This is a genomic window from Kitasatospora sp. NPDC058444 (assembly GCF_042721415.1).
In the GTDB taxonomy this organism is placed as follows: domain Bacteria; phylum Actinomycetota; class Actinomycetes; order Streptomycetales; family Streptomycetaceae; genus Kitasatospora.
The window spans coordinates 171,010-228,680 of record NZ_JBHXLL010000004.1 but is presented as its reverse complement, the minus strand read 5'-3'; the positions used below and the strand labels follow the sequence as shown (position 1 = coordinate 228,680).

The window sequence follows — 57,671 nt, the reverse complement described above, 5'->3', positions numbered from 1 at the left end:
GTCCCGAACATCGACAGGTCGACCTCGCCGATGACGCTGTCCACCACCGCGTCCAGCAGCTCGTCCTTGGTCGCGAAGTGGTTGTAGAGCGAGGGCCCGCTGACCGAGAGCTCGGTGGCGAGTCGGCGGGTGGAGAGGGCGTCCAGTCCCTCGTCGTCGATCAGCCGCAGCGCGGCGGCGACGATGCGCTCGCGGCTGAGCAGCGGGGTGCGTGGACGGGCCATCGCGGCGGGGCCTCCGGTTCCTCCGGTCGGGTGCGTGGGGGACCGATTCTGGCAGGTGCCCCTTCCCAGCGCGGGCCGGGCGGGGCTACAGTCGCCCCCATAAAACTTGCAGCGCTAGTTTAACGGGCCCGGCCCCGCACCGGACCCTGGACACCGGATTCGGGAGCCGTCGTGAACCTGGAGTTGTCCGAGGAGCAGAGCGCCGTCCGTGACCTCGCCGCCTCCTTCACCGACCGCGAGATCGTCCCGTACGCCGCCGAGTGGGACCGCGCCGAGTCCGTCGACCGCGCGATCATCGGCAAACTGGCGAAGGTCGGCTTCCTCGGGCTGACCATCCCGGAGGAGTACGGCGGCAGCGGCGGCGACCACCTCGCGTACTGCCTCGTCCTGGAGGAACTCGGGCGCGGCGACTCGGCCGTGCGCGGGATCGTCTCGGTCTCGCTCGGTCTGGTCGGCAAGTCGGTCAACGCCTTCGGCACCGAGGAGCAGAAGCGCCACTGGCTGCCCCGGCTCACCTCCGGCGAGGCCCTCGGCTGCTTCGCGCTCACCGAGCCGGGCACCGGATCGGACGCCGCCAACCTCACCACCCGGGCCGTCCGGGACGGCGGCGACTGGCTGATCAGCGGCGCCAAGACCTTCATCACCAACGGCACCTGGGCCGACGTCGCCCTGGTCTTCGCCCGCACCGGCGGCGACGCCCCCGAACAGCGGGGCCACCGGGGCATCACCGCCTTCCTGGTCCCCACCGACCTGCCCGGCTTCACCCGCACCGAGATCCACGGCAAGCTCGGCCTGCGCGGCCAGGCCACCGCCGGACTCGCCTTCGAGGACGTCCGGGTGCCGGACAGCGCCCGGCTCGGCGAGGTCGGCAAGGGGTTCACGGTGGCGATGGCCGCCCTGGCCAAGGGCCGGATGTCGGTGGCGGCCGGCTGCGTCGGCATCGCCCGGGCCTGCCTGGAGGCCGCCGTCCGCTACGCGGGCGAGCGCGAGCAGTTCGGCAAGCCGATCGCCTCGCACCAGCTCGTCCAGGAGCTGCTGGCCGGCATCGCCGTGGACGTCGAGGCGGCCCGGCTGCTCACCTGGAAGGTCGCCGACCACATCGAGCGCGGCCTGCCGTTCGCCACCGAGTCCTCCGTCGCCAAGCTGTACGCCAGTGAGGCCGCCGTACGGGCCGCCAACAACGCGCTCCAGGTCTTCGGCGGCTACGGGTTCATCGACGAGTACCCGGTCGGCAAGTACCTGCGCGACGCGCGGGTGATGACCCTCTACGAGGGCACCAGCCAGATCCACCAGCTGCTCATCGGACGCGCCCTCACCGGCGTCAACGCCTTCTGAGCCCGCCCACCGGCACCCCGCCCACCGGCACCCCGCCCCGGGCACCCCGCCCCACCATCGGCACCCCCTCCTCCGCCACCGACAAGGAGCCCGACGACGTGCGTCCCGTCTACTTCGCCGCCGCCCGCCGCACACCCATCGGCCGGCTGCGCGGCGCACTCGCCACGGTCCGCCCGGACGACCTCTCGGCCACCGTGCTGCGCGCCCTGCTCGCCGACGTTCCCGCGCTCGACCCCGCCCGGATCGACGACGTCTACTGGGGCGCCGCCAACCAAGCCGGCGAGGACAACCGCAACGCCGCCCGGATGGCCGTCCTGCTGGCCGGCCTGCCGGAGACCGTCCCCGGCGCCACCGTCAACCGGCTCTGCGCCTCCGGCCTGGAGGCCGTCACCCTCGCCGCCCGGGCCATCGGCTCCGGCGAGGCGGACGTGGTGCTGGCCGGCGGCTGCGAGTCGATGACCCGCGCCCCCTTCGTCCTCCCCCGCCCGGACGAGGCGCTGCCGCACCGGATGGAGACCTTCGACACCCGGCTCGGCTGGCGGCTCACCAACCCGCGGATGGCCGAACTGCACGGCGTGCTCAGCATGGGCGAGACCGCCGAGGAGGTGGCCGGCCGGTACGGCATCGGCCGGGAGCGCCAGGACGCCTTCGCGCTGCGCAGCCACCGACGGGCCGGCGCCGCCCGCAAGGACGGGCACTTCGACGCCGAACTCGTCCCGGTCGAGCGGCCGGACGGGGTGACGGTGAGCCGCGACGAGGGCATCCGCGAGGACACCAGCCTGGCGAAGCTCGCCGGCCTCAAGCCGGTGTTCCGCGCCGGCGGCACGGTCACGGCGGGGAACGCCTCGCCGATGAACGACGGCGCGGCCGGGCTCGTCCTGGTCGGCGAGGAGGCGCTGCGGGACCTCGGGCTCCAGCCGCTCGGCCGGTACGTGGCCGGCGCCTCGGCCGGGGTGCACCCGGACGTCATGGGCATCGGTCCGGTGCCGGCCACGGCGAAGGTGCTCGCGCGGGCCGGCTGGTCGCTCGCCGACCTGGACACCGCCGAGCTGAACGAGGCCTTCGCCGCCCAGGCGCTCGCCTCCGCCGACGGCATCGGGTTCAGCCCGGAGCAGGCCGAGGAGGTGGTCAACCCGAGCGGCGGCGCGATCGCGCTCGGCCACCCCCTGGGCGGCTCCGGCGCCCGCATCCTCACCACCCTGCTGCACCGGATGCGCCGTACCGGTGCCCGGCGCGGCCTGGCCACCATGTGCGTGGGAGTGGGGCAGGGTACGGCCGTGCTGGTCGAGAGCGTCTGACCGGCTGCCGTCCTTCGCTCGTCGACCGTCGCTTGCCGACCGTCGACCCGTCGGCTGTTGATCGTCGGCTGTCGTCGACTGGCGTCGACTGGCGTCGACTGCCGATCCAGATGTCGACCCAGATGTTGCAGATGTTGATCCAGATCTCCGAGGAGTTCACATGACGCGGTTCGCGGGGAAGGTCGCCGTGGTGACCGGCGCGGCACAGGGCATCGGGGCGGCCACCGCCCGCCGGCTGGCGGAGGAGGGGGCGGCGGTCGCCGTCGTCGACCTCACCGCCGAGCGGGCGGCCGGGACGGTCGCCGAGATCACCGCCAAGGGCGGCACCGCCCGGGCGTACGGCTGCGACGTGGCCGACTACGACGCCGTGGAGGCGGTGTTCGCCCAGGTCGCGGCAGACCTCGGCGGGGTGCACATCCTGGTCAACAACGCCGGGATCACCCGGGACAACCTGTTCTTCAAGATGCCCAAGTCCGACTGGGACGCGGTGCTGACGGTCAACCTGACCAGCGCGTACAACTGCAGCCACGTCGCTCAGAAGTACATGGTGGCGCAGAAGTACGGGAAGATCGTCTCGCTCAGCTCGCGCTCCGCCCTCGGCAACCGGGGCCAGGCCAACTACGCGGCCGCCAAGGCCGGCATCCAGGGTCTCACCGCGACCCTGGCGATCGAGCTCGGCCCGTTCAACATCAACGTCAACGCCGTCGCGCCCGGGTACATCGCCACCGCGATGACCGCGGCCACCGCCGAACGGGTCGGCAGCAGCGCCGAGGAGCACCAGACCGAGGTCGCCGCCCGGACGCCGCTGCGCCGGGTCGGGCAGCCGGAGGAGATCGCCTCGGTCGTCGCCTTCCTCGCCAGCGAGGAGGCCTCCTACGTCAGCGGGCAGACGCTGTACGTCAACGGCGGGGCGCGCTAGGCACTCCCCTGACGCATCGTCACCACGTCGCCCCAGGTGGGAGGTTACTTTCCCCTGGGGCGACCTTTACCTTTTCGCGTGGCCGAGCATGACCATCTCCTTGATCAGATGACCCCACCAAATGACTATGGCATGATCATGCAGCTATCGATGGGATGGCCGGACCGACCCGACCGAACCAGGTCGGGCCCTGCGTCCCAAGGAGTCCCATGGGCAGCCCCGCCACCCTCCGCCGCGCCCTGGCCCTTCTCGCCGTGGGGGCCACCGCCCTCACGGCCGGCACCGTCGCCGTACCGGCCGCCGGCACCGCGATCGCCGCCCCCACGCACGACCTCACGGGCGTCCACGTCCGCCCCGCCTCCTTCGGGCAGCACAGCGCCCAGGGCCGCCCCGCCCCGCTGAGCACCACCCAGTGCGTCAGCCAGGTCGGCATCCACTGCTACTCGCCGCTCCAGTACCGGGCCGCCTACAACCTGAACCCGCTGTACCAGGAGGGCATCACCGGCAAGGGCCGCACGATCGTCATCGTCGACTCCTTCGGCTCGCCGACCATCCAGCACGACCTGGAGGTCTTCGACAAGCAGTGGGGCATCCCGGACACCAACGTCGAGGTGGTCAAGTGGGGCAACGTCCCCACCTGGGACCCGAAGAACCCCGACCACACCGGCTGGGCCGGCGAGACCACCCTGGACGTCGAGTACGCCCACGCGATCGCCCCCGACGCGCACATCATCCTGGTCGAGACCGGCGTCGCCGAGACCGAGGGCACCACCGGTCTGCCCGAGATGATGGACGCCGAGAAGGCCCTCATCAAGGCCGGCCAGGCCGACGTCATCTCGCAGAGCTTCGGCGCCACCGAGAACACCTTCCCGGGCTACGACAAGGGCGACTTCAAGTCGCTCACCGACCTGCGGTACGCCTTCCAGGCCGCCGCCGACCACAACGTGACCGTGCTCGCCGCCTCCGGCGACAACGGCGCCACCGACGCCCAGGAGAACGGCAGCGACCTGTACCCGTACAAGGTCAACTCCTGGCCGTCCTCGGACCCGCTGGTCACCTCCATCGGCGGCACCCAGCTCACCCTGGACGACTCCGGCAAGCGCACCGCGCCCGACAAGGTGTGGCACGACAAGTCCGGCGCCGGCGGCGGTGGCGTCTCGGGCATCTTCGAGCGCCCGTGGTACCAGGCCGGCGTGGCCAACGTGACCGGCAACCACCGCGGCACCCCGGACATCAGCATGAGCGCGGCCGTGGACGGCGCCGCCTGGACCTACGAGTCCTACGACCCGACCTCGGTCGGCTGGCACCTCACCGGCGGCACCAGCGAGGCCACCCCGCTCTTCTCCGGCGTCGTCGCGCTCGCCGACCAGCTCGCCGGCCACCGCCTCGGCCAGCTCAACTGGCGCCTGTACGGCATGAACCTGATGCCGAGCAAGTGGAGCGGCATCGTGGACGTCAAGGAGGGCGACAACGGCTGGAACGGCGTCACCGGCTACAACGCCACCGAAGGCTACGACCTCGCCAGCGGCCTGGGCACCATCGACGGCGCGAAGTTCGTGCACGCGATCGCCGGTCGCTGAACCGCCTGGTCACCGGGGAGCGAGTCGCCGGTGACGGGCGACAGGTGACAAGTAACAGATAACAGATGACAGCGAACAGCTGACAGATTTCGAAATCTGTCAGCTGTTCGCTGTTTTCCGTCAGCTGTTACCCGTCTTCTGTTATCCGTCAGCTGTCACTCGTCGACCCATCAGCCCATCGGCCCGTCAGCCGGCGGCGGCAGCGGCCAGCTGGGCGAGGTAGCGCTCGGCGGCCCGGAGCTTGCGGCCGTCGGGGCCGGGGAGGTAGGCGCGCAGTTCGATGATCTCCGGGGCGATCCGGATGGCCTCGGAGCGGTCGCCGATCGCGCGCCAGCAGGCCTCGGCGTTGGTGGCCGCCCGCTGGGTCTCCGGGTGGTCCGGGCCCTGGGAACGGAGCAGCGTCAGCGCCACCTCGCGGTAGATGTCCGCGGCCTCCGCCGAACGGCCCGCGAGCCGGCAGACGTGCGCCCGGACCTGCCGGACCTGCAGCACCGGCTCGGAGACGGCCCCGTGCTCGGCGATCGCCTCCAGTTCGAGGGCGAAGGCCAGGTCGGTGGCGGCGGCGTGGTCCCCGGCGTCGGCGCTACGGACGATCCGTCCGATGACCTCGCGGTAGTCCGGCCGGGGTGCAGCCGCCGGAGCGGCCTCGTCGACCGGTGCTTCGGCAGCGCTGTCGGCCGGGGCCGGCGACGAGCCGGCCGACCCTTCGTCCTGCGGCACGGCGTCGGCGGGCTCCCCGTCGGCCGGCGTCTCCTCGGTCGGCGTCGCCTCGGCGGGCAGCTCCTCCGTTTCCGCCGTCTCCGGCGGGACGGCGTCCCTGGGCTCCTCCACGGCCGGGGAGGTTTCCTCGCCCTCGGGCTCTGCCGCGACGAACTCCCCGGTAGCGTCCGCGCCCGGCTCCTCCGTCGACGACTCCAGCAGCGCCTCGACCGTCTCGGCCTCCGCCGTGGCCAGATCCTCGACCGTCTCCGCCTCCGACGAAGCCAGATCCTCGAGTGTCTCCGCCTCCGCCGTGGCAAGAACCTCGACCGTCTCCGCCTCCGCCGTGGCCTCAGCGGCCACCACGGCTTCCTCCTGCGGGAGTTCGGGCTCGGCGACGACCGCGTCCGAGGGCTCCGGCCGGGACTTGAGGAGCGTGACGCCTGCCGGGGGCGTGCCGTCGTCGGGCACGGCGTCGGGCACGGCGTCGGCCGGGGCGGCCTTGCGCAGGGTCACGCCCGGGGTCTCGGCGCCCGCGACCGCCTTCAGCAGGCTCACCGGGCGGGCGGGCCGCGGCGGAGTGGGCGGTACGCCCGGCTTGACCAGGCTGACCGGGCCGCCGCCGGTCGCCGGAGAACCGACGGCCGTGGTCGACGGCTCGGGCACCGCGGCCGGTATCGGCGACGGCCGCCCCGGGACGGCGTCCCGCGGCTCCGTCGGACGCGGCTCCGTCGGGCGCGACAGCGGTGGCGCCACCGGCGGTGGCATGTCGGAGTGGGCCGTACCGGCGGCCGGCACCGGCGGCACGTCGGTCGGCAGGCCGTCGCCGCGACGGGCGGTGTTGCGGAAGAACGGCCGGTCCGGGGCGTGGGTGGCGAGGATGACCACGTCCGGCCGCAGCACCGAGTACACCTGCTGCCGCAGCTGTTCGGGCGCGAGCACCTCGCCCGCGCCGGGCCGTCCGCCGTGCAGCGCCTCGATCAGCGCGCGGGTGAAGGTGCCGATCTGCTCCGGGTCCGGGCTGACCACCGCCCACAGCGGGATGCCCTCGCTGAGCGGCGAGACGGTGCCCTGGAGGTACGGCCAGGCGTTCTGGTCGGCGCTCAGGTCGGCGATGACGAGGGTCTGCCACTCGGCCGGACGGTGGCTCAGTTCGGCGGCGACGGCCTGCCAGGGGAGGCCGTCCTGCTTGGCGTCGCGCAGGGTCAGCTGGAGCTGCCCGCCGCGCTTGTCGGCGACGATGTGGCCGCCGAGGTGGATCAGCAGCGGTCCCGGGTGGCGGGAGGCGGCGCGCAGGTGGGCGAGGACGGTGTGCGGGTCGCCGGCGCCGGGGAGGTGGACGGCGTCCACCGCGTCCGCGGCGAGCAGCACCTGCGGTGAGACGGCGGCGAGCATCGCCGAGAGCACCGGCGCCTGGGCCGGTCCGCCGCGGCCCCAGGTGCGGCGGCCGGAGTTGCCATACCCGCCCTCGATCACCAGGATCCGCCCGCGCGGGGCGGCGCCGAGTCCACCCGCTCCGAGCCCGCCCGCACCGACGGCAGCGGCGGGCGCCGTGCTCTGGACCGGGAACGGCGGCGGGGTCGCCGAGGAGGCGGCCCCGGCGGCGGGGATCCCGGTGAGGGTCCACCCGGTGGGCGCGACGGGCGGTGCGGCCGGGGGCGCGGGCGGTGGCACGGGCGCCTGCCCGACCGGCTGAGCGCCCCCCTGCGCACCCACCCCGGAAGCCGGCACGGCGCTCGGAACGGCGCCGGGTACGGAAACCGAGCCCGGGACGGGGGCCGGGGCGGTCGGGGGCGCGGGCGGCGGCTCGTACAACGCGGCGGGGCCGGGCGGGTGCTCCTCGGCCGGGAGGCGCGGGGGCGGCGGTACGGCGTCCCAGGGCCCCGAGCCGCCTGCCGGGTCGGGACCTCCGGAAACCGCTGTCGTCTCCGCCATCTCCTGGTCACCGCCCCGCCCCGCCGCTCCCGCGGCGTCTGATGCCCTCGCCTGCGTGGTGCCTGCCACCACACTCCGTGCGCGCCACCCTACGAGATCCCGGCTCACCCGTTCCAGGCCGGGTGGCCGATCGGCGCGCCACACCACCCGCACCGCCCCGCTAAGGTGCCGTCATGATCGATGCCGATCGCCCCTTGCTGTTCCTCGACGTGGACGGCCCGCTGATCCCCTTCGGCGACCCGCCCCCTGGCGGCTACCCCACCTACCGCAGCCCGTACCTCCCACCCGACTCGGCGGCGGGCAGGAATCCGCTGATCGCCCGCGTGGACCCGGAGTTGGGGCCGCGGCTGCTGAGCCTGCCGTGCCGGCCGGTGTGGGCCACCACCTGGCTGGAGGACGCCAACGAGTGCCTCGCGCCCTGGCTCGGCCTGCCCCGACTCCCCGTCGTGGACTGGCCGGTGGACGACACCGACGACATCGACGACACGGACGCCATGGAAGCCGTGAACGCCGGGGAAGCCACGGACGCGACGGACACGAAGGACGCGAAGGACCGGCCGGACATCACGAACTGGCCGGACGGCCCGGACGGCGTGCACTGGAAGACCCGCACGCTGGTCGCATGGGCGAACGGGCGGCCGTTCGCCTGGGTCGACGACGAGATCACCGAGCCCGACCGCCGCTGGGTCGCCGCCCACTCCCCCGCCCGCACCCTGCTCCACCGGGTGGACCCCCGACGCGGACTCACCGAGGCGGACTTCATCGCCCTCGACGCCTGGCTACGGGCGGTCTGAACCGGCCACCGGCCCACCGATCCGCCGATCCGCCGATCGACCGACCACATCCGCACGGAACGTCCACACCGCCGTCGTATCCGCCGTCGGCCCGTCAACACGACTGCCCGGCCACCCCCGTGGGAGTGACCGGGCAGTCGGCGATCCGCCTCAGGAACCCGCGAGCAGGTCCCGCAGCAGGGCCACGGTGTCGGCGTCCAGGTCCCGGCCGGTACGGCGGCTGAGCGCGTCCAACCGGTTGACGGCGCGCAGGAGTTGGTCCCGGGCGCCGGCCGAGGCGTAGGCGTAGAAGAGGTCCCGGTGCAGCAGTTCGACGTCCGGGGCGACGGCGAGGCCGCGGAAGACGGCGGCCTCGGCGCTGCGGTGGTCGCCGTACTGCAGGCGGCGGGCGGCCAGTTCGTGGGCCGTGTCGACGATCGCCGCGATCATGTCCTGCCGTTCGGCCTCGGCCCAGCCGTACGAGGCCGGCGGGGCCTCGGCGAACGGCGCGCCGCGGACCAGCGCCAGGGCGTGGGCGAGCGCCGCGTCGGCGGTGGCACTGGTGCTGCGCATGCCGCGCCGGTAGAGGCTGCGGAACTCGTCCCAGTCGCAGGTGACCGCCGGGGCGAAGGCGTACCCCTCGGTGCCCTCGGTCGGCAGGAAGGCGCGGCCTTCCGGCGAGGTGCCGAACCAGGCGGCCAGATCGGCGAGTTTGGTCGGTAGCGGGCTCCTGGCGTCGCCCGCGGTGGGGTGCGGGTCGAGGTGCGCCGCGCCGGGGTGCAGATCGTGGTCGAGCGCGTGGTGGTCGGAGCCCGGACGCAGCGCCAGGTAGACGGCCAGTTCGGTGAGCCGGGTCAGCGCGCCGGGCGCGGCGGTGCCGAGGACTCCCGCGACGTCCACCGGGCCGAGCAGCCGGATCCGGGGGGCGTTGCGGGGCGCGTGCGCCTCCGGGGAGCGGAGGATGGCGAGCAGGTCGTCGCTGTCGCTGCGCCCGGGCGTGGTCCGGGCGACCGGGGCGACGGCGGCGGGGCCCGGCTCGACGGCGGACCCGGGCTCCTCCGTACCGACGGGGTCCGCGGTCCCGGCCGCCTCCGCGACACCGGCCGGCCCGGTCCCGGCGGCGACGGCAGGCTCCGGAGCGGACTCGGCCGAGGGCGCCGGCTCCTCGACCGTCTCCGGCGCGATCGGCTCCACCACGTGCGACTCCGCCACGTCTGGCTTCACCACGTCCGGCTTCACCACGGCCGGATCAGCCACGGCGGGCTTCGGCACGACGGGCTGCGGCACCACCGGCTGGACGGCGAGCACGACCGTGGCCGTGGACTCCGAGGAGGTGTCCCCCGACTCGTCCGCCCCCTCGCCCTCCGGCAGTCCGGGCCGCCGCAGGTCCCGGGTGGCCTCGTCGCTGCCCGCCTGCCTCCCCTGCCCGTTGACGCTGAACCGCGCCGGACCGGCCGGAACCGAAGCCGGCACGGGAGCCGGGGCGGGAGCCGGCGCGGGAGCCGGCGCGGGAGCCGGGGCCGCAGCCGAAGCCGCGGGCGGCAGAGCGGCCGGAGCCGGAGCCGGCGTCACCGGATCGGTGCCCGCGAACGGGCTGGCCCCGGTGCCGATGACCCGGGCGAGCAGCCGGGGGCCGGCAGCCGCGTCCGCACCCTCCTCCGCACCTCCGCCCGAGGCCCCGACGGCGGCCAGCACCGGTACGGCTGCGGGCAGTTCGGTGGTGTCGGTGTCGTCCTCCGGCCCGTCCAGGGTCCAGGCCGGGGCCGGGTGCTGGGTGGTGTCGTCGGCGGCCCGGAGCAGCTCGGCGACCTGGTGGTACTGGTGATCGCTGAGCCGCTGGAGCTCGACGGTGAGGTGCAGGCCCGGGATCGCGGCCTGACCGGAGGTCGGCAGGGTCCACCGGGCGACCGGGCCGGTGCCGCGCTCCGGGGCCCGGGTGATGACGGCGACGCAGGTGCGCGGGCGGGCGTCGAGCAGGCGCCCGAGCTCGGCCGGGATGTCCCCGCCGGGCTGGTGGGCGCAGAGCACGATCTCGGGCGTCCAGGACTCGTCGGCCTGGCCCCGGCTGCGGGCCTCGCGCGGACTGGTGGCCTCGGCGGCGACCAGGGTGGCGCGGGCCTTGGCGGTGCGCGGGCCGAGGGCGGCGAGCGCGGCCTCCAGGGTCGGGTGGCGGTGCACCCGTTCGGCGGCCGGGCCGCTGATCGGCACTTCCTCGGCGAGGTCCACCAGGTGCAGGTGGAGCCGGTCGGCCAGCGGGCTGTGGGCCAGTTCGACGGCGAGGGTGCGCAGCACGTCCCGGGCGTCGTCCGGGTGGCCGGACAGGTGGAGCAGCCGGACGGCCTCCAGGTCGGCGAGGACCACCGAGCCGTCGGGCGAGGTGCCGAGGGTGACCAGCGCGGGGTACGGCGCGGCGGTCTTCCGGGCCTGGGCGGGGCTGAGCAGGTCGCCCGAGTCGGCGCTGCACCACCACACGTTGGCGGCGTGCGCGGCGCGGAACGGCGCGATCGGGGTGGCCGGGCCGGACAGGTGCAGCTCGACGGTCTGGCCCTGGGTGATCCGGGCGGCGACGATGGCGGGCAGCCGCTTTCCGCCGCGCACGGTGTTGCGGGCCAGGGTCCGCAGGGCTCGGTCCAGCAGTTCCAGTCCGGCCTGGTCCTGCCGGGCCAGCAGCTCGTTCTCGAAGGCGGCGGCCTCGGCGCCGGGCATCGCGATGCGGTGCCGGGGGCGGCGGGCGCGCTGCTGGCCGCCGCGCTTGTGGGCGACGGCGCCGACCATGATGGCGGCGAGCAGGACGCCGACCGTGGAGGCCGAGAGTGCGACGGTGTAGTCGTCGTCGGTGTCCTGGTCGGCGTGCGCGGCGGGGGCGTGGGCCGGTGCCTGGGTGGGCGCGGGCACCGGGGCCGACTGCGGCGCGCCCTGCGCGGGGGCACCCGGTGCCGGGGCCTGGTCGGCGGGGGCCGGGGCGGGTGCCGGGGTCTGCGCCGGGGCCTGGTCGGCAGGAGCCGGTGCGGGCGCCGGCACCGGGCTCTGGTCGGCCGGCGCGGGGGTGTTGGCGCCCCCCGCCCCCGGTACCGTGAGCACCATCCCCGGCACCACCACGTCCGGGTCCGTCAGCCGCTCCCCGTCCGGGGCCTGCGCACCCTTGTTCGCCTCGAACAGCGTCGGCCACTGTTCGTCGTCCCCCAACTCGCGCTGGGCGATGGCCGACAGGCTGTCCCCGGCCTGGACGGTGACCGTCCGCTGCCCGCCGGATCCGCCCGTACCGCCGGCACCACCGGGGCCCCCGGCCTCCGTCCCGGACTGCGGAGCGCTCTGCGGCGCCCCCGGCTGATTGCCCTGCGGCGCACCCTGCGCCGCGTCCCCGGACGGAGCCGGCGCGGGAGCCGGAGCGGGAGCGGGCGCCGGCGTCCTCGCCTCGTCCGGCTTGGCGTCGGCCGGCATCAGCAGTTCCCAGCCGGGCTGGATCGGGCGTTCGGCGTCGAAGCGGATGCCGGAATCGCCCATCACCCGGCCCTCGTTGAGCTTGGCGATCTCCACCCACCGTTCCCCCGAGCCCAGTTGGCGCTCGGCGATGGACCAGAGGCTGTCGGCCGGCCGGGCGTCGCGCACGGTGTAGGTGCTCTGCTGCTCGGCGGCCGGGGTCAGGGCCGGTGCGGCCTGCGCGGCGGGCAGTGCGGCGCGCTGCACACCCGGCGTCAACTGCGCCTGGACGACCGGCCCCTGTGTCAGCTCGGGGACGGCCGCGAAGGCCGAGCCGGCCACCGGCAGCAGGGCGAGCACCGAGCCGACCAGTCCGGCCGCGAGCCGCTGGCTCCAGCCGAAGGCCGGGATGCGTCGGGCGATCCGCCCGCGCAGCTGGGCGGGGATCTCCAACAGGACGGAGAGCGCGAAGCAGGCCCAGGCGATCCAGCCGACCACCACCAGCGCCCACAGGAACAGGCTTCCGTCGTCCGGGCTGGTGAGCGCCTCGCCCACCCCGCCCGAGGCGACCTCGCCCATCCCGGCGACCGCTTGGGTGCCGTACAGCAGCAGGGCGGGGACGCCGATCAGCAGGGCGAGCAGGGTGACCAGCGCGCCGAGCGCGGTGATCACGGCACGGCCGCGCCCGCGGGGTGGTCGGGGCGCCGGGGCGGCGGGCCTTCGGGCGCCGCCGGCGCGATGGGACGTCCCGGCCCGGCCGTTGCGGGCCTGGGCGGTACGGGCCTGGTCCTTGGCACGTGGCGCGGCCATCAGTCGGTCTCCGCTTTCTCGACTCCGTGGACGAGGGTCGCACTGCCCTTGCCCGTTACCTTCCGTTCCCCGAGGGCGCCCAGCAGGACCGGACGGTAGTCGGCCTGCACGGTGACGGTGACGACCTTGCCGTCACCGGAGAACTCGACGTCGCCCGCCCGCAGGCCGTACAGGCGCAGGTAGGCGTCGGCGGCGTCCCGGACGTACTCCTCCTGGACCTTGAAGCCCTTGCCCTGCAGGACGGCCGCCCGGTCGAGCTGCTGGCCGCCGACCCGCGCGGCCTCCAGGGCGTAGGCGTCGGTCCGTTCGGCGACCCGCAGTCGGCCGCCGGCGTCGATCACCAGGGCGATGACGAGCACGACGTAGGCCGCGCAGATCGCCACGAAGAGGGCCACCGCGCCCCGGTCGGACCGGCGCGCCGACAGCCGTCGCCGCAGACGGCTCACCACTCCCGTCCCCTCCCCCCACTTCGCACGCTGCTCTCCCCACCGGCCCCCACCGGGCGCCACTCGGTACCGCTGTGTCATCCCCCGGGCGCTCTCCGCTTGCGTCTCCCCCGCACGGGCCGTCTCCAATCCCCCGTCTTCCCGGCGACGGCGCCGCGCGCTGTCATGTGCCCCGGTAACGGTCCACCACCGAGGTGAACTCGCCGACGAGGTGCTTCGTCACGGGTACCCCGGACGGTCCGCCGATCAGGTCGGCCAGTTCCACGTCGCAGATCACCGTGACGGTGACGGTCGTGGCCGGTCCGCCGGGCAGGTTCAGCTCCCCCTTGTCGACCCGCACGTCCCCGTTGCGGCAGGACACGCCCTGCTGGCGCAGTGTCGCGAGGGCGGAGTCCCTGGCCGGCTGGTCCATCCCGTCCACGCTGCGTTGCAGGGAGGCGGTCCGGGCCCCGGCCCGGGCGGCGGCCTCCACGGTGCCGGCCGTGGTCTGCACCCGTCCGGCGGCGATGGCCACCATGACCAGTCCGACCACCCCCGGCACGACGATCGCCGCCTCGATCGCGATCCCGCCCCGGTCACGCCTGCGCAGCCGCGACCAGGACCGCGGCCGCGGTGGCCGCGCCGGTCGCCGCCGCCACCGGCCCGGTGCCCGCGACACGCTCCTCACGGCTTCACCCCCGGCACCCATCACGGCTTCACCGCCGGCACCCCTCACGGCTTCACCGCCGGCGCCACGAAGCGCTCCCGCGGCGCCTCGGCGAACTGGGTGACGGTGGGCGCCCTGAGCCCGGGTATCAGCAGCGGCGGGGTCAGCTCGACGGTGACCCGGACGGTCTCCGCCGTGCTGCCGTCGGTCCGCACCGCGTACCCGTGCACGCCCTGCCGATCGAGGAAGTCGCGGGCCTGCCGCTCGGCGGCCGCGTTCTTCTCGCCGTCCGTCGCGCTGCTCTGCACCCGTCCGGCGTCCACGCCCTCGCGGGCCGCGGTGAGCGCGACCTGCCGGTCGTACCAGAGCAGCGCGGCCTGGACGACGAGCAGCAGGAGCAGCAGGACGACCGGAAAGACGATGGCGAGGCTCAAGCTCATCGACCCCCGGTCGCCCCTGCGGCGGAAAGCAGGACGCATCACGGGGTGGCGCCGCCCGCGCCCGCGCCGCCCGGCATGTTCGGGTCCTGCTCGACCCTCTTGACGACCCTGTCCTTCAGCAGGTAGAGCGCGGTCGCCACGGCGCCCGCGACGAAGACCAACGCGATGATGGCGAGGGCGAGTTCGATGGAGATCGCACCGCGGTCGCCGCGCGCGCGGGCGGCCCGCAGCCGGCCGAGCCGCAGGGTGAAGAGCATCAGTGCGAACTGGACCGGTAGTAGGGCGGGTCGCAGCGCCCGGACTGCCAGTCGGGCGAGTCGTACGGTCATCGGGTTCTCCCGGGGGATGTGGCGGTGTGGTGTGGTGGTGCCTGCTGCTCCGGAGCGGACCGGCGGGTGGGGCTCGCGAGGACCGGTCGGGTACGGCGCGTGGTCGTGGAGCTCGTTCAGTTGAGCATCTGGTGCAGGGCGGGGAAGACGATCAGGACGGTCATCAGCAGGGTCAGTGCGGCCCCGGGCGCGACCATCCGCTCGCTGTCGGCGTTCGCACGGGCGAGGTCCTCGGCGAGCAGTTCCCCGCGCAGGCCCTTGGCGCGGGCCCGCAGGGTGTCGTACACGGCGGCGCCGTCGGTGCCGGACAGCCGCATGATGTCGGCCACGTCCTGGAGCGGGCTGAGCCCCAACTCCTCGGCCAGCGCGTCGAGTCCGGCCCACGGGGGGAGCCGGTCGGTGGCCGCGCGCTCCAGGGCGTCGCGGATCCGCCGGAACACCGCGCCCTGCCCGACCGAGGCGGCCCGGCGCAGCGCCTCGGCGGGGCCGCAGTCGGCGGCCCGCTCCATCGCGACGAGTTCCAGGTAGGCGGCGATGCCGTGCAGGTACTCGGTGCGCGCCTCCTTGGCCTCGCCGCGCACGATGGCGTCCGGGACGAACCAGAGCAGTCCGGCCAGCAGCGGCCCGGCGACCAGCGGCAGCGCGAACGGCAGGCCGGTGTCCATCAGCACGGCCATCGCCCCCAGGTAGGCGGGCAGCAGCAGGCCGAGCGCGGCGAACAGCAGCTTGTGCACCATGAACCGGGCCGGGGTGCGGCCGATCAGGGCGAGTTCACGGCGCGGCACGGAGACCCCGCGGAGGTGGACGGACCGCTCACCGATCCGGTCGTACCAGCGGGGCCGCTCGTCCGGGTCCTGCTCGCGGTCGGCGGGGGTGGCGTGCAGCCGGTCCAGCGCCTGGCGCAGGTCCGGCGGCGCGGGCCGCAGTTCGGCGACCAGGAGGGCGAGGCCGCCGGTCGCGACGGCGCCGGCCAGCACGGACCAGGGCGAGATCACCGGACCTCCCCGAGCCGCTCGGCCGGCTCCGGCGAGGCCGCCGGCGCGGTGGACCGCCGCCCGCTCCTGCTGCGCCGGTCCGGCGCCAGCAGCCTGGGCACCGGCGGATGGGAGGCCAGCGCCCGCATCCAGGCGATGATCGCCACGAACAGGGCGGCGACCACGGCGAGCACCACCTGGCCGAGGAAGGTCCCGTACGGCCGGGTGTACTCGGTGTTGAAGGACCCGATGGTGACGACCAGCACGATGATGCCGACCAGCCAGCGGATGGTGGTCCGGTGCTTGGCCCGGTCGGCCTCGATGGCGCGGCGCTGGCGGACCTCCTCGCGCACCGAGTCGGCCATGTCGGAGAGCGTGCGGGCCAGGCCGGGGCCGCTGTCCCCGGCCCGCAGCACGAGCGCGGCGAGCACCTTGTCGGCGGTGGCGTCGGCGAGGCTGTCGGCGAAGGCGCGCAGCGCCTCCTCGGGCCGCCAGCGGGCCTGCAGCCGGGCGGCCAGTTCGCCGATCTCGTCCTCCAGGGCGGCCGGGGCGGTGCGGCGGCTGGTGACGATGGCCTGGTTGAGGCCGACGCCGAGCAGCAGCACGTCGGCGATCCGCTGGGTCCACTCGGAGAGCGCCTCCAGCCGCTCGATCCGGTGGGTGTCCGGGCGGGTGGTGTCGAACAGCCAGGGCAGGCCGAAGACGGCCAGCGGCACCAGCAGCGCGGTCAGCGGGATGCCGGTGAAGAGCCAGGCCAGCGGCGCGCCGGCGAGCGCGAGCGGCAGCTGGACCCGGCGCAGCCGCACCATCCGGTGCGCGGCCGTCCCGGGGGCGCCGTACCAGAACACGTGGAGCCGGCCGGCCAGCGGGTTGGGCTCCCGCTCGGCCCCGTCCTCGGCCCCGTCCTCGTCGCCGGGCTCGCTGCCGCGGGCCCAGACCACCAGGACGACCAGGCCGCCCGCGACCGCCAGCCCGCAGAGGGCGAAGAGCAGCATCACCGCTCGCCACCGCCGATCCGCAGCTGGAGCGGGGTGGCCCAACTCCCGTACCGGGAGCCGAGCAGCGAGGCGTCGAAGCCGGCCCGGCGCAGGTCGTCCAGGCACTGCGGCGGGGTGTGCGGGACGGCCCGCGGCTCGCCGAGGTCCGGCCGGGGGCCGAAGACGGTGTTCAGCGCGGGCCGGCCGCTCTCCCCGAGGCCGGTGACCTCCAGGACGTGGGACACGAAGCGGTGCCGGCGGCCGCCGACGGCGGTCTCGTCGACCATGGTGACGTGCACGATGAGGTCCAGGGCGTTGGCGGTGAGCCGGTAGGCGAGTGAGTCGGTCATGTGCGAGCCGTACTCCAGGCAGAGTTCGGCGATGCGGTCGACGACCATGTGCGGGCCGCGGGCGTGCAGGGTGCACATCGAGCCGCCCTCGCCGTTGGTCATCACCCGCAGCATCGGGACGACCTCGCCGGAGCGGACCTCCCCGACGATGATCCGGGAGAGCGTCATGCGCAGCGCGGCCGGGATGAGGTCGCCGATGGTCAACTCCCCGGCCAGGCGCCCCTCGACGCGCTCGCCGTTGCCCTCGCGGGCCTCCATCGGGACGACCTGGCGCAGGTGGCCGAGGGTGTGCAGCCAGAGTTCGAACTCCGACTCCAGGGTGCCGATCCGCTCGTCCGGCGGGATCTCGGCGGCCATCGCGCGCAGCAGGCTGGTCTTGCCGACACCCTGGGTCCCGGTGATCATCACGTTCTTCCGGGCCCGGATCGCGGAGGCCAGGAAGGCCGCCAAGGTGGCGTCCAGGGTGCCGAGTTCGACCATCTCGGGCAGCGTCGCCGAGGCCACCCGGTGGCGCCGGATCGCCACGTACGGGCGGGGCGTCACCTCGGTGAGCGCCTGGAGGCGCATGCCGCCCTCCAGCCGCAGCGCGAGGGTCGGGCTGGCGGTGGACAGGCTGCGCTCGCCGCCGCCGTGCTGGCGGGCCAGGTCCTGGAGCAGTTCGATGAGTTCGGCGTCGCTCTCGGCCACCGGCGGTACCTGGCGCAGGGGTTGGTGCACTTTGGAGACCCAGACGTCGTCGCAGCCGTTGATCAGGATGTTCTCGATCTCCGGGTCGTCCAGGTAGGGCTGGAGCCGCCCGGCCCGGAACAGCAGGTCGAAGACGGCCTCGGCGAGGGCGCGGTCCTGCTCCCGGGTGGGCGGGATGCCGTGGGTCTGCGCGTACGCGTCGGACCAGCGGGCGACGGCCTCCTCGATCAGCGCCCGGCCGCGCTGGCGGCGGGTGGCGCGGTCCGGATCGGAGCCGGAGGTGGAGGTCAACCGGGTGATCTGCTGGTGCAGTTCGGCGGCGACCTGGCGCTTCAGCTCGCGGGCGACCTGGGGGTCGACGGCGGGCCGGGTGGCGGAGCCGCGCAGGTCCAGCGAGGGCAGCTGGGAGGGCACGGCGGTCGGCCCGGCGGCGGGACCGGCCGCGCCGGGCGGAACGGGCTGGGGCGCGACGGGCTGCGCCGGCACGGGCTGGGGCGCGACCGGTCCGGGCTGGTACCCGTGCGGCGGGACGACCTGACCGGGCGGCGGCGCGCTCCAGGGCAGCGCGGCCGGATCGGAGGAGGGACGCTGGTGCAGGGGGCTACCGCGCACGGAGCACCTCCCCGGGGTTGTGCGGGTACGGTCCGTTCACATCGTCCTGACGGTCGGTCACGACCGGTTGCTGGAGCCGGTACTGGTCGTCCGGCTCGCCGTACGGCGCGGACTGGACGTGCGCCGGGAACGGCGCCGGCGCGGCCGGCTGCGGCGCCAGCCCGGCCAGCGGCGCCACCGGGCCGGTGGTGATCACCGGCGGCACGGGCTGCGGCGGGGTGTACGAGGGCTGCTCGCCGTCCACCGGCCCGTGGCCGGAGCCGCCGGGCACGGACTGGCCCTGCACGAAGCTGCCCTGCACGGACTGGCCCTGCATGGAGTGGCTCTGCACGGACTGGCCGGGGCCCGCCGCGCCGTACCCTCCGGGCTGGTACGGCACCTGGCCGTGGCCGCCCTGCCCGTACCCCGGCTGGGCGAACCCGGGCTGCCCGTACGCCGGTTGGGCATACCCCGACTGGACGTAGCCCGGCTGGACATGGCCCGGCTGCCCGTACGGGCCCGGCGCGGGCGAAGGCTGGGGCCCGGCTCCGGGCGCGGGCATCGACGGCTGCGGCGCCATCGGCACGGGCGGGGCCGGTATCGGCGGGGCCGGCACCGGAGCCGTCGGGACCGGCGGCGTCGGCACCGCCGCCGCGACCGGGGCCGCCGCCGGGCCGCCCGCCGTCAGCTGCGCGGGCGCCGCGTCCTGCGCCGCGCCCGGCGCGAGCCGCTGGCGCCGGCGGCGGATCAGCAGCTGCACCTCGTCCGCCGCCGACCGCGCCGTCCGCATCAGCTCCGAGCGGACGAACCGCCGGTCGGTGGTGTCCCCGCCGTCGGAGAGCACCTTCGCCGTCCGGGTGGCGTGCGGCAGCACCCCGAGTACCGGCAGCCCGAGCTCGCGGCTCACCTCGGCCCGGGTGTACGGCCCCTCGGCGACCAGCAGCAGCCCGAGCGCGTCCGCCCCGGTGCCGGCGGTGGCCAGGTCCTCGGCCAGGGCGGCGAGCCGGGGCCGGACCGAGCTCAGCCCACGCAGCGTGGTGCGCACCGTCGCCACCACCGCGTCGGCGCGGCGGGCCAGCACCGCGCTGTGGCCGGTGGCGCCGGAGCGGCCGAGGTCCACGATGACGTCGTAGCCCTGCTGTTCCACGCCGTGCAGCAGTTCGGCGAGCGGCTCCCAGGTGTAGGCGAGGCCGGGGGCCTGGACGGGGTCGGTCAGCCCGGGCAGCAGCAGCCGTTCGGCGTTGCCCTCGGGCGAGAGGTCGATCAGCTGCTCCCAGATGGTCTGGGTGAGCAGTCCGCGCCGGTCGGCGACGGCCAGGTTGCGCAGCCCGTACACCGCCTCGACCCGGCCCTCCAGGGCGCCGGCCAGCACGGCGCCGCCGTCCGGGTCGGCCTCGACCAGCAGGATCCGGCGGCCGGGCGGCAGCGGCCAGGACAGCAGCAGTGCCAGGGCGGTGGTGGTCGCTCCCGGTGCGCCCGGGCCGCCGACCACCGCGATCACGGCCATCAGGCGCCGCCCGTCGCGGCCGGGGCCCCGGATGCGGCGGCGCCACCGGGCGTGGCGGCCCCCGACGCGGTGGCCCCGGGTGCCGCACCGCCGGACGCGCCGGCTCCGGCCGAGGGCGCGCCGCTCGGCGCCGGGGCGGGCGCGGCGGCGCCACCGGCGCCACCGGCCGCCGCACCGCGCGGCGCGAGCAGCACCTGGATCCGCCCGCTCGCCACCCACTGCGCCAGCCGGGGCCCGTCCGAGGCACCGACCGCCACGTCGATCACCTGACTGCCGTCGGTGTCCACCCGACCGACGGTGATCACCGTGGCCGGCAGCGAGTCGGCCCGGCCGTTGTCGGGGGTGTAGACGACGACCAGCTGCACGCCGGGCTGGAGCCGGCTGGCGGGCAGCTGGGTGCGCTTGGCCGACACCCCGACCACGATCTGCCCGGGCTGCACCGACAGGCCCTGCGCGAGGTCGGAACCGGTGAGCATCGCACCGCGCTTGAGGTCGGTGGCGGCCCGCATGCCGACCGCCTTGGCCCGGTCCTGGGCCGACACCGGGCGCAGCGCCGGGTCCCCCGCGATCCGGGCGACCACCAGGTCGTCCTCGGTGATCACCTGCCCCCAGGGCACGTCCCGGGCCAGCGCCAGCACCGCGACCCGCTGGCCGGTGCTGTTGTAGAGGACGGCCCCGCCCAGCCCGCCGGCGGCGATCAGCGCGACCGCCATCGCCAGCACCGCCGGACGCCGCCGGCGCGCCCCCATGGTCCGCCCGGGCGCGTGCGGGACCGCCCGGCCCCGGCCCTTGCCCGCGCCTGCCTGCTCCGGCTGCTCCGGGAGCGCCACGGACGCCGCCGCGCCCGCGGAGGTGCCGGATCCCGGCGTCGCGAACGTACGGTTCTCCACCGGGTTCCGCCCTTCCCTCGTTCGTCTCTGGCTCGTCTGGCTGGTCAGTGTGCGAATCGCCGTGCCGGCGCGCTCAGTTGAGCACCTGCATCTCGGCGACCTTGAGCTCGAAGGGCTTGCTGCTCTGGTTGATCCCCGGGATCGTGAACTTCCGCGGGTTCGGCCCGCCGGTGACCACGACGGCGGCCTCCCAGTGCATCGTCACCGTGGCGTTGAAGACGCCGTTCTTCTCGCCGGCCGAGCTGGTCCTGAACTCGTAGCCGCAGTCCGGGGACTTGGCGTCGCCGTACTTGGGGTCGTACGGCGTGCCGGTGGTAGTGCAGGAGGTCTGGAGGTGCTGGCCGAAGCTCCAGTCCGCCCGCACCAGCCGGGGGGTGACGGTGACCGAGATGCCGCCGACCGCCGCGTTGCCCGGGGCGGGCAGCGCGGCGTCGTCCGCCCAGAGCCAGACCGGGGCGTTGACCACCGCCGTGGCCTGGGGCGCGGCCCGGCCCACCGGCGGCCGGAAGCGGACCTGGTCGTAGGCCCTCTGGATGGCCATGGCCTCGGCGTTGACGTTCTGCCCGCCGGGAGCGGTGGCCTCGAAGACGATCTCGGCGCCGCCCTGGCCGCCGTCGGTCTGCGGACAGACCTTCGTGTAGAGCATGCCGTCCTTCGGGTCGTGGCCGTCCCACGCCGGGTCGCCCGCGGGCGGTGGGTTGTCCAGCGCGCGGAAGTAGCAGCCCTTGTCGCTGTTGAACCAGCCCAGCTGGGGGTCATGGCAGGCCCACGAGACCTCGTGGTAGCTGCACAGCTGCGGGCCGGTGTCCGAACCGCCTCCGCCTCCGGGCTTCGATCCGCCGGGCGTCGTGGTCGATCCGCCGGAATTGACGTCTATGCAGATCACGTTCGGGTAGCACTGCTCGGCGCCGCCGGCCGGCGGTTCGTCCGCGGTCGCGTTGACGGCCGAGGACAGCAGCAGCCCGGCCGACATCGACGCGGCGATCGCGATTCGCCGGGCCGGTTTCCGCGCGTTCAGCATGTCCGGTCCACCTCCCGTTTGAAGTCGTAGATCAACCAATGCGCCTGGAACCAGCGCAGGGAAGCGGTCCCGACGTACCGGTTCAGACGCGCTCCCGGATCCTTGGCGGCCCCGGTGACGGCGTCGACGCGGTGCCAGCCCGACAGGTCGACGCAGTCCTCGATCACGGCGGTTTGCGGATCGGCTTTGAGATCAATGGCCTTGACCACCGCGGAATTGCGCGGAGTACCGGTCATCACCACTTTGGCGTCGCGCAGTTGCCGGAGGCTGACCAGGCTGTCGGACAGCGCACGCCCGGAGGCGTACTGCTCCAGTGCGTAACCGTCCGAATCCGAGCGCCCGAAGACCTGGGCCTGGGCCTGCCACCAGTCCTGATACGTCTTCAGGGCCAGCCGCCCCATGGCCCCTTCCGGACCGCTGGTCGGCGCGATCGAGCCGTTTACCGGACCACTCGAAGGAGTTAGCGGGTTCACTCCCGCGACCGTGGGCGCCCCCGACCCGATGCGATCGACGGAACCGTCCGCACCACCGCTCGCACAAGCGCCGAGCAGCAACACCAGAACCGCCCCACCGACCCCAACCGCCCCAGGGCGCAACACATTTCCGCGCTGCCGCATGGCCCCACCTCGTTGCGACCGACCCGATCCGTGATCCACGGCCGCCAGGAGAATTCCGCCGTCCCGCCGGTGTTTCCGCTGAGGATCGATTCTTCGCCAACCCACCCCATCACGGCAACACCTCAGGCCCCCTGACCTTACGCGGAAGGAGGTTCCGTCGGTGCACTTTCCCGCCACAGAACGGCCAACAGTTCTTCGGAAAGCGACAATCCGGCCAATGCGCCCCGAACCGCGGCCCGATTGCGCATCAGGAGCCGCCCGGCGTGCGGCGGAACGAGCAGGCGCGCGCCGGGCGCACCCGAACTACCGGCCGCTTCTCCACCGTCCGTCAGCGCGGCCACGGCCGGCTGGAGATCGAGCGGGGCGACGGCCGCGGGGGCCCCCGGGACGCCCTGGCGCAGGACCGTGGTCAGGGCCCGGCTGAACGAGCCCTCCCCGCCCGGCAGGACGGCGTCCCGGCCGCGTCTGCCCGGCGCGTAGCGGCTGCCCGGGGCGTGGCGGCCGATCCGGCCCCACAGCGGAACCCTCGAGTAGCTCAGCAGTTCGCCCGCGCCGTCCTCGCCGCGCTCCAGCGCCGCCCAGGCGTCGCGGTCGACCACCGCGTCGACCAGCAGCAGCGCCTCCTCCTGGTCCCCGTGCACCATCGCGCTGACCACCCAGTCCCAGGCCAGGCCCCGGCGGTAGGCGTTGTCGGCGGTGCTGCCCGCGGTGACCAGGGCCAGCCGGCGCCCGCGCGGATCGACCACCAACTGGCCGACCAGACAGACCAGCAGCCAGCGGCCGGGGTGCTGGGCGGCGTCCCGGACGGCGGTGAGCATCGCGTTGGCGTCCGCGTCCGGCGCCACCGTGGTGACCCGGCAGCCGGCCGCACCGGTGTCGAAGCACATCCCGGGCAGCACCTCGGCGAGCAGCCGCGCGCCGTCCGGCGCGAGCGCCGCACCCCCGAAGGCCCGGTCGGGCCCGCCGTCCGCCCCGATCACCACCAGATCGACCCCGCCCGCCATCCGGCCGTCCCCCTCCTGCACCATTTCTCCACCCGCCGGGCAGGCTACCGCCCCGAGCGGCCTCCGACGGGGCTCCCGGCCCGCCCGCTCAGGGACCATGGGCCCTATCGGTGCGCGCACCGACCGAGGACGATCGGACGCATGGAGCGTGAGGACCGTGTGGAGACCCTGAGCGAGGCCGAGTGCCTGCGGCTGCTCAGCACCGTGCCCGTCGGGCGCGTGGTGTACACCGAGCACGCACTGCCGGCCGTCCTGCCGGTCTCCTTCGAGGTCCTGGACGGGCGGCTGGTGCTCGCCGTACGCCGGGGAAGTGCCACCGCGCGCGGGCTCGACGGCACGGTGGTGGCCTTCCAGGCGGATCTGCTGGACCCGGTCACCCGCACCGGGTGGAGCGTACTGGTGCACGGGCGGGCCGACGTGGTGAGCGATCCCGAGCAGGTCCGACGGGTGCTGCGCTCCGGCCTGCGGCCCTGGGTGGGCGATCCCGAGCCGCTGTTCATCGCACTGGTGCCGGAGCTGGTCAGCGGCCGCCGGCTGTTCCCGACCGGGCCGGGCGCCCCGGGCCGCCGGACCCGGCGGCAGCCGAGCACCGGGCAGGTGAGCACCCCGCCCGTGAACGCTCCGCCCGTGAGTACCGGGCCCATGACCCCGGGCCCGTGAACACCGGTTTTCCGTTCGACTCCTGACAGATACCGGTGGGTAGGCATACGCTTCCGGCGTCCTGATCCCTGCCCGGGCCCGTCCCCACCAGGAGCGCACCGTGACGACCTTCGCCTCCCTCGCCGAGCTGACCGCCGCCGTCGGCACCGAGCTGGGCACCAGCCAGTGGCACACCATCGAGCAGCGGCGGATCGACCTGTTCGCCGAGGCGACGGGTGACCACCAGTGGATCCACGTGGACCCGGAGCGGGCCAAGGAGAGCCAGTTCGGCTCCACCATCGCGCACGGCTACCTGACCCAGTCGATGATCCCGGTGCTGGCGAAGGAGTGCTACACCGTCGAGGGCGTGCGGATGGCGCTGAACTACGGCTCCGACAAGGTGCGTTTCCCGGCTCCGGTGCCGGTGGGCACGGCGATCCGGGCCACCGCCGAGCTGGTCTCGGCCACCGAGGTGCCGGGCGGTGTCCAGGCGGTGGTGCGGTTCACCGTGACCAGCGAGCGGAGCGCCAAGCCGCACTGCGTCGCGGAGACGATCACCCGCTTCTACGTCTGACGCTCCGGAGCCGGGCCGGAGCGGGCCGGTTCCGGAGCGGGCCGGAGCCGGGCACCGGCCCGCGCCTGAACCGTGCCGAGGTACGCCGATTGGACCGCGCCGGGCCCTCCACCAGGTCCGGACGGCCCATGGCGAGTAATCTCCGACGAGATGGTTGTCGCATCGCAGCAGCCCCATGCGCCACTGCGCTGCGCGCCCCGGCACGCCCGGTAGCCGTGACCGTCCCTGGAGGAGCCGTGCCCCGCCCCGCCCCGTGGTTCTCCCGCCTCGCCGGTCTGTCCGCGCTGTTCGCCCCGCCGTCCACCGACCCCGCCGCCGAGCGCGCCGTCCCCGGCCCGGCCGGACTGCCCCGGGCCGCCTGGCACCGGATCCGGACCGAAGCCTTCGGCGCCGAGCCCAGGGGCGAGCGGCTGGCCCGTATCCGCCGCTCCCCGCAGTTCGCCGACGGCGCCTTCCGCAACCCGGTGCCCACCCGCCGCCTGGTGTACGAGCGCAGCCCGCTGGAGATCACCCGCGCCCAGCTGACCGGGGACAAGACCCGCCGCACGCCGACCGCCGCCGTGCCGGTGCACCGGCTGCTCCCCGGCGACCTGGCCGCGCCGCCGGAATCCGGGCTGCGGCTGACCTGGCTGGGGCACGCCACGGTCCTGGCGGAGATCGGCGGACGGCGGGTCCTGCTCGACCCGGTCTGGGGCGAGCGCTGCTCCCCGTTCTCCTGGACCGGGCCCAAGCGGCTGCACCCGGTGCCGCTGCCGCTGTCCGAACTCGGGCCGGTGGACGTGGTGGTGGTCTCCCACGACCACTACGACCACCTCGACATGGGCACCGTCCGGGCGCTGATCGGGACGGGCGCGGTGTTCGCCGTCCCGCTCGGGGTCGGGGCGCACCTGGAGCACTGGGGCGTGCCGACCGGGCGGATCGTCGAACTGGACTGGTGGGAGTCGGCCGAGGTCGCCGGGCTGACGCTGACCGCCACGCCGGCCCGCCACTACTGCAGCCGCGGGCCGCGCACCAGCGCGCTGTTCCTGTGGGCGTCCTGGGTGGTCGCCGGTGGCGGGCAGCGGATCTTCCACAGCGGGGACACCGGCTACTTCCCCGGCTTCGCCGAGATCGGCCGGCGGCTCGGCCCGTTCGACGCGACGATGATGCAGGTCGGCGCGTACAGCGACTTCTGGCCCGAGGTGCACATGACCCCCGAGGAGGGTGTGCGGGCGCACTTGGACCTGGGCGGCGAGCTTCTGCTGCCGATCCACTGGTGCACCTTCAACCTCGCGCTGCACCCCTGGGAGGAGCCCGCCGAGCGGGTGGTCACCGCCGCCCAGGCGCTCGGCGCCCGGCTCGCGGTGCCCCGCCCCGGCAAGCCCTTCGAGCCCGCCGACCCTCCCGCCCTGCGCCTGTGGTGGCGGGCCGTCGCCGCCACCCCGCGGGGCATCTCCCCGCTGGTCGGCGAGCGGTCGGAGGCGGAGGCTGCGGGGACTGCGGGGGCTGCCGCGGGGGCTGCGGAGGAGCGCGAACAGACGACGACTTTCAGCGAACAGATTTCAAAATCTGTTCGCTGAAAGTTGTCAGCTGACAGCCGTCGCCACGGCCCCCCATCCACCCCCCTCAGCCCGCGAGAACGTCCCGCAGTGCCCGGGCCTCCTTGACCACCCGGCCCGAACCCGCGCGCTCGGCCACCGCCGTCACCTCGGCGACCGGCCCACGGGCGCCCGTTCGCCGGGCGCAGTCGGCGGCCAGCGCGATCAGGTCACCCAGCCCGCGCGTCGACGGGTCGGCCGCCCCCAGCAGGCCCGGCAGGGCCGGCCCGAGCACCGACCAGACCGTCGCCCGGGCCCCGGTCTCCGCCGCCAGGGTGAGCGCCGCCCCCAGCCGGCCGGCCATCACCGTGCCGCAGGCCACCAGAGCGCCCAGTTCGCGCCCGAGCAGCCCACCGTCCAGGTCGCCGCGCGCGGCGAGCACCAGCAGGGCGTCCACCGCCGCCGTCCGGTCCTCGGTGTGCCGGGCGCCCAGGCCGTACGCCAGCGCCAGATGCAGCGCGAGCCCGGCCGGACCGCCCGCCTCGGCGAGCAGCGGAAGGTGGCGCGCGGCGCCGCGCTCATCCCGGTCGGCGCCCTCGGCGAAGGGGTCGAGCCAGCGCGCGGCCAGCTCCTCCCGGTGCCAGGGGAGCATCGCGAACCAGTGCTCGACGGGCCGCCAGCTCCAGTCGTACACCGTGCGGGCCCGGGCGACGCTGGGCTCGGTGCCGTCCAGCAGCGCCCGCAGCTCGGCCGTCAGCCGCTCGCCGCCCGGCCCCTTCGGCCCGGCGCCGATGCCCGGCTGGGCCACGGCGATCCGCTCGATGTCCTCCCACCAGCGGTCCCCGTACACGTTGGCGCGCCGCAGCCCCTTGCCGGGAGCGAACAGCACCCGCTCGGACGGCTGCCCGGGCAGACCGCCGGTGCGCAGCCAGTGCGCCACCCGGCGCCCGGCCGGGGAGCCGAGCGCCTCGGCCGCCGCCAGCACCGCCTCGTCCGCGGCGCCGACCCGCAGCAGGGCCTGGGAGAGGTCGGCCTTCCCCGGCGTGACGTCCGCCGCCTCGTACCCGGCGATCCGCTCGACCAGCACGGCCGCGTCCAGGGCGCCGGTGGCGTCGGTCGGGGTCGCGAGCAGGTACGGCAGCGAGCCCTGGACGATCTGCCGGGCCGCCTCCTCCAGCCGGGCGGCGAGGACGGCCCCGTGCACGGTGGTGCGCGCTCCGCGCAGCGCGGAGCGGCCCTTGCCGCCCAGGTAGTCCCAGAGCTTCCACGGCGGGGTCTCTCCGGCCACCGCGGCCACCACGTAGAGGATCTCCCGGGGCGTGCAGTCCCCCCAGCCGCCGGTGCCGCTCCACGGGTGCGCCCGGCGGACCGGCTCCACCGCCTCGGCCAGCGCCCTGCGGTCCAGGCGGGTCAGCCGGACCAGCCCGTCCAGCACCCGTTCGAAGGCCGCCACGCCGGGCTCGCGCGCGGCGAGCAGGGCCGACAGCTCCTCCGCGAGTTCGGCCGCCGAGGCGATCGGCGCGTCGAGCGGGCGCGGTTCGGGGGCCGGCGGGAGGAGTTCGTTCCACCCGGTGTCCGGATCGTCCTCGTCACCGCCGACCGGCGCGCCGAACAGCTCGCCCGCCCGCTGGTGGTGGACCGGGTTCAGCGCCTCGGCGGCGCTTCGCAGCTCCGCCACCACCGCCGGCCCCGCCGCCTTCAGGTGACGGGCCACCACGTTCAGCGCCCGTTCCTGGAGGGCCGCGTCCGGGTGCCCGAAGGCCTCGGCCGCGGCCAGCACGACCGGGCCGGAGCGCTCGGGCGAGCGCCGGGCGGCCTTCTCCAGCCAGGCCAGCTGGGCGCGGACCAGCTTCTTCTCACTGCGGAACAGCACCACCGCCGAGGCCTCGGCGAGCACCTCGGGCTCGACCAGCCCGGCCTCGTCCAGCCCGGCGAGCACCTCCTGGGCGTGCCCGGCGAGCACCGACAGGCCGTCCAGCAGCGCCACCACGTCGCGCACCCGGGCCGCGTACTCCCCGGGCGTCGGGTCGAGCGCCCGCAGCACCTCCAGGAAGGCCCGCTGGTCGGCCGGTTTGCCGCCGCGCAGCAGCCGGGCCAGGCAGCGGTCGAGCAGGTCGGCCCGGTCCACCACGCCGGCCGCGGCCAGGGCGCCGATCGCCTCCGTCCAGACGTCGCCGGGGCGCGGGCTGTACCGGCAGGTCAGCTGCCAGCCGACGTCCGCGAGTTCGAACACCTCGGGCAGCAGGACCGGGGCGAAGCCGTCCTCGCGCAGCTTCTCGGCCAGCGGCGGACGCGCGCCGCCCAGGTCGTCGGCGCGGTCCATCCAGCCCCGGACGAAGGCCTCCGAGCGCGGCACCTCACAGCCGGTGCGCCGGACGACGGCCTCGATCACCGGGTACATCGACGAGCCCCAGGAGCGGGTCGGCCGGGCGGCCAGCCGGGTGACCACCTCGATCTGCCACTCCACCGGCTGCGCCTCGATGACCTGGTGCAGCACGGAGTTCCGGGCCCACTGACGGCCGCTGAAGTCACCGCCCGCCAGCCAGGTGGCGGCGCCGGCCGGCCCGGCGTGGCAGCCGGCCCCGGCCACCAGCAGCCTGGCCCTGGCCTCGACGGCCTCCCGCGACCAGTCCTGGCGCAGTTCCCTGCGCAGTTCCTTGAAGGCGGGTAGGCAGTCCCGCCGCTGGGCCGCGTCCAAGGCGGCCAGCAGCTCCGGTATTCGCGCGAGCCGTCCGGACCGGACGGCCGTCAGCAGTTCGTCGACCGGACCGCGCCGGTCGGCACCCGCCGTCGTGTCCTCGGCCCGGTCCACGCCCGTGATCTCGCTCCGGCCCACGATCCTGTTCCCGCTCCTGTTCCCGCTCCTGTTCCCGCTCCTGTTCTCGCTGCGGTTCACGCTGCGGTTCACGCTCCGGCCCCCTTCGCCTCCGCGGCCCCGGCGGCCGACTCCCGCACCATCCCGACCGCCAGCGCGTGCTTGCACGGCCCGCGTCCGCCCCGGTACTTGCCCCACCACAGGCAGGTGCAGCTCAGCCGCCCCGACTCGTCCGTCCGCACCCGCTGGATGTGGTCGTCCACCGTGACCACCGCGGTCGCCCCGCCCTCCTCCAGCCGTACCGCGCCCGCCTCGACCAGCGCCCGGGCGGCCCGCAGCCGGGGGTTGGCCGCCTCGGCCCGCCCGGCGTCGTAGGGGAGCTGCCGGTGGAAGTACGCGGCCTCGGCGGTGTCGTACCCGATCTGCCCGGCGGTGCCCAGCCGGGTGAGCGCGGCGCGGACCCGCTCGGGGCTCAGCCCTGACTGGGCGGCGAGGTCCCCGACCTCGATCCGGGGCTCCCAGGCGAGCAGCACCGCGATCAGCTCGGCATCCCGCTCGGCCGTTCCGGTGGCGAGCGAGTCGAGCACCCCTCCCTCGCCGGAGAAGCCCCGGGAGGCGTCGGGCGAGAGCGTCAGGGTCAGCCGCATGCCGGGCAGCACCGCCTCCCAGGCGGAGGCGGTCGGCTCCCCGGCCGCCACCGGCCCGTACACCCGCAGGGCGAGCGCGTGCCGCAGCACCCGCTGGAGCGCCACCAGCCGCTCGGGCCCGGGCAGGCAGACCGCGCCCGGCACCGGCCGGGTGGTCGGCCGCAGGGCCTTGCCGGCCGGGACGATCCAGCCGACGCCGGCCCGCCCGCCGCGCCCGGAGCGCGGCAGCGAGCGCAGGAACCGGACCGCCTCGGCGGCGGGCAGCTCGGCGCGCAGCTCGAAGCCGGCGGCGACGACCTGGGTCTCGGCGAAGCCGCGCAGCCAGCGCTCCGGCAGCGGGACCTTCTTCTCGACCAGCGGGCCGTCGAAGCTGGTGACCTCCAGCGCGTCCGGCCCGACCGCGAGGTGCAGCGGGTCGGCGGGGCCGATCCTGGTCAGCGCCTCGCGCAGCGGGTTGTTGACGTCCACGTTGGTGGTGCCGTGGCCGATCTCGTCCCCGTCGAGCCCGGCCCGCAGCACGTCGAGCCGGGCGTAGACGCCGCAGCAGCCCGAGAAGGACTCGAAGCGCAGCCGGTCCCCGTTGGCGGTGACCACCGGGTCGAGCGAGGCGCGCAGCTGCGGCTGGTGGTAGCGCGCGGCGGCGACGTCCGCGACCGCGAGCAGCGCGGCGGCGGCCGGCGCCGGATCGGCCAGGAAGCCCGCGAAGAAGCGCGGGTTGGCGGCGGCGCCGAGCGGGGTGGCGCCGCCGGAGGTGGCCAGGTCGAGGCTGCGGCCGCCGACGCCGTCCAGGACGGCGGACGGACGCAGGTAGGCGTACGCGTGTGCGGATTGCGTCATGCCGAGCACGCTAGGTGAGGTCACTGACAATCCCTCGCGCCGACCACCAACTGAAACGTGTTCTATCCACCTTCCAGACCCTCGGGCGTTACCCAGGTCACATCGCCGCACGGTTGGCTTCTGCCACTATGGGCCCGTGACCGACCTGACTGAACAGCGGATCCCGGCCGAACAGGAGCCCAGCCCGGCGACGTCCTTCGCCGGGCTGCTGGAGATCGAGCAGCTGAACGAGAACACGTTCCGGGGCCAGTGCCACGAGGGCGCCCCCACGCGCGCCTTCGGCGGCCACGTCGCCGCCCAGGCCCTCGTCGCCGCCGGACGCACCTGCAAGGGGCAGCGCGCGGTGCACTCCCTGCACAGCTACTTCCTCCTGCCCGCCGATCCGACCCGACCGCTCACGTACGAGGTCGAGCGGCTGCGCGAGGGCGTGACCTACTCCGCCCGCAGGGTCCGGGCGGTCCAGGACGGGCACGAGATCTTCAGCCTCACCGCCTCCTTCAAGCGCCCCGAGTCGACCGACGAGCGCCACCGCGACATGCCCCCGGTGCCCGGACCGGACTCCCTGCCCGACGCGCTCTCCGGCTGGCCCGGGGAACTGCGCGAGGCGGCGCGGAAATCGAGCGGCTTCCGCGACCTCGAACTGCGCTTCGTGCCGTCAGACGCTCCCGGCCTCCCGCCGGCCGTCCCCGGAATGCCGCAGCAGTTCGTCTGGCTGCGCACCACCACGCCGCTCCCGGACGACGACCCGCTGGCGCACGCCGGCGCGCTCACCTACCTGGCCGACCTCACCCTGGCCTCCACCGCCGGGCTGAACGAGCAGCCGAACTTCTTCCAGCGCCCCGGGCCGCCCCGGCTGCTGCTGGCCTCGCTGGACCACACGCTCTGGTTCCACCGCCCGTTCCGGGCCGACGAGTGGCTGCTGTTCGCCCAGCGCAGCCCGACCTCCTCGGACGGCCGGGGCCTGACGCTCGGCGAGTTCTACGACCTGGACGGCCGACTGGTCGCCTCGGCCGCCCAGGAGGCCCTGGTCCGCAGGCTCGGCTAGCAGGCCGGGTCGGCAGGCCCGGCAGGCCGGCCCGACCCCCGGGGCGCCCCGGTGACCGCCCGACGAACGGAAGGGGGCCGGACGGCGTCATACTCCTGAGCGGCCCCGGCCCGTATCATGGTGCGGGTGACCAAGGTTGACCTGTCACCACGGCCGGTGGAGGCGATGTCTCCGCGTCAGCTCGAACGCCGCGAAGGCCTGATCGCGGCCGCGCTCGCCCTGGTGAACGAGATCGGCGTCGAGCGGATGCAGATGAAGCAGGTCTGCGAGCGGTCCGGAGTCGCCCTGGGGACGGCGTACCGCTACTTCTCCTCCAAGGACCATCTCCTGGCTGCGGCGATCGCCGAATGGCATCGCCTGCTGCTGGCCGACCTGGTGGCCGAGCTGCGCGGGCCGAGAGCCGGGCTGGGGGCCACCGACCGGGCGGTCCGGTTCGTCCGGGGCGGGATGCGGGCCTACCAGCGGCAGCCCGAACTCGCGCGGCTGAGGGTGGCCGTGGCCGCCTCCACCGACCCGTTCGCCAGCGAGGCCCTGCAAGGCATGGCCCGGGCCGACAGCACCGCCCTGCAGGCCGTGACGGCCGAGGTGCCGGCCGCCGCGAGCGACCTGGTGCGGCACATCGTCGCCCACGCCTGGCAGGGCGAGCTGACCGCCTGGGTGACCGGCCGCACCACCCTCGGGGACGCCCGGCGGCGTCTGGAGGACGTGGTGCGGCTGGTGCTGACCCCGTACGAGACGCGGTACCCGGCCCCGTACGAGGTCCAGTCCACCGGCTGAGCCCCGGCCGGCGCGACCCAGCGGGCTGGCGCGGCTCAGAGGGCCGGCGCGGCTCAGACCACCGTCACCGGGTGGGCGACCACCGCACCGAACAGGTAGCCCTCCCGGTTGAACACCGCCCGTTCGGGCTGGGTGTTGCCCCGGCGGTCCGTCGCGCGGGCGCGCAGCTCGTACGGGCCGGGCCGCTCGGGGCGCCAGCCGATGCTCCAGCGCACCCAGCCGTCGGCCCTCGGCTCGTCACGCAGTTCGGCGCGCCGCCAGGTCCGGCCGCCGTCGGCACTCACCTCGACCCGGCGCACCGCCGCCGCCCCGGACCACGAGCGCCCGTGCAGCCGGTGCTCGCGGCCCGCCGCCAGCCGCGCGCCCGCGGCCAGCTCGAAGGCGCACTTGACCACCTGCTCGGTGAGCGGGGCGCCGCCGCCCGGCGGGTAGTCCGGGCCGAACATCCGGTAGAAGTCGGTGTTCCACGGCGAGTACAGCCGATGGGCGGCGACCTCCATGCTGCCCACCCACTTGATCGAGGCGATGCCCACCCAGCCGGGCACCACCAGCCGGGCCGGGGCGCCGTGGTCCGGGGTGAGCGGCTCGCCGTTCATCTCGTACGCGAGCAGCACGTCGTCCAGTGCCTTGGCGATCGGCAGCGGGCGGCGCACCGGGCCGTAGTTGGTGCCGCCGACGACGTAGTCCGGGTCCAGGCCGGTGGGCAGCACGTCCACCGCCGCCGCGGTCAGCCCGGCGGCCCGCAGCACCTCGGCCAGCCGGACGCCCCGCCAGCTCGCCGAGCCGACGCCGCCGAGCGTCCACGGCGTGCCCGGAACGGGCTGGCTCTGCTGCTTGAGGTAGTAGCTGCGGGCGTTGCCGGCGCATTCGATCAGCGCGCTGATCCGGGTGGACGGCAGCTCCCGCAGGTCCTCCAGGCCGAACTCGACCGGGCGCTCGGCCGTCGGGGCGCCGCGCAGACCGCTGCCGAAGAGCTTGAGGCTCCAGGTGTCGGGGTCGATCAGCGGGGTGCTGGTGTGGTTGCGGACGAAGAACCGCTCCACCGGCACGTGGCGGCCGACGGCGGCACTTCCGTCGGCGTCGCGGAAGGCGTCCCAGCGCATCTCGGCGTTGGTGCCGTGCGGCACGAACCACTCGGCGGGCAGCGGTTTGACGATCCCGGGCACGGGACCGGGCACCACCCCCGGCGTCGACCCGGGAACGGACCCGGGAACGGACCCGGAAACGGATCCGGGTACCGACCCGGGCAGGGACCTGGGCACGGGCACCTCCTCGGCGGCCGCCCGGCCCGCGGTGAGCAGCGGGGCGGCCGGGATCGGCGCGACCAGCACCCCGGCGGCGGAGACCATCCGCAGCAGCGTCCGGCGGTCCACGCCGTCCTCGCGGACGTGCCGCGCGGGGGCGGCCGGGACCGGGGCTGCTTCGTTCGGAGTGCGGACCTCGTCGTCCATGAACGGGTTTCCTTCCGTGTCAGCGTAGGCGGTTCGCCGGGGCGCGCAAACCAGGGCCGGGGCCCGGAGGCCGTCCTGGACGGGCTCGCGCTCTCCGGTTTCCCACTGGTGTGAACACCTACCGTGCCCGCCGTCGGCGAAACCCCGGCCCGAAGAGGAGCACCGCGTGTCGGCCACCCCGCTCGCCCGGATCGTCCGGACACCGGCCGGCGGCCGAGGCGCTGCCCGAACTGCACGACGTGGCACCGGAGTTCCTCGCGAGCACGACCACGGGAAGGACCACGGGCAGGAGCACGGGGAGGGAAAGGCGGCCTGACGGGACGTAGGTCCCGACCAGCCGCCTCCCCGGCGCGCCGTCCCGTCGCTCGCGGAGCGAACTGGACATAGTGCGGCATACAGCTTGATTCCGAGCGTCCCGCACGGGACGACGAGGTCCCAGCGGGATCCGAGCGGTCCGAACAGTCCGAACGCGCCGAGCACGTCGAGAGGTCCATCCGATGAGCACCCAGCCGCCCCCGCCCGACCAGCCCGCGAAGGAGCCCGACGAACCCGCCGCGACCCTTCCGGCCGACCGGGCGGTGTTCGGCATCGGCGCCGCCCTGGTGCTGGCGGTGGTCGCCTGGGGCGTCTTCGCCGAGGACTCGCTCGGCCGCACCTCCGACACCGCGCTCGGTTGGGTGCTGCACAACTTCGGCTGGCTGTTCGTGGTCGCCGCCGACGTCTTCCTGGTGCTCAGCGTGCTGCTCGCGTTCAGCCGCTTCGGCCGGATCCGGCTCGGCCGCGACGACGACGAGCCCGAGTTCTCCACCCTCGCCTGGATCGCCATGATGTTCAGCGCCGGCATGGGCATCGGCCTGATGTTCTACGGCGTCGGCGAACCGCTCCAGCTCTTCGCCAGCCCGCAGCCCGGATCGGGCCTGGAACCGCAGAGCTCGGCCGCCGCCCAGCAGGCCCTGGAGTTCTCGCTCTTCCACTGGACCCTGCACCCGTGGGCGATCTACGCCGTCGGCGGCCTGGCCCTCGCCTACACCACCTTCCGCAAGGGCCGGGGCAACCGGATCTCCGCCGCCTTCGTCCCGCTGATCGGACAGCGCGGGGCGGACGGCTGGGCCGGGCGCACGATCGACCTGCTGGCCGTGTTCGCCACCGTCTTCGGCTCCGCGACCAGCCTCGGCCTCGGCGCGCTCCAGGTCGCCGACGGGCTCGGCTACATCTCCTCCGTCCGCAACACCCAGAACGCCCAGCTGGTCATCATCGGCTCGCTGACCGCCGCGTTCGTGGTCTCCGCGTTCTCCGGGGTGCACAAGGGCGTGAAGTGGCTCTCCACCGCGAACGTCGTGCTCGCCTCGCTGATCATGGTCTTCGTCTTCGTGTTCGGCCCGACCGTGTTCGCGCTGGACGCGATCCCCTCCTCCGTCGGCGGCTACCTCTCCGACCTGCTCGCCATGTCCACCCAGACCGGCGCCTTCACCGACGAGGGCTGGCTGGGCTCCTGGACGATCTTCTACTGGGCCTGGTGGCTCTCCTGGGCGCCCTTCGTCGGCACCTTCATCGCGCGGATCTCGCGCGGCCGCACCGTCCGGCAGTTCCTGCTCGGCGTCCTGCTGGTGCCCAGCGGGGCCACGGTCATCTGGTTCTGCGTGATGGGCGGCACCGCCATCCGGCTGGTCACCACCGGGGCGGCCGACCTGGTCGCGACCATCCCGCAGGGCCCGGAGGCCTCCCTGTTCGAGATGCTGCGCTCGCTGCCGCTCGGCTCGGTGACCAGCGTGGTCGCGGTGCTGCTGGTGATGACCTTCTTCATCACCAGCGCCGACTCGGCCTCGCTGGTGCTCGGCTCGCTCTCCAGCCGGGGGTCGCTGCACCCGCGCACCTGGCTGGTGGTGGTCTGGGGCGTGCTGATGGGCGGGGTGGCGGCGGCCCTGCTGCTGGCCGGCGGGCTGACCGCGCTCCAGAACGCGACGATCCTGGTCGCGCTGCCGTTCGTGGTGGTGATGCTGCTGCTGTGCGTCTCACTGGTGAAGGAACTCCGCGAGGACCCGGCCGCCGCGCCCTCCCGCTTCCACCCGCCGCACGGTCTGCGGGACGCCGTCCGGGAGGTCGTCGGCGAGTCGAGTCCGCGCCGCTGACCTGCGCAGACGCCCCGGCCGGCGACGGTCGGGGCCTATGCGGCCAACCGACGCCCAACCCCCGTCCGGACTTCACCCGCGCGTACCGACCGTTCACGCCGCCCTGGAAACCTCCCTGTCATGAACGCCAACCCTCAGGCGCCCTACCAGGAACCGCGCTTCCCCCTGCCCCAACGGCACCGCCGGCTGCTCGCCGTCACCGCCGTCCTCGCCTCCATCGCCCTCGGCACCCTGGGCGTCGGCGCCACCCTGGAAACCGTCGAACACGGTCCCCTCGCCAGCGCCTCCGCCAGCAAGTAGCACCCCGACACCCGCCTCAACCAGCACCGCGGTCCCCCTCCTGGACCCGGTGCTTCTTGCTTCCCGGCCCGCCTCCGTCTCGCACCGGCGGCAAGCGGCGGCCCGGCCGGCGGCGGGATCAACGCCCCGGGGCGGGGCGTGGGATACCGGCCAGGCGCCGGAGCGCAGCGAGCGGACGGGCGGGGCCCAGGAGCCAGGCTCCCCCACCCGCGAGCGGCGCCCCCGCTACGCCCACTGCTCCGCGCGGGCCCCGGCCGGCGGCGGGATCAGCGGGCCGGGGCGGGAGTGGCGCCCCGTGCCGGGCGAGGGGTGCAGGTCGGGTGCCGGGGCGTAGCGGGCGGCCGGGGGGCGCAGGCGCCAGGCCGGGGGGCGGGTGGGGTGGGGGGTGGGGGCGATCAGGGCGAGGCGGTGGAGCAGGTCGAGGGCGTCGCGCCGCAGGGCGGTGCGGTCGGCGAGGTAGCGGGCGGGCAGGCCGTACTCGTCCGCGATGTCGCCGAGGACGCCGTCTATCAACGCGTCCGGGATCGGGACGTCGCCGGCCACCGCCTCGCCGGGCAGTGGGCGGACCTCCTCGACCAGGCGCTCGACCAGCAGCAGGGCGGCCTGGGCGACGGTGCCGGCGCCGGGGAGGGCGAGGTCGGTGAGTTCGGCGGCCGGGTCGAGCAGGGCGACGCCCTCGGCCCGCAGTTCGGCCTCCAGACCGAGGAATTCGGCGAGCGCCGCCGGGCCGCTGAGCCGGTGCTCCTGCAGCCAGGCGCGGTGGTCCTCGGGGAGGTCGGCGGCCAGGACGGCGGGTGTCTCGGCGAGCAGTCGGCGGACGGCGGTGGCGGGCTCGGCGTGGGCGGCGCGGCGGATCAGGTCGGCGGCGTCGTCGGCGAGGGCGGGCGGGCCGGCCGGGACGGCCCGGGCGAGTTCGCGGTCCACGGTCAGCACGAAGGAGTCGTCGGCCGGGTCGGTCGGCAGTTCGCCGAGCACCTGCCAGCCGGCCAGCGCGGCCAGCGCCATGCCGAGATCGGCCGGTTCGGCGGCGAGTTCGGGGGCGGCGGCGGTCATCGCGTCGAGCAGTCGCCGGTAGTCCAGCTCCTCCGGGGCGTCGACCAACAGGGCCAGCGCGAGGGCGAGTTGGGCGTACCCGGCCGGGGTGAACGGCGCTCCGGTGACGGGGTGTTCGAGTCGCCGGGAGGCATCGGGGCCGAGGCCGGCCTTGCAGAGCCGGGCGTGCCAGGGGCCGACCACGAGGCGGTAGCCGAGCAGGGTGTCGAACCGCTCGGCCAGCCAGTCCCGGTGACGGCGGATCAGCGGGAAGCCGTCGGCGTGCGGACCGGAGGCGGTGACCAGTGGATGGGCGAGCAACAGCCGGGCGGCGATCCGGCGTTCGGCAGCCGGGAGCTCCTCGCCGGAACGATCCTGCGCCACAACGGTGAGCGGCGTCACCCGCGTGGGCTCGGGCCTGCGGTGCCGGCCCGGCCTGCCCGGCTTGGCACCTGACCGGACGACGGGCAATGCGGCGTCGTCGCGCCGGGCGCGGCGAAGGCCGCCGTCGGTGCGGTCCTCCCGGGGACGCAGGGGCGTGGCGGAGTGCGCGGTGGGGCCGTGCCACCAGCTGACGCCGGGATCGGCGGCAGGCTCGGCGGTGGCGCCGAGGTGGCGGGCGGGGTAGAGGCCGAAGGAGGCGGTGCAGAGGTCGTCGGCGGTGCCGGGGGTGGCGGCGGCGAACCAGTGGGCCAGGCGCAGCAGTCCCGGGTCGGGCGAGAGCGTCACGTCGACGGCCGCGGGGGCCGGCGCCTGCGCGTCGTCAGCACCGCTCGCCGCGACCACCCCAGGCCCCCTGCCGACGGGGCCGGTTCCGGGGCCGGCTCCAGGACCGGCATCGGAACCGGTCTCGGAACCAGGGCCGGGAACGCTGTCAGGGCCGCCGTCAGGACCGGCTTCGCGTACGGCGAGGACGGCGTCGGCGCTTCCCCGTCCTGCCCCGCCCGCGCGTCCGTCCGGCCGGCCGGCCACCCGGGTGGCGCCGACCGCGTAGTCCTGCTGATCCATGTCGGGGTCCAGACTAGACGGTGCCCGGGCCACCCGACGGCAGCAACCGCCCTCCTGAGGAACTCTCCGCAAGAGCCCTCGAAGCGGGGGCCCGCGCTCCGCCGGCCGGCCGCCCCGTCACCGCCGCGCACCCGTCGGGGTTACGCACCGGTAACCCGCCCTTCCGTCGCCGATCCGGCTCCTCTAGGGTCGGGTCCGAAGCAACGGCTCACCGGGAGGCGCACGCATGACTGTCCGTACCACCAACCGCGCCGGCCTCGGGGCCCGACTGCGCTCGGCCACCGGCCTGCTGGGCGGCTTCGCGGCCACCTCGGTGGCGCACCTGGGCGCGATCGCCTCCGGCGCCTCCGTGCTCCGGAACGCCACCAAGCCGGCCCTGATGCCGCTGCTGGCCGCGCAGAGCGTGGCGGCGGCCAAGCAGGCCGGGCAGGAGGCGCCGAAGCTGCTGGCGCCGGCACTGCTGCTGAGTGCGGGCGGGGACGTGCTGCTCCAGCTGAAGAACGAGCCCGCGTTCCTCGCGGGCATGGGCTCGTTCGCGGCGGCGCACGTCTGCTACGTGACGATGTTCGTCAAGCGCGGCGCGCTCACCGACCGCCGCCGGGCCCTGATGGTCGCGGCCGCGTACGCGACGGCCTGGGTGACCCTGGTCGGGCAGCTCTGGCCGGACCTCGGGGACCTGCGCGTCCCGGTGGCGGGCTACAGCCTGCTGCTGGCCTCGACGGCCGTCACCTCGGCCGGGCTGGGCTGGCGGACCGGGCTGGGCGGGGCACTGTTCCTGCTCTCCGACACGCTGATCGCCACCCAGCTGGCGAAGTGGCGGGAGCTGCCGGGCCATCACTTCTGGATCATGGCGACCTACGTGCTGGCCCAGTACCTGCTGGCCGACGGCACCCTCCGCCACCAGGACCGGCTCCACCGCGAGGGCAGCGAGGCCGGCGCGGGCAGCGAGCGCTACGGGAGCGCCGGGCCGCTGCCCGCGTGACACGCCTCCGCGCCGCCGGTCCCGGTGGGATCCAGCGGCGCGGCACAGGGGCGCACGGGGCGCGCGGTGGTGAGGCCCTCAGGCACCGCGCCTCCGCAGCAGCCAGAAGCCGCCGACACCGCCCGCGACCAGCGCGAGGCCGCCGGCCAGCTCCGCCGGGTTCGACGCGACCGAGCCGCCGAGGCCGGTCTGCACCGAGCCGTGCGGGGCGACCTGCTGACTGCCGGCGCCGGACTGCCCGAGCGAACCGGCCCACTCCCCCGCGGCCTCGCCCCATTCGCCGAGGCTCTTGTCGGGGTTCTTCTGCGGGTTCTTGTCGGGGTTCTTGTCGGCGCTCTTGTCCGGGGTGGTGGCGGCCGCGGTGGTGACGGTGACGGTGGTCGCGAAGGCGCCGCCGTCCGGGCAGGTGCCGTCGACCTTGCTGTCCCCGGCGTGTTCGCCGACCAGGCGGGCGGAGCCGCTGTGCTTGCCGTCGGGGCCCAGGGTGAGGGTCGCCGGACCGCCCTCGAAGGCGGCGGAGCGGGCGGTGATGGTCTTGGCGTCGGGCTTGTCCGACTTCTCGCAGGCGACCGTGACCGTCACGGTCTGGCCCGGTGCGGCCTGGGACGGGCTGACCGAGGCCGCACCATCCCTGGCGGATGCGAGGGGGGCCGTCAGGCCGGTCAGCGCCGTCGCGCCGATCAGTGCGGCGGCGGCCGTACGCATGGGGCGCATGCCGGAACCTCCGGGATTCTCGGGTGCGGCCGGGGGACTCCCATGTCCACGTGGTCGATCGACCGCACCCGGTCATTCACCGACGGTAGGGACCCGCCCCGGCCCCGGCCAGCGCTCACGACCGTTCGGGTTACGGCCCCTCACCCGGCGTGACGCCCGCGGCGCCGCTCAGAGGTCGAGGTCCACCACGACCGGCGCGTGGTCCGAGGTGCCCTTGCCCTTGCGGGCCTCGCGGTCGACGTAGCTGTCGGTGACGGCGTCGACGAAGGGCTTGTTGGCGTAGGTGAGGTCGATCCGCATGCCCCGGTTCTTGGGGAAGGCCAGCTGGCGGTAGTCCCAGTAGGTGTACGGGCGGTCGTACTTGAGCGGGCGGGGCAGCACGTCCTGGAGGCCGATCTCGCCGAGCGACGTCAGCGCGGCGCGCTCGACCGGGGTGACGTGGGTGAGGCCCTCGAAGGCCACGGCGTCGAAGACGTCCTCGTCGGTCGGGGCGATGTTGAAGTCCCCGAGGACGGCGAACGGGCGGGCGCCGGCGGCGTCCTCGGTGGCGGCCTTGCGCAGCGCCTCCAGCCACTCCAGCTTGTACTGGTAGTGCGCGTGGCCGACCTCACGGCCGTTGGGCACGTAGACCGACCAGACCCGGACCGGGCCGCAGGTGGCGGCGATGGCGCGCGGCTCGACCTCGGGCAGCAGGGCGCCGTCCGCGAGGTAGCCGGGCTGGTCGGGGAGGCCGCGCACGACGTCGTCCAGGCCGAGCCGGGAGACGATCGCCACGCCGTTCCAGCGGCCGTTGCCGTGCGCGGCCGTCTCGTAGCCGAGCTCGCGGACCGCCTCGTACGGGAAGGCGTCGGCCGCGCACTTGAGCTCCTGGAGGCAGAGCACGTCGGGCTTGGCGCCCTCCAGCCACTCCAGGAGCTTGGGCAGCCGCGCGGTGACGGAGTTGATGTTCCAGGTGGCGATGCGGACGGTCACGGCGGGCGGCCTTCCCGGGGGTTCGGTGCGGACGGAGGTGCGGACGGACATGCGGACGGGGTGGGCCGCCCCTCACGGGACGGGCCCACCCCGAACATACCGTCCGGCACCGACAGGCCGGTCCGATCAGCGCGCGGGCCGGACCACCGCGGCCGAGCCGCCGCCGCGCCGCACGGGCTCGGCGGCGGCCACCCAGCGGCCGTCCGGCAGCCGTTCCACGCCGGTGGCGGCGCCGATCTCGCCGCCGTTGACGAAGCTCTGTCCGAGGCCCTCCAGCGCGGCCCGCTCGGGCAGCGCCAGGAAGCCGGGCTCGGCCTGGGTCGTGGCGGTGTTGCGCTGGCTGGCGCGCGGCGCGGCGATGGCCTGTTCCAGGCTCAGGCCCCGGTCGAGCCGCCCGAGCAGCACCTGGAGGGTGGTGGTGATGATGGTCGCGCCGCCGGGGCTGCCGGTGGCGAGCAGCGGCTCGCCGTCGCGCAGCACGATGGTCGGGGAGAGCGAGGAGCGCGGCCGCTTGCCCGGGCCCGGCAGGTTGGGGTCGGGGACGCCGGGGAAGAGCGGGGTGAAGTTGAAGTCGGTCAGCTCGTTGTTGAGCAGGAAGCCCCGACCGGGGACGGCGATGCCGCTGCCGCCGGTCTGCTCGATGGTGAGCGTGTACGAGACGATGTTGCCCCAGCGGTCGGCGACCGTCAGGTGCGTGGTGTTGGTTCCCTCGTACGGTTCGTCCGCGGCCGGGCCGGCGCTCTCGCAGTCGGCCGGGTGGCGCGGGTCGCCGGGGGCGAGCGGACTGGTGAGCGCGCGGTCGGGGCTGATCAGGCAGGCCCGGGAGGCGGCGTAGCGCTCGGAGAGCAGCTCCTTGACGGGGACGTCGTTGAAGGCCGGGTCGCCGACCCAGCGGTTACGGTCGGCGAAGGCGATCCGGGAGGCCTCCAGGAAGTGGTGGTAGTACTGGGTGGCGCTGTACGTCGAGACGTCGCCGCCGTCCTCCAGGATGTTGAGCGCCTCGCCCACGGTGGTCCCGCCGGAGCTGGAGGGGGCGATCGAGTAGAGGTCGTAGTCGCCGTGGGAGACGTGCGTGGGCGCCTGGTCGCGGACCCGGTAGGCGGCGAGGTCGGTGGCGTCGACCTTGCCGGGGCGGGCGTTGCGGCCGGAGGCCGGGTCGACCGGCGGGTGCTGCACGGTGTTGACGATGTCCCCGGCCAACTCGCCCTGGTAGAAGGCCTTGACGCCGTCCTTGGCGAGCAGCCGGTAGGTGGCGGCGAGGTCGGGGTTGCGCAGCAGGGTGCCGGTCTCGGGGGGCTTGCCGTTCGGCAGGTAGAGCGCGGCGGTGGCCGGGAAGTCCTTGAACCGGGCGTAGTTGTCGGCGGTCTGCTTGCGGAAGGTGTCGTCCACGACGAAGCCGTTGTCGGCGATCCGCTCGGCCGGTTCGAGGTTCTGGGCGAGCGAGCGGGTGCCCCACTTGCGCAGCGCGGTGTCCCAGGTGGCGGCGGTGCCGGGGACGCCGACGGACAGACCGCTGGTGACGGCGTCGGCGAAGGCCAGCGGTTTGCCGTCCTCCAGGAAGAGGCCGGTGTCGGCGGTGCGGCCGGCGGTCTCCCGGCCGTCGATGGTGTGCACCCGGCCGGTGGCGTGGTCGTAGTAGACGAAGTACCCGCCGCCACCGATGCCGGAGGAGTACGGCTCGGTGACCCCGAGGGCCGCGGCGGCGGCGACGGCCGCGTCCACCGCGTTGCCGCCCTTGCGCAGCACCTCGATGCCGGCGGCGGTGGCGTCCGCGTCGACGGTGGACACCGCGCCGCCCCGGCCCACCGCCTCCGGCACCTTCGACGGCGGGGCCGCGGCGCCGGCCGGGCCGACACCGGACCAGACCAGCGCGGTGGTGAGTAACAGAGACGGCGCGAGACGGGGCAGAGCTCTCATGCGAGTCCTCCTGAGTCGACGTCAACTCATCAGTTGTTCCACAGGAGGCATCATCCGACAACCACACCGCGCCGCTACCAACCGGTAGTTGACGGGGCGACGGGGGTTCGGGGAACACGAAACAGCCGACAGCTTTCAGATGACAGAAAACGAAATCTGTCATCTGAAAGCTGTCGGCTGAAAGCTGTTCGCTGAACTCTGTCGGTTGAACTCTGTCGGTTGAACCCTGTCAGCGCCCCGACCGGAGCGGCCCCGCCTCCCCGCTACAGCGCGCTGCGCTCCACGCGCCGCCGCTTGATCGTGCGGAAGCGCCGCGCCACCTGCCGGGCCAGGTCGGCCGCGCCCACCAGGCCCGCCTCGTTGCCGAGGGCGGCGTGCACGATGGCTGCCTCCGGGCGGAAGCCGCGCCCGGTGAGGGTGCGGCGGAAGGTGTCCCGGGCCGGACCGAGCAGCAGGTCGCCCGCCTCGGAGACCCCGCCGCCGATGACGAAGCGGCCCGGGTCCAGCGCGGCGGCCAGGTTGGCGATGCCGATGCCGAGCCAGGTGCCGACCTCGTAGAGCAGCTCGGTCGCGGTCGGGTCGCCGTCCTGGGCGGCCTCGGTGACCAGCGGGCCGGTGATGCCCTCGACCGTGCCGCCCGCCCGGGCCAGCAGCGGCTGCACCACCGGCGACTCCTCGGCGACCAGCTCGCGCGCGTCGCGCACCAGCGCGTTGCCGGACGAGTACTGCTCCCAGCAGCCCCGGTTGCCGCACGGGCAGCGGTGGCCGCCGGGCAGCACCTGCATGTGCCCGAACTCGCCCGCCAGGCCGTACTTGCCGCGGTCCACGTAGCCGTCCCGGACCACCGCGCCGCCGATGCCGGTGCCCAGGGTGAGCATCACCATGTGGTCCTCGCCGCGCCCGGCGCCGAAGCGCCACTCGGCCCAGGCGGCCGCGTTGGCGTCGTTCTCCACGATCACCGGGAACCGCAGCCGCTCGCTGAGCGCCTCCTGGAGCGGCTCGTTGCGCCAGTTGAGGTGCGGGGCGAACAGCACGTTGGAGCGGTCGGCGTCGACCCAGCCGGCCGCGCCGATGCCGACGGCGTGGACGTCGTGCCGGTCGGCGAGCTGGAGCACCAGCTCGACGATGACGTCCTCGACGACCTTGGGGCTCTTGCTCTTGTGCGGCGTGTCCGTGCGCAGCTTCTCCAGCACCTTGCCCTCGCCGTCCACCACCCCGGCGACCACCTTGGTGCCGCCGATGTCGACGCCGATGGTGGGCAGCCGCAGTATCCCGGCGGGCAGGGCGCGGCGGCGGCGCTCGGCGCGCGGGCCGAGGCCGAGGAGGGTGGGCAGGACGGGTGGCCGGGTGCTGCCTTGGGAGCTGGTCACGGCTGCGGACGCTCCTCACGGGGGTCGGAATCGGACGGGTCGGAAACGCCGGGGCCGGAAACGCCGGGGCCGGCGACGGAGGTGCCGGAGACGCCGGGGCCGGACACGGAGGGCCGGGCCAGCTCGTGCGAGAGCTCGGCGAGGTCGGAGCCCCCGGCCATCTCGGTGGTGAGCTGTTCGAGGCTGATCTCGGCACGCGGATGGCTGCCCGCCATCCGGCCCCGCTTGAGCAGGGTGAAGTGGTCGCCGACCAGGTACGCGTGGTGCGGGTTGTGGGTGATCAGCACGACCCCGAGCCCGGCGTCGCGGGCGGCGGTGACGTACTTGAGCACCACTCCGGACTGCTTGACGCCGAGCGCGGCGGTGGGCTCGTCGAGGATCAGCGCCTTGGCGCCGAAGTGCACCGCGCGGGCGATCGCCACGCACTGGCGCTGCCCTCCGGAGAGGGTGCCGATCGGCCGGTCGACGTCGTACAGGTCGATGCCCATCCGGGCGAGCGCCTCGCGGGTGGTGGCGCGCATCCCGTCGGCGTCCAGCCGCAGGCCGCCCCAGCGGCGCATGCCCTGCTCGGAGCCGAGGAAGAAGTTGCGCCAGACCGGCATGAGCGGGACGACCGCGAGGTCCTGGTAGACGGTGGCGATGCCGCGGTCCAGGGCCTGGCGCGGGGAGGCGAGGCGAACCTCCTCGCCGCCGACGGTGAAGGTGCCCTCGTCGTGCTGGTGCAGCCCCGCGATGATCTTGATCAGGGTGGACTTGCCGGCCCCGTTGTCGCCGAGCACGCAGCTGATCTCACCGGCCCGCAGGGTCAGCGAGACGTCCTGCAGCGCCCGGACGGTGCCGTAGCTCTTGCCGACGCCCTCGAGCGACAGCAGCTCGTCGCCGGCCGGAATCCCGGTGCTCGTCCCGGTACTCATCGCGGTGCTCATCGCGGCCCCCGCTCGGCCCGGCGCTTGACGTAGGCGTTCAGCAGCGCGGCCAGCAGCAGCATCGCGCCGAGGAAGAACTTGAACCAGTCCGGGTTCCACTGGGCGTAGATGATCCCCTTGCTGGCCATGCCGAAGATCAGCGCGCCGAGCGCGGAGCCGACCACCGAGCCGTAGCCGCCGGTGATCAGGCAGCCGCCGATGACGGCCGCGACGATGTAGATCAGCTCGTTGCCGACGCCCTCGCCGGACTGCACGGTGTCGAAGGAGAACAGCAGGTGCTGGCCGAGCACCCAGGCGCCGAAGCCGACGCCCAGGTAGAGCAGGGTCTTCGTCCGGGCGACCGGCACGCCGACCGCGCGGGCCGCGTCCGCGTCGCCGCCGACCGCGAAGACCCAGTTGCCGAAGCGGGTGCGCAGCAGCACCCAGCTGCCGACCACGAGCAGACCGAGCCACCACCAGACGGTGGCCTTGATCGTCAGCCCGCCGACGGTCACCTCGGAGGCGAACAGCCAGCGGCAGGAGGCGAAGCCCTCCATGTCGGAGATCGACTTGGTGGAGACGGTGCCGGAGATCGCCTTGGTGACGCCCAGGTTGGCGCCGGTCAGCATCAGGAAGGTGCCGAGCGTGACGATGAAGCTGGGCAGCCTGGTGCGGCCGAGCATCCACCCGTTGAACCAGCCGATGGCCAGCGTGGTCGCCAGCGAGACCAGCACGCCGACCCAGGTCACCGCGGTGAGCTGGTACGAGACCATCGAGGAGGTCAGTGCGGCGGTGGTGACCAGCACGCCGGCCGAGAGGTCGAACTCGCCGCCGATCATCAGCAGCGAGACCGGCACCGCCATGATCCCGATGGTGGAGGCCGCGTACAGCACGGTGCCCAGCGAGGAGACCCGCAGGAAGGGTTCGGCGACGGCGGCGAAGACCAGGAAGACCGCGACGGCGGCGATCAGCGAGCCCAGCTCGGGGCGGGCGAGGAGCCGCCGCAGGGCCGCCGGACGGTCGTCGACCAGGCCGTCCTGGGCGAGGAGGTCGGGGCTGCTCACCTGGTCCCCCTCGCGACGTACTCGGCGAGCGCGTCGGCGTTGTCCTTGGTCAGGATCTGCGGACCGGTCTCGACGGGCTTGCCGCCCCCGAGCATGTTCAGGTTGTACTTGTACAGCCAGATCAGGTCGACGCCCGTGTAGCCCTGGAGGTACGGCTGCTGGTCGACGGCGAAGCCGACGCTGCCGGACTTGAGCCCGGACACCACCTGGGTGCCCAGGTCGAAGGTGTCCAGCTCGACGTCGCGGTGGGCGTCCTGGACGGCCTGGAGGCCGGTGGCGGCCATCGGGCCGGAGAGGGTCAGCACGGTGTCGATGGCCTGGTCGGCCTGGAGCTTGGCGGAGATCGCGGCGCGGGCGTCGGGCATGTCGACGCCGTTGACGTAGAGCACCTGGAAGGTGCCGCCGGCCTTGGACTGGGCTCCGGAGCAGCGCTGCTCCTGGCCGACGTTGCCCTGCTCGTGGATCACGCAGAGCACGTTCTTGCGGCCGCGCGAGGCCAGCTCGGCACCAGCGGCCTGGCCGGCGGTGGACTCGTCCTGGCCGATGTGGGTGAGCGCGCCGAACTTCTGCGAGTACTCCTGGCCGGAGTTGATGGTGATCACGGGGATGCCGGCGGCCTTGGCCTTGGCGAGGACGCCGGCCATGGCGTCGCCCTTGGCGAGGGTGACCAGCAGGCCGTCGACCTTCTGGTCGATGGCGGCCTGGACGAGCTGGACCTGGTTCTGGGTCTGCGCGTCGTTGGAGTACAGGAAGGTGATGTTGTCCTTGGCGGCGGCCTGCTCGGCGCCCTTGCGCACAGTGTCCCAGAAGGCGTCTCCGGCGCCGGCGTGGGTCACCATGGCGACCTTCCAGCGCGGGGTGGTGACGGCGCTGCCGCCGGTGGCCGCGGCCTTGGCGCGGGCCTCCTCGGCGCGTCTGCCTCCGGTACTGCTGCAACCGGCCGCGGTGACCGCGAGTGCCAGAACGGCGCACACGGGCCAGAAGCGGCGGGACGGGCGAAAGCGGGTGATGCTCATCCCCATAGTCTCCCTTCCCTGGTCGCGCGCCATCGCACCGCCTCGCCCGGCAGGCCGAACGGCCTGGGAGGTAAGGTGCCCCGGGGGACCTTTCCTGGTAGTTCGCTGAACATCTGGTCCGGACGTCATCTGTCCGGGTGGCAGACTTAGGCGCCGATCCGAACGGGTTCATCGCGAGAAAGTGATGTTCCTCTCAGGTTCCGCACAGATTCGGACGGCAACCGATCACCGGTCCACCACCGTCTGATGCCATTGACGTGCGTCCGGGCGAGTGGGGCCCGGGCGGCGTGCGACCCGGATACGAGAACTCGATGGAACTGACAGGCACGCCATTCTTCCTCCTCACCGTCATCCTGGTGCCGGTGTCCATCACAGTGGCGCTGCTGTTCTGGGGGAAGGTCGGCGGACCGCAGCCGGTGCGCTACCTCACCCGGATCGTCATGATCATGTTCTGCCAGGTCACGGCCGTCCTGATGGTCTTCGTCATGGTCAACAACGCCAACCTGATCTACGGCAACTGGGACGACCTGCTCGGCACCGGCAACCACGTCCGCGCGGTGCCCGTGGTGGCGCCGGTCGACCCGACCGCCGCCGCCACCCCCGGCCAGAGCGGCGACGCCGCCAAGGAGCCGCCGAAGGTCAAGCAGAGCTTCGGCGGTGTGAACGACCCGCTCGTCCCGAACGACGTCCAGAAGACCGAGCTCAAGGGCCAGGTGTCCGGCGTCGACGGCGAGGTGCTGGTCTGGCTGCCGCCGCAGTACAACGACCCCGCGTTCAAGGACAAGAAGTTCCCCGTGGTCGAGCTGATCCCGGGCTACCCCGGCTCCTCGTCCACCTGGTACGGCACCCTCAAGGTCTCCGAGCAGCTCAAGCCGCTGATGCAGCAGGGCAAGGTCGCCCCGTTCATCCTGGTCTCGCCCCGCACGAAGCTGCTGAACAACCAGGACGCGGGCTGCACCGACATCCCCGGCAAGATCAACGCCGACGCCTGGGTCACCCGCGACGTCCCGCAGATGGTGCTGGACAACTTCCGCGCCGACCCGTCCGCGGACCGCTGGGCGATCGCCGGCTACTCGGCCGGCGCCCACTGCGCGGCCAAGCTGTCGCTGTCCCACCCCAACCGGTACCGGGCCGCCATCGCGATGTCCGGCTACAACGACCCGGCGCAGGAGCCGGACTCCCTGGTCGGCAAGGACGCCAAGCTGCGCGAGGCCAACAACCCGGTCAACATCCTGAAGACCGCCGCGCAGCCGCCGAAGGTCGCGCTGCTGGTCAGCGGCTCCAAGGGCGACGGCTTCGAGGACGGCGAGGCGATCCGCGCCGCGGCCAAGGCCCCGACCACCGTCCAGGTCGAGGAGGGCTCCGGCCCGCACACGACCGAGCAGTGGAAGAAGATGGTCCCGAGCGCCTTCCAGTGGCTGACCTCGGTGATCCCGGTCCAGTAGGCCGACCGGCAGGGGCGAACCGTACGAGGAGGGCCCGTCGCGACCGTGGTCGCGGCGGGCCCTCCCGCGTGTCCGGGCGCGGCGCCGGACCGGTTCTTCCGGCCGGTCCGTCCGGCGGTTCATCAGGTCAGTTCGTCCGGCCGGCTCGTCAGGCCAGTTCCAGCGCCAGGTAGAAGTCCACCCGGTCCTCCAGCCGGGAGAGGTCACGCCCCGTCAGCTCCTCGATCCGGCCGATCCGGTACCGCAGGGTGTTCACGTGGACGTGCAGCTGGGCGGCGCAGCGGGTCCAGGAGCCGTCCGAGCGCAGGAAGGCCTCCAGGGTGCGGACCAGGTCCGCCTGGTGCTCGATGTCGTACGCGATCACCTTGTCCAGCAGCCGGCTGCGGAAGGCGCGGCGCACCTCGTCCGGGACGGCGGCCAGCAGCAGGACGTGCGAGGCGAGTTCCTCGGGGCCCGCCACGCAGACCCGGCCGACCCGGGAGGCGGCGATCCGGCGGGCGTGCCGGGCCTCCTCCAGGGCGCCGCGCAGACCACCGGCCCCGGAGGCGGGGGCGGAGACCCCGAGGGTGATCCGGCCCTCCGAGCCGAGCCCGGCCTCCAGCGGAGCGAGCAGCTCGCGCAAGGCGTCGGCGGGCACCGGGCCCTCCAGGACGGGCAGCACCACCACGGCGCCGGTGCCCGTCCCGGCGACCAGGGCGCGGTCGTTCGCGCCGCCGAGCGCCTCCTCCAGCACCGCCCGCACGGTGCCCTCCGGCAGGCCGGTGCCCTCGGCGCTGAGCACCAGCCAGGAGCCCTCCTCCGCCTGGGACTTCGGCTCCGGGCCCTCGTAGCGGGCGGCCATCGCCGAGGAGGCGTACAGGGTGCGGCTGATCTCGGCCGGGTCGGCGTCGCGGCGCAGCAGGGCGAGCACCTCGTCGGCGAGGCGGCGGCGCAGCCGGCGGCCCTCGTCGCGGCGGTGGCGCTCGGCGGCGACCAGCCGGGCCAGGTTCTCGGCGAGCTGCTGTCGCTTGGCGGTCCACTCGGTGACGTCGCCGGCCACCGCGAGCACCCAGTCGGCGAGCGGTGCCTCGCGCTCGGCGGAGACCGGGGCGGGCAGCAGCGAGTAGGAGCCCGCCGCCAGCCGGACCCGGTGCGGGGGGCGGCGGCGCTGGCGCTGGGCGGCCAGGTGGGCGCGGACCAGTTGGTCGCGGTCCTGGGCGGAGAGCCGGTCGGCGGGGCCGGCGATCACCGCGGCGGTCGGGGTGAGCACCCAGCAGTCCAGGTCGAGGTCGCCGCCGAGCAGGTCCAGCACCGCGTCCAGTCCGCCGCCGCCGGCCGCCGAGACCAGCAGGCGGTGCCGGTCGACCAGGGCGGCGAGGTCGGCCGCGCGGTCCGCGGAGACCTGGCGGCCGATGAACTCGGTGACGGTGCCGAAGGCGATGTCGTCGGGGACGGCGAGCAGCGGCATCCGGTGCCGGCGGCAGGCCTCGACCAGGTCCTCGGGCACCGGTCCGACCTCGGCCTCACCGGCCGCCAGGGCCACCGCGCCGCCGGCCGCGAGGGTGCGGACGAAGCGCTCGGAGTCGGCCGGGACGGTGCGCCAGAGCATGCCGGTGAGCACCAGTTCGCCGCCGTGCAGGTAGCGGCCGGGGTCCTGGAGGTCCGTCGTCATCACACCGCTGACCTGCCGGTCCAGCTCTTCCTCGGCCGCGAGCAGGCGTAGTCGCGGGGCACCGGGGGCGAGCAGGTCACGGACGCGCATCCGCGGACTCCTTAACGGGGCTTGGGGGGAAGGACGAAGGCTTTGCGGGGAAGGGGCGAAGGCTTGGGGGGAGGGACGAAGGGGTAACGATAGGGCCTGGCCGAGCGGGCGTGTGCGCGGGTCCGTAGCCCTCGCGTCAGGGCCGGATTACGGTCGTAGGTAGCACCCGGCGAACACCTGGGCTGCGAGATTCTCCTCCTTAGAGGAACGTACAGGATGCCGGGCGGGCTCACAGCCGGGGCTTCATGCCATCGGTGACTGCCAGTGGGCCGCGTCACAGCGGTTCACTGGGCGACACGCCGCCGGGCACCCGGCGGGCGACGACTTGAGGAGAAACCCGCATGGAGTTCCTTCGGCCCGCCGCCTGGGACGAGGCACTCGCGGCGAAGGCCGAGTACCCGACCGCGCTGCCCCTCTCGGGCGGTACGGACGTCATGGTCGAGCTGAACTTCGACGTGCACCGGCCATCCGCGATCCTCGACCTGAACCGCATCACCGAGCTCACCGAATGGTCGAACGACGACGGCGTCGTGAGGCTCGGTGCCGCGGTCCCGTACACCCGGATCATCGCGGAGCTGTCCGGTCCGCTGCCCGGGCTGGCGCTGGCGGCCCGCACTGTCGGCTCGCCGCAGATCCGCAACCGCGGCAGCGTCGGCGGCAACCTCGGCGCGGCCTCCCCGGCCGGTGACTCGCACCCGGCGCTGCTGGCGGCCGGACGGGACGTGTTCGTGGAGGCGGCCTCGGTGCGCGGCACCCGGCTGATCCCGATCGACGACTTCTACGTCGGGGTGAAGCGCAACTGCCTGGAGGCCGACGAGCTGATCCGGGCCGTGCGCATCCCGGTGGCGGACGGGCCGCAGCAGTTCTCGAAGATCGGCACCCGCAACGCCATGGTGATCGCGGTCTGCGCGTTCGGCTTCGCCCTGCACCCGCGCAGCGGAACCGTCGGCACCGGCATCGGCTCGGCCGCCCCCACGCCGCGCCGCGCCGTCGAGGCCGAGGAGTACCTCCGGGGCGTACTCGCCGAGCGCGGCCTGTGGGAGTCCGGGGAGCTGCTGGGCGCCGAGGTGGTCCAGCGCTTCGGCGAGCTGGTGAAGGCCGCGGCCTCGCCGATCGACGACGTCCGGGGCACCGCCGACTACCGCCGGCACGCGCTCGCCGTGATGGCCCGCCGCACCCTCACCTGGACCTGGAACGACTACGGCAAGCAGATCAGGAGCGCGGCATGAGGGTCACTTTCACCGCCAACGGCAAGCCGGTCGAGGCCGACGACGTGTGGGAGGGCGAGAGCCTGCTGTACGTCCTGCGCGAGCGGGTGGGCCTGCCGGGCTCGAAGAACGCCTGCGAGCAGGGCGAGTGCGGCTCCTGCACGGTCTACCTGGACGGCGTCCCGGTCTGCTCCTGCCTGGTCGCGGCCGGCCAGGTGCAGGACCGCGAGGTGCGCACGGTCGAGGGCCTGGGCACGGAGGACGGCGAACTGAGCCTGGTCCAGCAGGCGTTCGTCGACGCCGGCGCCGTCCAGTGCGGCTTCTGCACCCCCGGCCTGCTGGTGCAGACCGACGCGCTGCTGGCGGACGACCCGCAGCCCAGCGACGACGACATCCGCGAGGCGCTGTCCGGCAACCTGTGCCGCTGCACCGGCTACGAGAAGATCATGGACGCGGTGCGGCTGGCCTCGGCCCGCACGTGCGCGGGGACGGACGGTGCCCGGTGAGCAGCAGGACGATCCAGGGGCAGAAGAACCTCCAGAACATCAACCAGGCGTCCAAGGACGGCATCGGCGGCTCCCCGCTGCGCCCGGACGGCAACCTGAAGGTCCGGGGCGAGTTCGCCTACTCCTCCGACCTGTGGCACGAGGACATGCTCTGGGGCATGGCGCTGCGCTCGCCGCACCCCCGGGCGAACATCCTCTCGGTGGACATCTCCGAGGCGCTCAAGGTGCCCGGGGTGTACGCGGTGCTGACGCACGAGGACATCCCCGGCTCGAAGTACTACGGCCTGGAGATCCAGGACCAGCCGGCCCTGGCCATCGACAAGATCCGGTACCACGGCGAGGCGATCGCCCTCGTCGCCGCCGACCACCCGGAGACGGCCCGCCGCGCGGTGGAGAAGATCGCGGTCGAGTACGAGGTGCTCACCCCGATCGTCACCGAGGAGCAGTGCCTCGACCCGGAGACCCACGGGTACGTGCACGAGCCGCACGAGTACAAGTCCCACGCGTACGGCAACATCTGCCACGAGCAGCGGCTGGTCTCGGGCCTCGGCGTGACCGACGAGGTGCGGGCGCTGGCGGACGTGATCGTCAGCGGCGACTACGAGGTCGGCATGCAGGACCAGGCCTTCCTCGGCCCGGAGTCCGGCCTCGCGGTGCCCGCCGAGGACGGCGGCGTCGACCTCTACATCGCCACCCAGTGGCTGCACGTCGACCGCCGGCAGATGGCACCGGTGCTCGACCTGCCGGAGGAGAAGGTCCGGCTCACCCTGGCCGGCGTCGGCGGAGCGTTCGGCGGCCGCGAGGACCTGTCGATGCAGATCCACGCCTGCCTGCTGGCCCTGCGCACCGGCAAGCCGGTCAAGATCGTCTACTCCCGGGACGAGTCCTTCTTCGGCCACGTGCACCGCCACCCGGCGCGGATGCACTACGAGCACGGCGCCACCCGGGACGGCAGGCTGGTCTTCGCCGACTGCCGGATCGTGCTGGACGGCGGCGCCTACGCCTCCGCCTCCCCCGCCGTGGTCGGCAACGCGGCCTCGCTCGGGAACGGCCCGTACGTCATCCCGAACGTGCGGATGCACGCCCTCGCGCTGTACAGCAACAACCCGTCCTGCGGGGCGATGCGTGGCTTCGGCGCGGTGCAGGCGGCGTTCGGCTACGAGTCGCAGATGGACAAGCTGGCCGCCGAACTGGGCATGGACCCGGTGGAGTTGAGGCAGCTCAACGCCGTCTCGCAGGGCGACTTCATGCCCACCGGGCAGCAGATCGACGCACCCGCGCCGGTGGCCGAACTGCTACGTCGGGCCAAGGAGATGCCGCTGCCGCCGCCGCTGGACACCGAGCACCCGGACGTGCGCCGGCTGCCCGGCGCGCTGTCCAACACCTCGCACGGCGAGGGGATCGTGCGCGGCGTCGGCTACTCGGTCGGCATCAAGAACGTCGGCTTCTCCGAGGGCTTCGACGACTACTCCACCGCCCGGGTGCGGCTGGAGGTGATCGGCGGCGAGCCGGTCGCCATGGTGCACACCGCGGCGGCCGAGGTCGGCCAGGGCGGCGTCACCGTGCACGCCCAGATCGCCCGCACCGAGCTGGGCGTCGAGCAGGTCACCATCCACCCGGCCAACACCGAGGTGGGGTCGGCCGGTTCGACCTCCGCCTCGCGCCAGACGTACATGACCGGCGGGGCGGTGAAGCTGGCCGCCGAGGCGGTGCGCCGGGAACTGCTCGACCGGGGACGCCGGCGCTACGGCTGGACCCACGACGACCTGCTGCTGGCCGGCGGCAAGGTGGTCTCGGCCCGGTCCGGCGCGCTGGTGTCCATCGTCGACCTGCTCGGCGACGACGCCATCGAGCAGACCCGCGAGCACCACCACCGGCCCACCCGGCCCTTCGACAAGGAGACCGGCCAGGGCTTCGGCCACGTCCAGTACACCTTCTGCGCCAACCGCGCGGTGGTGGACGTGGACGTGGAGCTGGGCCTGGTCAAGGTGGTCGAGCTCACCGCCGTCCAGGACGTCGGCAAGGCGCTCAACCCGCTCTCCGTGGTCGGCCAGATCCAGGGCGGCTGCACCCAGGCGCTCGGCCTCGCGGTGATGGAGGAGATCATCGTGCGGGACGGCAAGGTGCGCAACGCCTCCTTCACCGACTACCTGATCCCCACCATCCTGGACACCCCGCCGATCCCGGTGGAGATTCTCGAACTGCCCGACCCCAACGCACCGTACGGACTGCGCGGGGTCGGCGAGGCGCCGACCGTCTCGGCGACGCCCTCCATCGTGGCCGCCATCCGCAACGCCACCGGACTGGCGCTCAACCGGATCCCGGTCCGGCCCGAGCACCTGACCACCGAACAGCCGGGCTGACAGCCCGAGTTCATCCCCGGGGCGGCGCCCTTCTTCCCCGCCGCCCCGGGACACCCGCCCGCTGCCCTGCCCACGCCGGGGCACCGCAGTGGTGCGCACCACCTCAACCCACCCGCCGGCACTCCCCCACGGAGTGCCCCAGTGAGTCGATGACGTCCCCCTGTGCCAACTTCGTTGACTGGCAGTCAGGTCGGCTCGCCCACCCCAACCCCCTTTGACACTTGGGAGTGGACATGAACCGGATCCCCACGGAGCCCGGCACCACCGAAGCAGACAGACCCGCCGCGGACGACACCCACCCCTCGTCCGCGGCAGCACGCCCCACCGGCGCACTGGACGCCTACTTCAAGATCTCGGCCCGGGGATCGACCCTCGCCGACGAACTGCGCGGCGGACTCACGACCTTCATGGCGATGGCGTACATCATCCTGCTCAACCCGCTCATCCTGAGCGGCGCGGACGCCACCGGCGCCAAGCTGGACCACGCCGCGCTGACCACCGCCACCGCGCTGGCCGCCGCCGTCACCACCGTCCTGATGGGCCTGGTCGGCAACGTGCCGCTCGCCCTCGCCGCGGGCCTCTCCGTCTCCGGTGCCGTCTCCGCACTGGTCGTCCCGCACACCACCTGGGCCCAGGCCATGGGCCTGTGCGTGGTCTACGGCCTGCTGATCGTGCTGCTGGTCGTCTCCGGGCTGCGCGAGAGGATCATGAACGGCATCCCGCTGCCGCTCAAGCACGCCATCACCATCGGCATCGGCCTGTTCGTCACGGTGATCGGCCTCCACAAGGCCGGGTTCATGCACACCGGCGGTCCCACCCCGCTCTCGCTCGGCCCCACCGGAGAGCTGGCCGGCTGGCCGGTGCTGCTCTTCTGCGTCACCCTGCTGGCGATCTTCGTGCTGATGGCGCGCGGCGTCCGCGGCGCGATCCTGATCGGCGTCGCCGGCGGCACCGCGCTCGCGATGATCGTCAACCGGGCCGCGCACGTGCCCGCCGGGGCGTGGAAGAACTCGGTGCCGGTCTGGCCCGGCAGTCCGGTCTCCGCACCCGACTTCAGCCTGTTCGGCGACGTCGACCTGTTCGGCGCCTTCGGCGGTCACGGCATGGGCGCGATCAGCGCCTCGGTCGCGGTGTTCACCCTGGTGCTCGCCGGCTTCTTCGACGCGATGGCCACCATCATCGGCGTCGGCACCGAGGCCGGACTGGCCGACCGGCAGGGCCGGATGCCCGGGCTGTCCAAGGCGCTGCTGATCGACGGCGCGGGCGGCGCGGTCGGCGGCCTGGCGGGCGCCTCCGGGCAGACCGTCTTCGTCGAGTCCGCCACCGGCGTCGGCGACGGCGCCCGCACCGGACTCGCCTCCACCGTCACCGGCGCCCTGTTCGCACTGATGCTGTTCCTCTCGCCGATCGCCGGGATCGTCCCGGTCGAAGTGGCCTCGGCCGCCCTGGTCGTGATCGGCTCGATGATGATGAGCCAGGCCCGGCACATCGACTGGTCCGACCGCGAGGTGGCCGTCCCGGCCTTCCTCACCTGCACGCTGATGCCGTTCACGTACAGCATCACGGCGGGCGTCGCGGCCGGCGTCGTCTCGTACACCGTCATCAAGGCCGGGCTCGGGCGCCGGCGCGAGCCCGGGCCGCTGATGTGGATCCTCACCGCGGTGTTCGTGGTGTACTTCGCGATCACTCCGGTCAAGTCCTGGCTGGGCGTGCGGTAGCCGTTCCGGCCTCGGCGGTCGGGAACGCCGCGCGGGAACCGCCGGCTCGCGCGAACGCCCTTGGCCACCACCGCCGCCGTACGCGATCGTTTCCCGTACGGCGGCGTCTCCCGCTACTGTCGAAACCGTGTAAGGAGCCTCCCCATGCAGGACATCGCCGAGCAGCTGCGGGCCTGGCACGCGTCCGGGCGCTCCTTCGCCGTGGCCACCGTGGTCGGCGTCTCCGGCAGCGCTCCGCGCGACCCCGGGGCGGCGCTGGCCGTGGACGCTTACGGCGAGGCCGTCGGCAGCGTCTCCGGCGGGTGCGTCGAGGGCGCGGTGTACGAGCTCTGCCAAGCCGCCATCGCGAGCGGCGAGCCGGCGCTGGAGCGCTTCGGGTACAGCGACGAGGACGCCTTCGCGGTGGGGCTGACCTGCGGCGGCGTCCTGGACGTGTTCGTCCAGCCGGTGGTGCCGGGCGCCGACGCCGGGCTGGACACCGGGATCGCCCACATCGCGGCCGGCACGCCGGTGGCGCTGGTGCGGGTGATCGCCGGGCCGGGCGCCCTGGTCGGGGCCACGCTGGCGGTCACCGCCGACGGCGTCGCCGGCGCGCTCTCGCCGACGCCCTCCACCGTCGGCGGCCTGGAACGGGCCATCGTCGCCCAGGCCCGGGCGATGCTGGAGGCCGGACGCACCGGCCGACTGGTGCTCGGCCTCGACGGACGCCCCTGCGACGAACACGGGCACGGCACCGTCACCTGCTTCGTCGAGTCGTACGTGCCGGCGCCGCGGATGCTGGTGTTCGGGGCGATCGACTTCGCGGCCGCGGTGGTGCGGATCGGCAAGTTCCTGGGCTACCACGTGACCGTCTGCGACGCCCGGCCCGTCTTCGCCACCGCGCGTCGCTTCCCCGACGCCGACGAGGTGGTGGTCGACTGGCCGCACCGCTACCTGGACTCCCAGCTCGGCCGGATCGACGGGCGCACCGTGCTCTGCGTGCTCACCCACGACGCCAAGTTCGACATCCCGCTGCTGGAGCGCGCCCTGCGGCTGCCGGTCGGCTACGTCGGCGCGATGGGCTCGCGCCGCACCGACCGGGAACGGGTGGCCCGGCTGCGCGAAGCGGGGCTCACCGAAGCCGAACTGGCCCGGCTGCGCTCCCCGATCGGCCTGGACCTCGGCTCGCGCACCCCGGAGGAGACGGCGGTGTCCGTCGCCGCCGAGATCGTCGCCCACCGGCGGGGCGGCAGCTGCCTGCCGCTGAGCGCCTCGGACGGGCCGATCCACCACGACGGGCCCGACCGCGACGAGCCCGACCGCCACGACGGGCTCGTACAGCACGACGGGCTCGTCCACCACGATCTGTCGCACACGGGAACCGAGGGTGTCGAGGCAGGCGCGGCCGAGGGCCCGACACCCCGTACGCACGCGGCCTGAGACGGGAGCGGCCTCGGCGCCGTACACGTTGCGTGGCCACCGGCACGGCGGGAGGCTGGAGTTGCGGACTCGCCCCGAGCCCGGGGAA

The 57,671-nt window shown here is 74.4% G+C and carries 46 protein-coding genes (1 of these 46 running past the window's edge); 19 read left to right on the top strand and 27 right to left on the bottom strand.

Annotated elements, in window-relative coordinates:
* Window positions 1-224, bottom strand: the 5' end (the start) of a protein-coding gene (locus ACFWP2_RS07390) for a TetR/AcrR family transcriptional regulator (protein WP_380449288.1). The gene continues 496 nt to the left of window position 1, outside the view; only the first 224 of its 720 coding nucleotides appear in the window; it begins with the start codon at window positions 222-224; its stop codon lies beyond the left edge, outside the window.
* Window positions 225-395: 171 nt separating this feature from the next.
* Between ACFWP2_RS07390 and ACFWP2_RS07385 the strand changes: the two genes are divergently transcribed.
* From ACFWP2_RS07385 to ACFWP2_RS07370, 4 genes are all read left to right on the top strand, one after another.
* A complete protein-coding gene (locus tag ACFWP2_RS07385) occupies window positions 396-1,559 on the top strand; it encodes an acyl-CoA dehydrogenase family protein (protein ID WP_380449287.1) in 1,164 nt (387 codons plus the stop codon).
* Window positions 1,560-1,657: 98 nt separating this feature from the next.
* A complete protein-coding gene (locus tag ACFWP2_RS07380; RefSeq protein ID WP_380449286.1) occupies window positions 1,658-2,857 on the top strand; it encodes a thiolase family protein in 1,200 nt (399 codons plus the stop codon).
* Window positions 2,858-3,017: 160 nt separating this feature from the next.
* Window positions 3,018-3,776: a 3-oxoacyl-ACP reductase FabG gene (gene fabG / locus ACFWP2_RS07375; protein WP_380449285.1), complete on the top strand. Its 759-nt coding sequence runs from the start codon at window positions 3,018-3,020 to the stop codon at window positions 3,774-3,776.
* 209 nt (window positions 3,777-3,985) lie between these two features.
* Window positions 3,986-5,356 (top strand): S8 family serine peptidase, encoded by a 1,371-nt coding sequence (locus ACFWP2_RS07370; protein ID WP_380449284.1) that lies wholly within the window; start codon window positions 3,986-3,988, stop codon window positions 5,354-5,356.
* 186 nt (window positions 5,357-5,542) lie between these two features.
* On the opposite strand, the gene ACFWP2_RS07365 is transcribed toward ACFWP2_RS07370, so the two are convergent.
* On the bottom strand, window positions 5,543-7,729 hold the full coding sequence (locus ACFWP2_RS07365; RefSeq protein WP_380449283.1) for a hypothetical protein: 2,187 nt from the start codon (window positions 7,727-7,729) through the stop codon (window positions 5,543-5,545).
* A 434-nt stretch (window positions 7,730-8,163) separates the two neighbouring features.
* Between ACFWP2_RS07365 and ACFWP2_RS07360 the strand changes: the two genes are divergently transcribed.
* Window positions 8,164-8,784, top strand: a complete 621-nt coding sequence (locus ACFWP2_RS07360) for a hypothetical protein (RefSeq protein ID WP_380449282.1) — start codon at window positions 8,164-8,166, stop codon at window positions 8,782-8,784.
* A 150-nt stretch (window positions 8,785-8,934) separates the two neighbouring features.
* On the opposite strand, the gene ACFWP2_RS07355 is transcribed toward ACFWP2_RS07360, so the two are convergent.
* The 13 genes from ACFWP2_RS07355 to ACFWP2_RS07295 form a co-directional block, all read right to left on the bottom strand.
* Window positions 8,935-12,993, bottom strand: a complete 4,059-nt coding sequence (locus tag ACFWP2_RS07355) for a LysM peptidoglycan-binding domain-containing protein (RefSeq protein ID WP_380449281.1) — start codon at window positions 12,991-12,993, stop codon at window positions 8,935-8,937.
* Complete coding sequence (locus tag ACFWP2_RS07350; RefSeq protein ID WP_380449280.1) at window positions 12,993-13,442, bottom strand: hypothetical protein; 450 nt, start codon at window positions 13,440-13,442, stop codon at window positions 12,993-12,995. The genes ACFWP2_RS07355 and ACFWP2_RS07350 overlap by 1 nt, the downstream gene beginning before the upstream one ends.
* Before the next feature lie 160 nt (window positions 13,443-13,602).
* Window positions 13,603-13,980 carry a pilus assembly protein gene (locus tag ACFWP2_RS07345; RefSeq protein ID WP_380449279.1) on the bottom strand — a complete coding sequence of 126 codons (378 nt, stop codon included), beginning with the start codon at window positions 13,978-13,980 and terminating at the stop codon, window positions 13,603-13,605.
* Window positions 13,981-14,150: 170 nt separating this feature from the next.
* Complete coding sequence (locus ACFWP2_RS07340) at window positions 14,151-14,525, bottom strand: TadE/TadG family type IV pilus assembly protein (protein WP_380449278.1); 375 nt, start codon at window positions 14,523-14,525, stop codon at window positions 14,151-14,153.
* Window positions 14,526-14,563: 38 nt separating this feature from the next.
* On the bottom strand, window positions 14,564-14,854 hold the full coding sequence (locus ACFWP2_RS07335; RefSeq protein WP_380449277.1) for a hypothetical protein: 291 nt from the start codon (window positions 14,852-14,854) through the stop codon (window positions 14,564-14,566).
* A gap of 116 nt (window positions 14,855-14,970) precedes the next feature.
* On the bottom strand, window positions 14,971-15,849 hold the full coding sequence (locus ACFWP2_RS07330) for a hypothetical protein (RefSeq protein ID WP_380449276.1): 879 nt from the start codon (window positions 15,847-15,849) through the stop codon (window positions 14,971-14,973).
* Entirely contained in the window at window positions 15,846-16,823 is a 978-nt protein-coding gene (locus ACFWP2_RS07325; protein ID WP_380449275.1) for a type II secretion system F family protein, read from the bottom strand. The genes ACFWP2_RS07330 and ACFWP2_RS07325 overlap by 4 nt, the downstream gene beginning before the upstream one ends.
* The gene (locus ACFWP2_RS07320) at window positions 16,823-18,454 is read right to left on the bottom strand and encodes a CpaF family protein (protein ID WP_380449274.1); all 1,632 of its coding nucleotides are present in this window, start codon (window positions 18,452-18,454) and stop codon (window positions 16,823-16,825) included. The genes ACFWP2_RS07325 and ACFWP2_RS07320 overlap by 1 nt, the downstream gene beginning before the upstream one ends.
* Complete coding sequence (locus tag ACFWP2_RS07315) at window positions 18,444-19,940, bottom strand: hypothetical protein (protein WP_380449273.1); 1,497 nt, start codon at window positions 19,938-19,940, stop codon at window positions 18,444-18,446. Before ACFWP2_RS07315 ends, ACFWP2_RS07320 begins: the two co-directional genes overlap by 11 nt.
* Complete coding sequence (locus ACFWP2_RS07310; RefSeq protein WP_380449272.1) at window positions 19,940-20,830, bottom strand: SAF domain-containing protein; 891 nt, start codon at window positions 20,828-20,830, stop codon at window positions 19,940-19,942. The genes ACFWP2_RS07315 and ACFWP2_RS07310 overlap by 1 nt, the downstream gene beginning before the upstream one ends.
* A gap of 73 nt (window positions 20,831-20,903) precedes the next feature.
* Window positions 20,904-21,851, bottom strand: coding sequence for a hypothetical protein (locus ACFWP2_RS07305; protein WP_380449271.1), 948 nt, complete (start codon window positions 21,849-21,851; stop codon window positions 20,904-20,906).
* Window positions 21,845-22,468 carry a hypothetical protein gene (locus ACFWP2_RS07300; RefSeq protein ID WP_380449270.1) on the bottom strand — a complete coding sequence of 208 codons (624 nt, stop codon included), beginning with the start codon at window positions 22,466-22,468 and terminating at the stop codon, window positions 21,845-21,847. Before ACFWP2_RS07300 ends, ACFWP2_RS07305 begins: the two co-directional genes overlap by 7 nt.
* A 137-nt stretch (window positions 22,469-22,605) precedes the next feature.
* Complete coding sequence (locus ACFWP2_RS07295) at window positions 22,606-23,496, bottom strand: hypothetical protein (RefSeq protein WP_380449269.1); 891 nt, start codon at window positions 23,494-23,496, stop codon at window positions 22,606-22,608.
* A gap of 117 nt (window positions 23,497-23,613) precedes the next feature.
* Between ACFWP2_RS07295 and ACFWP2_RS07290 the strand changes: the two genes are divergently transcribed.
* The 3 genes from ACFWP2_RS07290 to ACFWP2_RS07280 all read left to right on the top strand — a co-directional run bounded on the left by ACFWP2_RS07290 (window position 23,614) and on the right by ACFWP2_RS07280 (window position 26,244).
* Window positions 23,614-24,132 (top strand): pyridoxamine 5'-phosphate oxidase family protein, encoded by a 519-nt coding sequence (locus ACFWP2_RS07290; protein WP_380449268.1) that lies wholly within the window; start codon window positions 23,614-23,616, stop codon window positions 24,130-24,132.
* 100 nt (window positions 24,133-24,232) lie between these two features.
* Window positions 24,233-24,685 (top strand): MaoC family dehydratase, encoded by a 453-nt coding sequence (locus tag ACFWP2_RS07285; protein ID WP_380449267.1) that lies wholly within the window; start codon window positions 24,233-24,235, stop codon window positions 24,683-24,685.
* Window positions 24,686-25,029: 344 nt separating this feature from the next.
* Window positions 25,030-26,244 carry an MBL fold metallo-hydrolase gene (locus ACFWP2_RS07280; RefSeq protein ID WP_380449392.1) on the top strand — a complete coding sequence of 405 codons (1,215 nt, stop codon included), beginning with the start codon at window positions 25,030-25,032 and terminating at the stop codon, window positions 26,242-26,244.
* Window positions 26,245-26,290: 46 nt separating this feature from the next.
* On the opposite strand, the gene ACFWP2_RS07275 is transcribed toward ACFWP2_RS07280, so the two are convergent.
* Together ACFWP2_RS07275 and ACFWP2_RS07270 are read right to left on the bottom strand one after the other, a co-directional pair.
* On the bottom strand, window positions 26,291-29,038 hold the full coding sequence (locus ACFWP2_RS07275) for a DUF6493 family protein (protein ID WP_380449266.1): 2,748 nt from the start codon (window positions 29,036-29,038) through the stop codon (window positions 26,291-26,293).
* Between the two features lie 68 nt (window positions 29,039-29,106).
* Window positions 29,107-30,501: an SWIM zinc finger family protein gene (locus ACFWP2_RS07270; protein ID WP_380449265.1), complete on the bottom strand. Its 1,395-nt coding sequence runs from the start codon at window positions 30,499-30,501 to the stop codon at window positions 29,107-29,109.
* 136 nt (window positions 30,502-30,637) lie between these two features.
* Between ACFWP2_RS07270 and ACFWP2_RS07265 the strand changes: the two genes are divergently transcribed.
* Window positions 30,638-31,546: an acyl-CoA thioesterase gene (locus ACFWP2_RS07265; RefSeq protein ID WP_380449264.1), complete on the top strand. Its 909-nt coding sequence runs from the start codon at window positions 30,638-30,640 to the stop codon at window positions 31,544-31,546.
* Window positions 31,547-31,672: 126 nt separating this feature from the next.
* Window positions 31,673-32,323, top strand: coding sequence for a TetR/AcrR family transcriptional regulator (locus ACFWP2_RS07260; protein ID WP_380449263.1), 651 nt, complete (start codon window positions 31,673-31,675; stop codon window positions 32,321-32,323).
* Window positions 32,324-32,376: 53 nt separating this feature from the next.
* Here the strand turns inward: ACFWP2_RS07260 and ACFWP2_RS07255 are convergent, their stop codons facing one another.
* Window positions 32,377-33,774 (bottom strand): sulfite oxidase, encoded by a 1,398-nt coding sequence (locus tag ACFWP2_RS07255; protein WP_380449262.1) that lies wholly within the window; start codon window positions 33,772-33,774, stop codon window positions 32,377-32,379.
* A 497-nt stretch (window positions 33,775-34,271) separates the two neighbouring features.
* Here ACFWP2_RS07255 and ACFWP2_RS07250 point away from each other — a divergent pair, with 497 nt between their 5' ends.
* Both ACFWP2_RS07250 and ACFWP2_RS07245 read left to right on the top strand, forming a co-directional pair.
* Window positions 34,272-35,903: a BCCT family transporter gene (locus ACFWP2_RS07250; RefSeq protein ID WP_380449261.1), complete on the top strand. Its 1,632-nt coding sequence runs from the start codon at window positions 34,272-34,274 to the stop codon at window positions 35,901-35,903.
* A gap of 120 nt (window positions 35,904-36,023) precedes the next feature.
* The gene (locus tag ACFWP2_RS07245; RefSeq protein ID WP_380449260.1) at window positions 36,024-36,203 is read left to right on the top strand and encodes a hypothetical protein; all 180 of its coding nucleotides are present in this window, start codon (window positions 36,024-36,026) and stop codon (window positions 36,201-36,203) included.
* A 225-nt stretch (window positions 36,204-36,428) separates the two neighbouring features.
* On the opposite strand, the gene ACFWP2_RS07240 is transcribed toward ACFWP2_RS07245, so the two are convergent.
* On the bottom strand, window positions 36,429-38,021 hold the full coding sequence (locus ACFWP2_RS07240) for a DUF2398 family protein (RefSeq protein WP_380449259.1): 1,593 nt from the start codon (window positions 38,019-38,021) through the stop codon (window positions 36,429-36,431).
* Between the two features lie 448 nt (window positions 38,022-38,469).
* Between ACFWP2_RS07240 and ACFWP2_RS07235 the strand changes: the two genes are divergently transcribed.
* Complete coding sequence (locus ACFWP2_RS07235; RefSeq protein ID WP_380449258.1) at window positions 38,470-39,225, top strand: lysoplasmalogenase; 756 nt, start codon at window positions 38,470-38,472, stop codon at window positions 39,223-39,225.
* A gap of 78 nt (window positions 39,226-39,303) precedes the next feature.
* Here the strand turns inward: ACFWP2_RS07235 and ACFWP2_RS07230 are convergent, their stop codons facing one another.
* The 7 genes from ACFWP2_RS07230 to ACFWP2_RS07200 form a co-directional block, all read right to left on the bottom strand.
* Entirely contained in the window at window positions 39,304-39,939 is a 636-nt protein-coding gene (locus ACFWP2_RS07230) for a hypothetical protein (RefSeq protein WP_380449257.1), read from the bottom strand.
* 168 nt (window positions 39,940-40,107) lie between these two features.
* A complete protein-coding gene (locus ACFWP2_RS07225) occupies window positions 40,108-40,962 on the bottom strand; it encodes an exodeoxyribonuclease III (RefSeq protein WP_380449256.1) in 855 nt (284 codons plus the stop codon).
* A gap of 75 nt (window positions 40,963-41,037) precedes the next feature.
* Window positions 41,038-42,828, bottom strand: coding sequence for a gamma-glutamyltransferase (ggt, locus tag ACFWP2_RS07220; RefSeq protein ID WP_380449255.1), 1,791 nt, complete (start codon window positions 42,826-42,828; stop codon window positions 41,038-41,040).
* Between the two features lie 263 nt (window positions 42,829-43,091).
* The gene (locus ACFWP2_RS07215) at window positions 43,092-44,198 is read right to left on the bottom strand and encodes an ROK family glucokinase (RefSeq protein ID WP_380449254.1); all 1,107 of its coding nucleotides are present in this window, start codon (window positions 44,196-44,198) and stop codon (window positions 43,092-43,094) included.
* Entirely contained in the window at window positions 44,195-45,112 is a 918-nt protein-coding gene (locus tag ACFWP2_RS07210) for an ATP-binding cassette domain-containing protein (RefSeq protein ID WP_380449253.1), read from the bottom strand. The genes ACFWP2_RS07215 and ACFWP2_RS07210 overlap by 4 nt, the downstream gene beginning before the upstream one ends.
* Before the next feature lie 8 nt (window positions 45,113-45,120).
* Entirely contained in the window at window positions 45,121-46,167 is a 1,047-nt protein-coding gene (locus ACFWP2_RS07205) for an ABC transporter permease (protein ID WP_380449252.1), read from the bottom strand.
* Window positions 46,164-47,177 (bottom strand): substrate-binding domain-containing protein, encoded by a 1,014-nt coding sequence (locus ACFWP2_RS07200; RefSeq protein WP_380449391.1) that lies wholly within the window; start codon window positions 47,175-47,177, stop codon window positions 46,164-46,166. The genes ACFWP2_RS07205 and ACFWP2_RS07200 overlap by 4 nt, the downstream gene beginning before the upstream one ends.
* 317 nt (window positions 47,178-47,494) lie before the next feature.
* Between ACFWP2_RS07200 and ACFWP2_RS07195 the strand changes: the two genes are divergently transcribed.
* Window positions 47,495-48,628 (top strand): alpha/beta hydrolase, encoded by a 1,134-nt coding sequence (locus ACFWP2_RS07195; RefSeq protein WP_380449251.1) that lies wholly within the window; start codon window positions 47,495-47,497, stop codon window positions 48,626-48,628.
* A 148-nt stretch (window positions 48,629-48,776) separates the two neighbouring features.
* Here the strand turns inward: ACFWP2_RS07195 and ACFWP2_RS07190 are convergent, their stop codons facing one another.
* Window positions 48,777-50,369 carry a PucR family transcriptional regulator gene (locus ACFWP2_RS07190; RefSeq protein WP_380449250.1) on the bottom strand — a complete coding sequence of 531 codons (1,593 nt, stop codon included), beginning with the start codon at window positions 50,367-50,369 and terminating at the stop codon, window positions 48,777-48,779.
* A 341-nt stretch (window positions 50,370-50,710) separates the two neighbouring features.
* On the opposite strand from ACFWP2_RS07190, the gene ACFWP2_RS07185 reads away from it, so the two are divergent.
* The 5 genes from ACFWP2_RS07185 (at window position 50,711) to ACFWP2_RS07165 (ending at window position 57,583) form a co-directional block, all read left to right on the top strand.
* Window positions 50,711-51,598 carry an FAD binding domain-containing protein gene (locus ACFWP2_RS07185; RefSeq protein ID WP_380449249.1) on the top strand — a complete coding sequence of 296 codons (888 nt, stop codon included), beginning with the start codon at window positions 50,711-50,713 and terminating at the stop codon, window positions 51,596-51,598.
* Window positions 51,595-52,083 carry a (2Fe-2S)-binding protein gene (locus ACFWP2_RS07180; RefSeq protein WP_380449248.1) on the top strand — a complete coding sequence of 163 codons (489 nt, stop codon included), beginning with the start codon at window positions 51,595-51,597 and terminating at the stop codon, window positions 52,081-52,083. The genes ACFWP2_RS07185 and ACFWP2_RS07180 overlap by 4 nt, the downstream gene beginning before the upstream one ends.
* Window positions 52,080-54,446, top strand: coding sequence for a xanthine dehydrogenase subunit D (gene pucD / locus ACFWP2_RS07175; protein WP_380449247.1), 2,367 nt, complete (start codon window positions 52,080-52,082; stop codon window positions 54,444-54,446). Before ACFWP2_RS07180 ends, pucD begins: the two co-directional genes overlap by 4 nt.
* A 233-nt stretch (window positions 54,447-54,679) precedes the next feature.
* The gene (locus ACFWP2_RS07170; RefSeq protein WP_380449246.1) at window positions 54,680-56,164 is read left to right on the top strand and encodes an NCS2 family permease; all 1,485 of its coding nucleotides are present in this window, start codon (window positions 54,680-54,682) and stop codon (window positions 56,162-56,164) included.
* Between the two features lie 144 nt (window positions 56,165-56,308).
* A complete protein-coding gene (locus ACFWP2_RS07165) occupies window positions 56,309-57,583 on the top strand; it encodes an XdhC family protein (protein ID WP_380449245.1) in 1,275 nt (424 codons plus the stop codon).
* Window positions 57,584-57,671 lie beyond the last annotated feature (88 nt).

Coding starts and splice junctions, on each gene's coding strand:
- ACFWP2_RS07315 (WP_380449273.1), bottom strand. CDS start 19,940: ATGGCCGTGATCGCGGTGGTCGGCGGCCCGGGCGCACCGGGAGCGACC.
- ACFWP2_RS07300 (WP_380449270.1), bottom strand. CDS start 22,468: ATGCGGCAGCGCGGAAATGTGTTGCGCCCTGGGGCGGTTGGGGTCGGT.
- ACFWP2_RS07185 (WP_380449249.1), top strand. CDS start 50,711: ATGGAGTTCCTTCGGCCCGCCGCCTGGGACGAGGCACTCGCGGCGAAG.
- ACFWP2_RS07170 (WP_380449246.1), top strand. CDS start 54,680: ATGAACCGGATCCCCACGGAGCCCGGCACCACCGAAGCAGACAGACCC.
- ACFWP2_RS07225 (WP_380449256.1), bottom strand. CDS start 40,962: ATGTCCGTCCGCACCTCCGTCCGCACCGAACCCCCGGGAAGGCCGCCC.
- fabG (WP_380449285.1), top strand. CDS start 3,018: ATGACGCGGTTCGCGGGGAAGGTCGCCGTGGTGACCGGCGCGGCACAG.
- ACFWP2_RS07270 (WP_380449265.1), bottom strand. CDS start 30,501: ATGACGCAATCCGCACACGCGTACGCCTACCTGCGTCCGTCCGCCGTC.
- ACFWP2_RS07305 (WP_380449271.1), bottom strand. CDS start 21,851: ATGCTGAACGCGCGGAAACCGGCCCGGCGAATCGCGATCGCCGCGTCG.
- ACFWP2_RS07335 (WP_380449277.1), bottom strand. CDS start 14,854: ATGACCGTACGACTCGCCCGACTGGCAGTCCGGGCGCTGCGACCCGCC.
- ACFWP2_RS07255 (WP_380449262.1), bottom strand. CDS start 33,774: ATGGACGACGAGGTCCGCACTCCGAACGAAGCAGCCCCGGTCCCGGCC.
- ACFWP2_RS07245 (WP_380449260.1), top strand. CDS start 36,024: ATGAACGCCAACCCTCAGGCGCCCTACCAGGAACCGCGCTTCCCCCTG.
- ACFWP2_RS07235 (WP_380449258.1), top strand. CDS start 38,470: ATGACTGTCCGTACCACCAACCGCGCCGGCCTCGGGGCCCGACTGCGC.
- ACFWP2_RS07210 (WP_380449253.1), bottom strand. CDS start 45,112: ATGAGTACCGGGACGAGCACCGGGATTCCGGCCGGCGACGAGCTGCTG.
- ACFWP2_RS07360 (WP_380449282.1), top strand. CDS start 8,164: ATGATCGATGCCGATCGCCCCTTGCTGTTCCTCGACGTGGACGGCCCG.
- ACFWP2_RS07165 (WP_380449245.1), top strand. CDS start 56,309: ATGCAGGACATCGCCGAGCAGCTGCGGGCCTGGCACGCGTCCGGGCGC.
- ACFWP2_RS07325 (WP_380449275.1), bottom strand. CDS start 16,823: ATGCTGCTCTTCGCCCTCTGCGGGCTGGCGGTCGCGGGCGGCCTGGTC.
- ACFWP2_RS07190 (WP_380449250.1), bottom strand. CDS start 50,369: ATGCGCGTCCGTGACCTGCTCGCCCCCGGTGCCCCGCGACTACGCCTG.
- ACFWP2_RS07370 (WP_380449284.1), top strand. CDS start 3,986: ATGGGCAGCCCCGCCACCCTCCGCCGCGCCCTGGCCCTTCTCGCCGTG.
- ACFWP2_RS07355 (WP_380449281.1), bottom strand. CDS start 12,993: ATGGCCGCGCCACGTGCCAAGGACCAGGCCCGTACCGCCCAGGCCCGC.
- ACFWP2_RS07195 (WP_380449251.1), top strand. CDS start 47,495: ATGGAACTGACAGGCACGCCATTCTTCCTCCTCACCGTCATCCTGGTG.
- ACFWP2_RS07295 (WP_380449269.1), bottom strand. CDS start 23,496: ATGGTGCAGGAGGGGGACGGCCGGATGGCGGGCGGGGTCGATCTGGTG.
- ACFWP2_RS07340 (WP_380449278.1), bottom strand. CDS start 14,525: ATGAGCTTGAGCCTCGCCATCGTCTTTCCGGTCGTCCTGCTGCTCCTG.
- ggt (WP_380449255.1), bottom strand. CDS start 42,828: ATGAGAGCTCTGCCCCGTCTCGCGCCGTCTCTGTTACTCACCACCGCG.
- ACFWP2_RS07180 (WP_380449248.1), top strand. CDS start 51,595: ATGAGGGTCACTTTCACCGCCAACGGCAAGCCGGTCGAGGCCGACGAC.
- ACFWP2_RS07290 (WP_380449268.1), top strand. CDS start 23,614: ATGGAGCGTGAGGACCGTGTGGAGACCCTGAGCGAGGCCGAGTGCCTG.
- ACFWP2_RS07230 (WP_380449257.1), bottom strand. CDS start 39,939: ATGCGCCCCATGCGTACGGCCGCCGCCGCACTGATCGGCGCGACGGCG.
- ACFWP2_RS07250 (WP_380449261.1), top strand. CDS start 34,272: ATGAGCACCCAGCCGCCCCCGCCCGACCAGCCCGCGAAGGAGCCCGAC.